Annotated in this window: 60 protein-coding genes and 5 tRNA genes (2 of these 65 running past the window's edge); 35 read left to right on the top strand and 30 right to left on the bottom strand. The window is 51.6% G+C overall.

Annotated elements, in window-relative coordinates; translation table 11 throughout:
- The 7 genes from LA337_14265 to ldtA form a co-directional block, all read left to right on the top strand.
- Window positions 1–89, top strand: the 3' end of a protein-coding gene (locus LA337_14265; GenBank protein UBI18475.1) for an energy-coupling factor ABC transporter transmembrane protein. The gene continues 589 nt to the left of window position 1, outside the view; the window shows 89 of its 678 coding nt (coding positions 590–678); the start codon falls outside the window, past its left edge; it ends in the stop codon at window positions 87–89.
- Between the two features lie 8 nt (window positions 90–97).
- On the top strand, window positions 98–913 hold the full coding sequence (locus tag LA337_14260) for an energy-coupling factor ABC transporter ATP-binding protein (GenBank protein UBI14350.1): 816 nt from the start codon (window positions 98–100) through the stop codon (window positions 911–913).
- Window positions 910–2,430, top strand: a complete 1,521-nt coding sequence (locus LA337_14255; protein ID UBI14349.1) for a cobyric acid synthase — start codon at window positions 910–912, stop codon at window positions 2,428–2,430. Before LA337_14260 ends, LA337_14255 begins: the two co-directional genes overlap by 4 nt.
- On the top strand, window positions 2,427–2,972 hold the full coding sequence (gene cobU, locus LA337_14250; GenBank protein ID UBI14348.1) for a bifunctional adenosylcobinamide kinase/adenosylcobinamide-phosphate guanylyltransferase: 546 nt from the start codon (window positions 2,427–2,429) through the stop codon (window positions 2,970–2,972). Before LA337_14255 ends, cobU begins: the two co-directional genes overlap by 4 nt.
- Window positions 2,969–3,712, top strand: a complete 744-nt coding sequence (cobS, locus tag LA337_14245; protein UBI14347.1) for an adenosylcobinamide-GDP ribazoletransferase — start codon at window positions 2,969–2,971, stop codon at window positions 3,710–3,712. The genes cobU and cobS overlap by 4 nt, the downstream gene beginning before the upstream one ends.
- A gap of 24 nt (window positions 3,713–3,736) precedes the next feature.
- A complete protein-coding gene (cobT, locus tag LA337_14240; protein ID UBI14346.1) occupies window positions 3,737–4,801 on the top strand; it encodes a nicotinate-nucleotide--dimethylbenzimidazole phosphoribosyltransferase in 1,065 nt (354 codons plus the stop codon).
- 125 nt (window positions 4,802–4,926) lie between these two features.
- Window positions 4,927–5,856, top strand: coding sequence for a L,D-transpeptidase (gene ldtA / locus LA337_14235; GenBank protein UBI14345.1), 930 nt, complete (start codon window positions 4,927–4,929; stop codon window positions 5,854–5,856).
- 22 nt (window positions 5,857–5,878) lie between these two features.
- On the opposite strand, the gene LA337_14230 is transcribed toward ldtA, so the two are convergent.
- The 5 genes from LA337_14230 to mtfA form a co-directional block, all read right to left on the bottom strand.
- Entirely contained in the window at window positions 5,879–6,562 is a 684-nt protein-coding gene (locus LA337_14230) for an ABC transporter ATP-binding protein (GenBank protein ID UBI14344.1), read from the bottom strand.
- A gap of 10 nt (window positions 6,563–6,572) precedes the next feature.
- A complete protein-coding gene (locus LA337_14225) occupies window positions 6,573–8,261 on the bottom strand; it encodes an iron ABC transporter permease (protein UBI14343.1) in 1,689 nt (562 codons plus the stop codon).
- On the bottom strand, window positions 8,245–9,282 hold the full coding sequence (locus tag LA337_14220; protein UBI14342.1) for an extracellular solute-binding protein: 1,038 nt from the start codon (window positions 9,280–9,282) through the stop codon (window positions 8,245–8,247). Before LA337_14220 ends, LA337_14225 begins: the two co-directional genes overlap by 17 nt.
- 261 nt (window positions 9,283–9,543) lie before the next feature.
- Window positions 9,544–9,619: transfer RNA gene (locus tag LA337_14215), tRNA-Asn, on the bottom strand.
- Between the two features lie 99 nt (window positions 9,620–9,718).
- Window positions 9,719–10,516, bottom strand: a complete 798-nt coding sequence (gene mtfA, locus LA337_14210) for a DgsA anti-repressor MtfA (protein UBI14341.1) — start codon at window positions 10,514–10,516, stop codon at window positions 9,719–9,721.
- A gap of 93 nt (window positions 10,517–10,609) precedes the next feature.
- Between mtfA and LA337_14205 the strand changes: the two genes are divergently transcribed.
- Window positions 10,610–10,699, top strand: a tRNA-Ser gene (locus tag LA337_14205).
- 169 nt (window positions 10,700–10,868) lie between these two features.
- Here LA337_14205 and ompC read toward each other — a convergent pair.
- Window positions 10,869–12,071 (bottom strand): porin OmpC, encoded by a 1,203-nt coding sequence (gene ompC, locus LA337_14200; GenBank protein UBI14340.1) that lies wholly within the window; start codon window positions 12,069–12,071, stop codon window positions 10,869–10,871.
- Between the two features lie 441 nt (window positions 12,072–12,512).
- On the opposite strand from ompC, the gene LA337_14195 reads away from it, so the two are divergent.
- From LA337_14195 to LA337_14185, 3 genes are all read left to right on the top strand, one after another.
- The gene (locus LA337_14195; protein UBI14339.1) at window positions 12,513–13,205 is read left to right on the top strand and encodes a phosphohydrolase; all 693 of its coding nucleotides are present in this window, start codon (window positions 12,513–12,515) and stop codon (window positions 13,203–13,205) included.
- 76 nt (window positions 13,206–13,281) lie between these two features.
- Window positions 13,282–14,712, top strand: a complete 1,431-nt coding sequence (locus LA337_14190) for a DNA cytosine methyltransferase (GenBank protein ID UBI14338.1) — start codon at window positions 13,282–13,284, stop codon at window positions 14,710–14,712.
- On the top strand, window positions 14,693–15,160 hold the full coding sequence (locus LA337_14185) for a very short patch repair endonuclease (protein UBI14337.1): 468 nt from the start codon (window positions 14,693–14,695) through the stop codon (window positions 15,158–15,160). The genes LA337_14190 and LA337_14185 overlap by 20 nt, the downstream gene beginning before the upstream one ends.
- Here LA337_14185 and yedA read toward each other — a convergent pair.
- Window positions 15,152–16,072 (bottom strand): drug/metabolite exporter YedA, encoded by a 921-nt coding sequence (gene yedA / locus LA337_14180; protein UBI14336.1) that lies wholly within the window; start codon window positions 16,070–16,072, stop codon window positions 15,152–15,154. The two genes, LA337_14185 and yedA, sit on opposite strands and share 9 nt — an antisense overlap.
- 175 nt (window positions 16,073–16,247) lie before the next feature.
- Here yedA and LA337_14175 point away from each other — a divergent pair, with 175 nt between their 5' ends.
- On the top strand, window positions 16,248–17,162 hold the full coding sequence (locus LA337_14175; GenBank protein ID UBI18474.1) for a DUF808 domain-containing protein: 915 nt from the start codon (window positions 16,248–16,250) through the stop codon (window positions 17,160–17,162).
- Between the two features lie 77 nt (window positions 17,163–17,239).
- Complete coding sequence (locus LA337_14170; GenBank protein ID UBI14335.1) at window positions 17,240–17,422, top strand: DUF2158 domain-containing protein; 183 nt, start codon at window positions 17,240–17,242, stop codon at window positions 17,420–17,422.
- Window positions 17,423–17,628: 206 nt separating this feature from the next.
- Here LA337_14170 and yodD read toward each other — a convergent pair whose 3' ends face one another.
- Window positions 17,629–17,856, bottom strand: coding sequence for a YodD family peroxide/acid resistance protein (gene yodD / locus LA337_14165; GenBank protein UBI14334.1), 228 nt, complete (start codon window positions 17,854–17,856; stop codon window positions 17,629–17,631).
- A 163-nt stretch (window positions 17,857–18,019) separates the two neighbouring features.
- On the opposite strand from yodD, the gene dsrB reads away from it, so the two are divergent.
- Window positions 18,020–18,208 carry a protein DsrB gene (gene dsrB / locus LA337_14160; GenBank protein UBI14333.1) on the top strand — a complete coding sequence of 63 codons (189 nt, stop codon included), beginning with the start codon at window positions 18,020–18,022 and terminating at the stop codon, window positions 18,206–18,208.
- Window positions 18,209–18,259: 51 nt separating this feature from the next.
- On the opposite strand, the gene rcsA is transcribed toward dsrB, so the two are convergent.
- From rcsA to fliF, 14 genes are all read right to left on the bottom strand, one after another.
- A complete protein-coding gene (rcsA, locus tag LA337_14155) occupies window positions 18,260–18,883 on the bottom strand; it encodes a transcriptional regulator RcsA (GenBank protein ID UBI14332.1) in 624 nt (207 codons plus the stop codon).
- A 288-nt stretch (window positions 18,884–19,171) separates the two neighbouring features.
- Window positions 19,172–19,957, bottom strand: a complete 786-nt coding sequence (gene fliR, locus LA337_14150) for a flagellar type III secretion system protein FliR (GenBank protein UBI14331.1) — start codon at window positions 19,955–19,957, stop codon at window positions 19,172–19,174.
- Between the two features lie 8 nt (window positions 19,958–19,965).
- On the bottom strand, window positions 19,966–20,235 hold the full coding sequence (fliQ, locus tag LA337_14145; protein ID UBI14330.1) for a flagellar biosynthesis protein FliQ: 270 nt from the start codon (window positions 20,233–20,235) through the stop codon (window positions 19,966–19,968).
- A gap of 9 nt (window positions 20,236–20,244) precedes the next feature.
- Window positions 20,245–20,982 (bottom strand): flagellar type III secretion system pore protein FliP, encoded by a 738-nt coding sequence (gene fliP / locus LA337_14140; GenBank protein UBI14329.1) that lies wholly within the window; start codon window positions 20,980–20,982, stop codon window positions 20,245–20,247.
- Window positions 20,982–21,356 (bottom strand): flagellar type III secretion system protein FliO, encoded by a 375-nt coding sequence (gene fliO / locus LA337_14135; GenBank protein ID UBI14328.1) that lies wholly within the window; start codon window positions 21,354–21,356, stop codon window positions 20,982–20,984. Before fliO ends, fliP begins: the two co-directional genes overlap by 1 nt.
- Before the next feature lie 2 nt (window positions 21,357–21,358).
- Window positions 21,359–21,772 (bottom strand): flagellar motor switch protein FliN, encoded by a 414-nt coding sequence (gene fliN, locus LA337_14130; GenBank protein UBI14327.1) that lies wholly within the window; start codon window positions 21,770–21,772, stop codon window positions 21,359–21,361.
- Window positions 21,769–22,773: a flagellar motor switch protein FliM gene (gene fliM, locus LA337_14125; protein UBI14326.1), complete on the bottom strand. Its 1,005-nt coding sequence runs from the start codon at window positions 22,771–22,773 to the stop codon at window positions 21,769–21,771. The genes fliN and fliM overlap by 4 nt, the downstream gene beginning before the upstream one ends.
- A 4-nt stretch (window positions 22,774–22,777) precedes the next feature.
- Complete coding sequence (gene fliL, locus LA337_14120) at window positions 22,778–23,245, bottom strand: flagellar basal body-associated protein FliL (GenBank protein UBI14325.1); 468 nt, start codon at window positions 23,243–23,245, stop codon at window positions 22,778–22,780.
- A gap of 104 nt (window positions 23,246–23,349) precedes the next feature.
- Window positions 23,350–24,564 carry a flagellar hook length control protein FliK gene (gene fliK / locus LA337_14115; protein UBI14324.1) on the bottom strand — a complete coding sequence of 405 codons (1,215 nt, stop codon included), beginning with the start codon at window positions 24,562–24,564 and terminating at the stop codon, window positions 23,350–23,352.
- Complete coding sequence (fliJ, locus tag LA337_14110; GenBank protein UBI14323.1) at window positions 24,561–25,004, bottom strand: flagella biosynthesis chaperone FliJ; 444 nt, start codon at window positions 25,002–25,004, stop codon at window positions 24,561–24,563. The genes fliK and fliJ overlap by 4 nt, the downstream gene beginning before the upstream one ends.
- Before the next feature lie 21 nt (window positions 25,005–25,025).
- Complete coding sequence (gene fliI / locus LA337_14105) at window positions 25,026–26,396, bottom strand: flagellum-specific ATP synthase FliI (protein ID UBI14322.1); 1,371 nt, start codon at window positions 26,394–26,396, stop codon at window positions 25,026–25,028.
- Complete coding sequence (fliH, locus tag LA337_14100; GenBank protein UBI14321.1) at window positions 26,396–27,103, bottom strand: flagellar assembly protein FliH; 708 nt, start codon at window positions 27,101–27,103, stop codon at window positions 26,396–26,398. The genes fliI and fliH overlap by 1 nt, the downstream gene beginning before the upstream one ends.
- Complete coding sequence (fliG, locus tag LA337_14095) at window positions 27,096–28,094, bottom strand: flagellar motor switch protein FliG (GenBank protein ID UBI14320.1); 999 nt, start codon at window positions 28,092–28,094, stop codon at window positions 27,096–27,098. The genes fliH and fliG overlap by 8 nt, the downstream gene beginning before the upstream one ends.
- Window positions 28,087–29,769, bottom strand: a complete 1,683-nt coding sequence (gene fliF, locus LA337_14090; protein UBI14319.1) for a flagellar M-ring protein FliF — start codon at window positions 29,767–29,769, stop codon at window positions 28,087–28,089. Before fliF ends, fliG begins: the two co-directional genes overlap by 8 nt.
- A gap of 216 nt (window positions 29,770–29,985) precedes the next feature.
- Between fliF and fliE the strand changes: the two genes are divergently transcribed.
- Window positions 29,986–30,300 (top strand): flagellar hook-basal body complex protein FliE, encoded by a 315-nt coding sequence (gene fliE, locus LA337_14085; protein ID UBI14318.1) that lies wholly within the window; start codon window positions 29,986–29,988, stop codon window positions 30,298–30,300.
- Between the two features lie 54 nt (window positions 30,301–30,354).
- On the opposite strand, the gene yedF is transcribed toward fliE, so the two are convergent.
- Together yedF and yedE are read right to left on the bottom strand one after the other, a co-directional pair.
- Window positions 30,355–30,588, bottom strand: a complete 234-nt coding sequence (yedF, locus tag LA337_14080; protein UBI14317.1) for a sulfurtransferase-like selenium metabolism protein YedF — start codon at window positions 30,586–30,588, stop codon at window positions 30,355–30,357.
- Window positions 30,585–31,790, bottom strand: coding sequence for a selenium metabolism membrane protein YedE/FdhT (gene yedE, locus LA337_14075; GenBank protein UBI14316.1), 1,206 nt, complete (start codon window positions 31,788–31,790; stop codon window positions 30,585–30,587). The genes yedF and yedE overlap by 4 nt, the downstream gene beginning before the upstream one ends.
- Before the next feature lie 185 nt (window positions 31,791–31,975).
- On the opposite strand from yedE, the gene LA337_14070 reads away from it, so the two are divergent.
- Window positions 31,976–32,389 (top strand): lipoprotein, encoded by a 414-nt coding sequence (locus LA337_14070; GenBank protein ID UBI18473.1) that lies wholly within the window; start codon window positions 31,976–31,978, stop codon window positions 32,387–32,389.
- A 40-nt stretch (window positions 32,390–32,429) separates the two neighbouring features.
- Here LA337_14070 and amyA read toward each other — a convergent pair whose 3' ends face one another.
- The 4 genes from amyA to fliD form a co-directional block, all read right to left on the bottom strand.
- Complete coding sequence (gene amyA / locus LA337_14065) at window positions 32,430–33,917, bottom strand: alpha-amylase (protein ID UBI14315.1); 1,488 nt, start codon at window positions 33,915–33,917, stop codon at window positions 32,430–32,432.
- Between the two features lie 68 nt (window positions 33,918–33,985).
- Window positions 33,986–34,357 carry a flagella biosynthesis regulatory protein FliT gene (gene fliT, locus LA337_14060; protein UBI14314.1) on the bottom strand — a complete coding sequence of 124 codons (372 nt, stop codon included), beginning with the start codon at window positions 34,355–34,357 and terminating at the stop codon, window positions 33,986–33,988.
- Window positions 34,357–34,764 (bottom strand): flagellar export chaperone FliS, encoded by a 408-nt coding sequence (gene fliS, locus LA337_14055; protein ID UBI14313.1) that lies wholly within the window; start codon window positions 34,762–34,764, stop codon window positions 34,357–34,359. The genes fliT and fliS overlap by 1 nt, the downstream gene beginning before the upstream one ends.
- A 15-nt stretch (window positions 34,765–34,779) precedes the next feature.
- On the bottom strand, window positions 34,780–36,183 hold the full coding sequence (gene fliD / locus LA337_14050; protein UBI14312.1) for a flagellar filament capping protein FliD: 1,404 nt from the start codon (window positions 36,181–36,183) through the stop codon (window positions 34,780–34,782).
- A gap of 255 nt (window positions 36,184–36,438) precedes the next feature.
- Between fliD and LA337_14045 the strand changes: the two genes are divergently transcribed.
- The 8 genes from LA337_14045 (at window position 36,439) to sdiA (ending at window position 43,941) form a co-directional block, all read left to right on the top strand.
- The gene (locus LA337_14045; protein ID UBI14311.1) at window positions 36,439–37,938 is read left to right on the top strand and encodes a FliC/FljB family flagellin; all 1,500 of its coding nucleotides are present in this window, start codon (window positions 36,439–36,441) and stop codon (window positions 37,936–37,938) included.
- Window positions 37,939–38,100: 162 nt separating this feature from the next.
- Window positions 38,101–38,820 (top strand): RNA polymerase sigma factor FliA, encoded by a 720-nt coding sequence (gene fliA / locus LA337_14040; protein UBI14310.1) that lies wholly within the window; start codon window positions 38,101–38,103, stop codon window positions 38,818–38,820.
- A 57-nt stretch (window positions 38,821–38,877) separates the two neighbouring features.
- The gene (gene fliZ, locus LA337_14035; protein ID UBI14309.1) at window positions 38,878–39,429 is read left to right on the top strand and encodes a flagella biosynthesis regulatory protein FliZ; all 552 of its coding nucleotides are present in this window, start codon (window positions 38,878–38,880) and stop codon (window positions 39,427–39,429) included.
- A 225-nt stretch (window positions 39,430–39,654) separates the two neighbouring features.
- Window positions 39,655–40,455, top strand: coding sequence for a cystine ABC transporter substrate-binding protein (tcyJ, locus tag LA337_14030; protein UBI14308.1), 801 nt, complete (start codon window positions 39,655–39,657; stop codon window positions 40,453–40,455).
- Between the two features lie 107 nt (window positions 40,456–40,562).
- A complete protein-coding gene (gene dcyD / locus LA337_14025) occupies window positions 40,563–41,549 on the top strand; it encodes a D-cysteine desulfhydrase (protein ID UBI14307.1) in 987 nt (328 codons plus the stop codon).
- A 21-nt stretch (window positions 41,550–41,570) separates the two neighbouring features.
- Window positions 41,571–42,239, top strand: coding sequence for a cystine ABC transporter permease (gene tcyL / locus LA337_14020; protein ID UBI14306.1), 669 nt, complete (start codon window positions 41,571–41,573; stop codon window positions 42,237–42,239).
- On the top strand, window positions 42,236–42,988 hold the full coding sequence (gene yecC, locus LA337_14015; protein UBI14305.1) for an L-cystine ABC transporter ATP-binding protein YecC: 753 nt from the start codon (window positions 42,236–42,238) through the stop codon (window positions 42,986–42,988). The genes tcyL and yecC overlap by 4 nt, the downstream gene beginning before the upstream one ends.
- A gap of 230 nt (window positions 42,989–43,218) precedes the next feature.
- Window positions 43,219–43,941: a transcriptional regulator SdiA gene (sdiA, locus tag LA337_14010; protein UBI14304.1), complete on the top strand. Its 723-nt coding sequence runs from the start codon at window positions 43,219–43,221 to the stop codon at window positions 43,939–43,941.
- A gap of 66 nt (window positions 43,942–44,007) precedes the next feature.
- On the opposite strand, the gene LA337_14005 is transcribed toward sdiA, so the two are convergent.
- Together LA337_14005 and LA337_14000 are read right to left on the bottom strand one after the other, a co-directional pair.
- The gene (locus LA337_14005) at window positions 44,008–44,232 is read right to left on the bottom strand and encodes a DUF2594 family protein (GenBank protein UBI14303.1); all 225 of its coding nucleotides are present in this window, start codon (window positions 44,230–44,232) and stop codon (window positions 44,008–44,010) included.
- Entirely contained in the window at window positions 44,229–44,342 is a 114-nt protein-coding gene (locus LA337_14000) for a hypothetical protein (protein UBI14302.1), read from the bottom strand. The genes LA337_14005 and LA337_14000 overlap by 4 nt, the downstream gene beginning before the upstream one ends.
- Before the next feature lie 349 nt (window positions 44,343–44,691).
- On the opposite strand from LA337_14000, the gene uvrY reads away from it, so the two are divergent.
- The 11 genes from uvrY to LA337_13945 all read left to right on the top strand — a co-directional run.
- Window positions 44,692–45,348, top strand: coding sequence for a UvrY/SirA/GacA family response regulator transcription factor (gene uvrY / locus LA337_13995; GenBank protein ID UBI14301.1), 657 nt, complete (start codon window positions 44,692–44,694; stop codon window positions 45,346–45,348).
- On the top strand, window positions 45,345–47,177 hold the full coding sequence (uvrC, locus tag LA337_13990; protein ID UBI14300.1) for an excinuclease ABC subunit UvrC: 1,833 nt from the start codon (window positions 45,345–45,347) through the stop codon (window positions 47,175–47,177). Before uvrY ends, uvrC begins: the two co-directional genes overlap by 4 nt.
- Window positions 47,178–47,232: 55 nt before the next feature.
- Window positions 47,233–47,781, top strand: a complete 549-nt coding sequence (pgsA, locus tag LA337_13985; protein UBI14299.1) for a CDP-diacylglycerol--glycerol-3-phosphate 3-phosphatidyltransferase — start codon at window positions 47,233–47,235, stop codon at window positions 47,779–47,781.
- A 151-nt stretch (window positions 47,782–47,932) separates the two neighbouring features.
- Window positions 47,933–48,008 (top strand) — tRNA-Gly (locus LA337_13980).
- 51 nt (window positions 48,009–48,059) lie between these two features.
- Window positions 48,060–48,133: transfer RNA gene (locus LA337_13975), tRNA-Cys, on the top strand.
- A 12-nt stretch (window positions 48,134–48,145) separates the two neighbouring features.
- Window positions 48,146–48,232, top strand: a tRNA-Leu gene (locus LA337_13970).
- A 242-nt stretch (window positions 48,233–48,474) separates the two neighbouring features.
- Complete coding sequence (locus LA337_13965; protein ID UBI14298.1) at window positions 48,475–49,998, top strand: type I restriction-modification system subunit M; 1,524 nt, start codon at window positions 48,475–48,477, stop codon at window positions 49,996–49,998.
- Entirely contained in the window at window positions 49,988–51,235 is a 1,248-nt protein-coding gene (locus tag LA337_13960) for a restriction endonuclease subunit S (protein ID UBI14297.1), read from the top strand. Before LA337_13965 ends, LA337_13960 begins: the two co-directional genes overlap by 11 nt.
- A gap of 21 nt (window positions 51,236–51,256) precedes the next feature.
- On the top strand, window positions 51,257–54,541 hold the full coding sequence (locus LA337_13955) for a type I restriction endonuclease subunit R (GenBank protein ID UBI14296.1): 3,285 nt from the start codon (window positions 51,257–51,259) through the stop codon (window positions 54,539–54,541).
- The gene (locus LA337_13950) at window positions 54,538–55,293 is read left to right on the top strand and encodes a M48 family metallopeptidase (protein ID UBI14295.1); all 756 of its coding nucleotides are present in this window, start codon (window positions 54,538–54,540) and stop codon (window positions 55,291–55,293) included. The genes LA337_13955 and LA337_13950 overlap by 4 nt, the downstream gene beginning before the upstream one ends.
- Window positions 55,294–55,431: 138 nt before the next feature.
- Window positions 55,432–55,729 carry the beginning of a DUF262 domain-containing protein gene (locus LA337_13945; protein UBI14294.1) on the top strand. The gene runs 1,460 nt beyond the window's last position, so the window shows 298 of its 1,758 coding nt (coding positions 1–298); the start codon lies at window positions 55,432–55,434; its stop codon lies beyond the right edge, outside the window.

The raw sequence follows: 55,729 nt of genomic DNA, 5'->3' as shown, positions 1-55,729 counted from the left end.
GACTGCTGTTTACCCGCGTGTTGATCCGCTACCAGCAAATGACCACCACACTGGATATCAAACTGTATCAGGGTGATTTTCACCTGTAAGGATAAGTATGCTTGCCACCTCAGCGCTTTGGTTTCGCTATCAGGATGACCCCATCCTCAAAGGGCTAACGCTGGACTTTTCTACGCATGCCGTCACCGGGCTGGTCGGTGCCAATGGCTGCGGGAAATCTACGCTATTTATGAACCTGAGTGGCTTACTGCGCCCGCAGCAAGGCACAGTGATGTGGCAAGGCAAACCGCTGGATTACAGCAAACGCGGCTTGCTGGCGCTACGTCAGCAGGTGGCAACCGTCTTTCAGGACCCCGATCAGCAAATCTTTTATACCGATATCGACAGCGACATTGCCTTCAGCCTGCGCAACCTTGGCGTGGATGAGGCTGAAATCTCCCGTCGGGTGGACGATGCGCTCACGCTGGTCGACGCCCAGCATTTTCGCCATCAGCCTATTCAGTGTTTAAGCCACGGGCAAAAAAAACGTGTGGCGATTGCTGGGGCATTGGTGTTGCAGGCGCAGTATTTGCTATTGGATGAACCTACTGCAGGCCTTGACCCTTCAGGTCGCACGCAGATGATTGAGATAATCAAACGCATCGTAGCGCAAGGAAATCACGTGGTTATCTCCAGCCATGATATCGATCTTATCTATGAGGTCAGCGATGCAGTTTACGTTTTGCGCCGGGGCGAAGTGCTAACGCATGGCACGCCGGGTGACGTTTTCGCCCAGACGGAACTGATTGAACAAGCGGGACTAACTCAGCCCTGGCTGGTGAAGCTGCATACTGAGCTGGGCTTCCCGCTGTGTAAAACAGAGGCTGAATTTTTTAGTTGTATGCGAGAGAACGCACTGAAGGAGGCGTCATGACGCAGGCAATAATGTTGCAGGGAACGGCATCTGATGTGGGTAAAAGCGTGTTGGTCGCCGGGCTGTGTCGAATTTTTTATCAGGATGGGCTGCGTACCGCACCGTTCAAATCGCAGAATATGGCGCTGAACTCTGGTATTACGCCAGAGGGCAAAGAGATGGGCCGCGCGCAAATCTTTCAGGCTGAGGCTGCCGGCATTACGCCAGATGTGCGTATGAATCCGGTGCTGCTTAAGCCAACCAGCGATCGTAAAGCGCAGGTCGTGCTGATGGGCAAAGTGGCGACCGATATGGACGCGGTGAGTTACCACGAGTACAAACCGCGTCTGCGGGATCAAATCCTGTCAGTTTACAACAGCCTGGCGCAGGAATTCGATGTACTGGTGCTGGAAGGCGCGGGAAGTCCGGCTGAGATTAACCTGCGCGATCGCGATATCGTCAATATGGGCATGGCTGAAATGGCGCAATGTCCTGTCATTCTGGTGGCAGATATCGATCGCGGCGGGGTGTTTGCCTCCATTTATGGCACGCTGGCGCTGTTGCACGATCACGAACGCGCGCGGGTCAAAGGGGTGATCATCAATAAGTTTCGCGGTGATGTGACGCTGCTGCACTCCGGTATTGAGCAAATTGAAGCGCTGACCGACGTTCCGGTACTGGGCGTCATGCCCTGGCTGGATGTTGATCTGGAAGATGAAGATGGCGTTGCGCTGCAAAAGGGCAAATATTTGCGCACAGACAAACGCGACATCGACATCGCGGTGGTTCAAATACCGCACATTTCTAACTTTACGGATTTCAATGCGCTTGCCGCACAACCGGATGTGCGCGTGCGCTATGTTCGCCAGCCAGAAGAGCTGGCGGGGGCCGATCTGGTGATTCTGCCCGGCAGCAAAAATACGCTGGGCGATCTGGTGTGGCTGCGTGAAAGCGGCATGGCGCACGGCGTCGTGCAATTGCATCGTAATAACGTACCGGTGGTGGGGATTTGCGGCGGTTACCAAATGCTCGGCGATACCATCATTGATGACGTGGAGTCAGGACTCGGTACGCTGCCGGGGCTGGGCTTGCTCAATACCGTAACCCATTTTGCCCAGCATAAAACCACCACCCTGGTTGAAGGGCAAATGTCCTCCTCGCTGCCCGACTGGCTGGCAGGCACGGCGGGGTTATCCGTTCGCGGTTATGAAATCCACATGGGCGAAACGACGTTAACTGAAGAATGCCGGTCGGTGATGACGCTGCGAAAAGACGGCGGCAATGTGGCTGACGGCGCGGTCACTCCGGATGGTCTGGCGTTCGGCACCTACCTTCACGGTCTGTTCGACAGCGATGAATTTACCCGTGCGCTGGTGAATGGCCTGCGAGAGCGTAAAGGATTAGCCCCGCTGGATTCCACCTTCCATTACGCGCAATATAAATCGCAGCAGTTTGATCTGCTGGCGGATGCGATGCGGCAACACATCGATATTGAGAAAATTTATACCATCATGCAGCAACACCGGGAGCCAGTATGATTATTCTGGTTACGGGCGGCGCACGAAGCGGCAAGAGTCGGCATGCGGAGGCGCTGATCGCTGATTCTCCAAACGTTTTGTATATCGCAACTTCGCAGATTTTTGATGAGGAGATGGCTGCGCGAATTCAGCATCATCGCGATGGACGCCCTGCGCACTGGCGTACAGCCGAGCGCTGGCAACATCTGGATGAACTGATAACGGCAACGAACAATCCGCAAGAAGCCATTCTACTGGAGTGCATTACCACGATGGTGACTAATCTGCTGTTTGCGCTGGGCGGTGACAGTGACCCGGATAGCTGGGATTACGCGGCGATGGAGCAGTCCATCGACGACGAAATCCGTTCGCTGATTGCTGCCTGTCAGCGCTGCCCGGCAAAGGTGGTGCTGGTCACCAACGAAGTGGGAATGGGGATTGTTCCGGAAAACCGTCTGGCACGGCATTTTCGCGATATTGCAGGACGCGTGAACCAGCGACTGGCGGCGGCAGCTGATGAGGTCTGGCTGGTGGTATCAGGAATTGGAGTCAAAATTAAATGAGTAAGTTGTTCTGGGCAATGCTCTCTTTTATCAGTCGCTTGCCCGTTCCTGCACGCTGGTCGCAAGGACTGGATTTCGAGCACTATTCGCGCGGTATTGTGATGTTCCCCTTGATTGGCGTGGTGCTGGGAGGCCTGACGGGGCTGGTCTTTATGGCGCTACAGCCCTGGTGCGGAGTGCCATTGGCGGCTCTGTTTGCCGTCCTTACCCTGGCGTTATTGACCGGGGGATTTCATCTCGACGGGCTGGCGGATACCTGTGACGGCATTTTTTCTGCCCGTCGACGTGAGCGGATGCTGGAAATCATGCGTGACAGCCGCCTGGGAACCCACGGCGGACTGGCGTTAATTTTCGTGTTGCTGGCGAAAGTGCTGGTGGTGAGCGAACTGGCTTTGCGTGGCACACCGATGCTGGCGGCGCTTGCTGCAGCGTGTGTCGCCGGACGGGGTACCGCTGTTTTGCTGATGTATCGACATCGTTACGCCCGCGAAGAAGGGCTGGGTAATGTCTTTATTGGTAAAGTCACCGGGCGTCAAACCTGCGTCACGTTGGGATTCGCGGCGATCCTGGCTGCCGTGCTTCTTCCCGGCATGCGCGGCGTTGCAGCGCTGGTTGTTACGATAGTGGCGATTTTTATTCTTGGGCAGTTATTAAAACGCACGTTGGGTGGGCAGACCGGCGATACGCTGGGCGCAGCCATTGAACTTGGCGAGTTGATTTTCCTGCTGGCTCTGCTCTGAGTCAGCCAACATACTGGAACCCTTATGCAGACTTTAACCTCTTTACTCCGCGCAATCCCAACACCTGATAGTGCTGCGATGCGGCGTGCACAACAGCATATCGACGGCTTGCTTAAACCGCCGGGAAGCCTTGGGCGGCTCGAATCGCTCGCCGTACAACTGGCCGGTATGCCTGGCCTGAAAGGCACCCCGCATGTGAACGGCAAAGCGATGCTGGTGATGTGTGCCGATCACGGCGTGTGGGATGAAGGGGTTGCTGTTTCGCCTAAAATCGTCACGGCTATTCAGGCCGCGAATATGACGCGCGGGACAACCGGCGTTTGTGTGCTGGCCGCGCAGGCGGGGGCAAAGGTACATGTGATTGATGTCGGTATTGATGCCGAACCTATTCCTGGCGTGGTGAACATGCGCGTGGCGCGCGGCTGCGGCAATATTGCCCAAGGCCCGGCAATGAGCCGTTCGCAGGCCGAAGAACTGCTGCTGGAAGTTATTCGTTATACTCATGAGTTGGCCAAAGACGGTGTAACGCTGTTTGGCGTTGGTGAACTTGGTATGGCAAATACGACACCTGCAGCAGCAATCGTCAGCGTGCTGACCGGCAGCGATGCTGAGGATGTGGTAGGTATCGGCGCTAACCTGCCGCTTTCCCGGGTAGGCAATAAAGTTGAGGTTGTGCGGCGAGCTATTGCCGTCAACCAACCGGATCGTAATGACGGTATCGATGTGCTGGCTAAGGTTGGCGGGTTTGATCTTGTCGGTATGGCGGGGGTGATGCTGGGGGCGGCCTCCTGTGGCCTGCCTGTGGTGCTGGACGGTTTTCTCTCTTACTCTGCTGCGTTGGCGGCCAGCCAGATTGCGCCGCAGATTAAACCTTACCTGATCCCATCACACTTCTCCGCTGAGAAGGGCGCTCGCACTGCGCTGTCCCATCTTGAATTGGATCCGTACCTCAACATGGGGATGCGTTTGGGCGAAGGTAGCGGGGCCGCGCTGGCGATGCCGATTATTGAAGCGGCCTGTGCAATGTACTCCAACATGGGGCAGCTCGCCGCCAGTAACATTGTGCTTCCGGATGGTAAGGAAGCGTAGTTACGTGAGCCCTGAACCCCGCGGGATGGCGGGGTTTTTTATGCACATTTTAGACGTAACCCACTAAAACAGATAATAAAAGCTATAATTAACGGATGTCTGCTGCGACGAAGGAAAGGAAAAAGATGCGTCGTGTGAAACTGCTTTGTTCACTCATTATGCTGCTCGCATGTCAGGGCGCGCAGGCGGTGAGCTATCCGCTGCCGCCAGAAGGAAGTCGCCTGGTGGGAAGCCCTTTGACTATTACGGTCCCTTCAGGAAACACTCAGCCGTTGGAAGCCTTTGCCGCGCAGTACGGGCAGGGGTTGAGCAACATGCTTGAAGCCAATCCCGGCGTAGATGTTTTTCTGCCTCAGTCTGGCTCAACGCTGGTTGTGCCTCAGCAACTGATTTTACCGGATACCGTGCGCGAGGGGATCGTCATTAACGTCGCAGAAATGCGCCTTTACTATTATCCCGCTGGCAGTAATACGGTTGAAGTTTTACCCATTGGCATTGGTCAGGCGGGAAGAGAAACGCCGCGTAACTGGGTGACGGCGGTCGAGCGTAAGCAGGAAGCGCCGAGCTGGACGCCGACGCCGAATACCCGCCGTGAATACGCCGCACGCGGGGAATCCTTGCCTGCGTTTGTGCCCGCTGGACCAGATAACCCGATGGGGCTGTATGCGATTTATATCGGCAGGCTTTATGCCATACATGGCACAAATGCGAATTTTGGCATTGGTCTGCGGGTCAGCCAGGGTTGCATCCGTTTGCGAAATGATGACATTAAATATCTGTTTGATACCGTCCCGGTTGGGACGCGTGTGCAACTGATAGACCGACCGGTGAAATACAGCGTAGAGCCCGACGGCAGTCGTTGGGTGGAAGTGCATGAACCCCTGTCACGAAACCGTTCGGAATATGAGTCTGACAGACAGGTTCCCTTGCCAGTCACTCCCGCGTTGCGCACTTTCATCAGCGGGAATGACGTGGATGTGAGTCGCGGAAATCAGGCGCTGGAAAGACGCTCCGGCATGCCGGTGAACATCAGTCTGGTTCAGACGCACTATTAATTATCACGGCGACCCGGTACCTTTAGCCAGGGTGGGTCGCTGTTTTAATTTGATACTGCCCTATTTTTACCACGCCAATATGGTCAGCCATCAGCTGCGCTTCGTGTTCGCTGTGGGTAACCAGCAGTGCCGTTTGCCCGGCGGCGCGTAAAATATCCCGTACCTCGTTGCCAAGACGCTCACGCGTACGCTTATCCAGGCTGGAGAAAGGCTCATCGAGCAGCAGGATTTCCGGATGCGGGGCCAACGCGCGCGCAAGCGCGATACGCTGCTGCTGCCCGCCGGAAAGTTCATGCGGATAACGGCTGGCATGGCTGTGCAACTCCACCATTTTTAACAGCTCCGCCACCCGAACCAGCTGCTCCTCGCGTGGCATACGTCGTAATCCAAAGGCCACGTTTTGCTGCGCGGTCAGGTGGGGGAACAGCGCATATTCCTGAAAGACCATGCCGACATGACGTTTCTCCGGCGGCAGATGAACCCCGGGACCGGCAACGCGGCGCTGTGACACATAGATCTCTCCGCTTCGCAGCCGTTCAAATCCGGCAACTGCGCGTAGCACCGTAGTTTTTCCACAGCCTGAAGCGCCCAGCAGACAGGCGATTTCTCCTTTACGTACCGACATTGAAAATCCGCTCAGTACCGATTGCTGGCTGTTACCGTAGGCAACGTGCACATCCTGGAGTCGTAATGCATTTTCTGACATTGTTGCTCTCTTAACCACGGCGAGTCATCTGATGACGCACCAACAAAATAACCGGTAGCGTGCCAGCTAAAACAATCATTAGCGCGGCGATAGCGCCTTCTTCATAGGTTCCACGGGCGGCTTCCGCATACAGCAACGTTGCCAGCGTTTCGAAGTTTACCGGGCGCAAAAGCAACGTGGTTGGCAGTTCTTTCATGGCATCGGCAAAAACCAGCAGGGCGCTACTCACTAACGCCGGGCGCAGCAATGGGAAATGAACCCGTGCAAATGTGCCCGCACCATTCTCACCCAGCAGACGTGAAGCCTGTTCCAGCGACGGCGGGATGCGCCCCAGGCCGGAGTCCAGCGCGCCGATAGCAATTGCCTGGAAACGCATGGCACAACAAATTACCAGCAGGATCCCTGCAGACATCAGCGGCAGGCCGCGAACATCAAGTAAATCAGCCAGCCAGCGGTCGACAGCCATGGCGGGGGTTAAAAAACCAATCGCCAGAATGGTGCCGGGAACCGCATAGCCTAAAGACGCCAGACGCATTACACCGCGACGAAATCCCGGCATCGCGTTATCTGCGGCGCTGTGGCGCGCGCTCCAGGCAACCAGCATACTGACACACACCACCACCAGCGTGGTTCCCGCCGCCAGTGATAGCGTATTTTGTAATGCTGACAGTAACGAGGAGGATATTGGGTTCTCATCGCCTATGCGTTTGGCGCTTTCCCAAATTAAAAACAGGACCGGGGCCAGAAAACCCAGCACAACCGGCAGTGAAATAACGCCACCGAGCAGCCAGCCACGCCAGCCCTGCACGCGCGTGGGTTGAATTTCCCGCAGACTGCGGCTGCTGAAACCCTGTTTTCTGCGGCCATAAAATTCCAGCGTCAGAATAAAAAATATAAACATCAGCATCATGCAGGCGATTTGCGCCGCGGCAGATAAATCAGAACGCGAGATCCACGTGGTGTACACGGTAACCGTTAAGGTCTGTACCCCGAGGAATTCTGACGCGCCAATATCGTTGAGCGTTTCCAGCAGTGCCAGACTGATCCCAACGGCCAGTGCCGGGCGAGCCATGGGGAGAGCGACGCGAAAAAAGGTTCCGGTCGCGCTGCATCCCAGCGTACGCGCAGCTTCCAGTAAATGGGCCGGCTGGCTGATAAACATAGCGCGGGTTGTCAGGTAGACGTAAGGATAAAGCACTAATCCGAGCAGAATTATTGCGCCGGAAAGAGAACGTAAATCTGGCAGGCGGAATTGTCGCGGGCTGTCAAATCCCAGTAAGAAACGGATAAAGGTTTGCAGGGGACCTATCGGATGCAACAGATCGAGCCACGCAAAGGCGACGATGTAGGTCGGCATCGCCAGCGGCAACAGCAGCGCCCAACTGAGAATTTTTCGCCCAGGGAAATCCCATGCCGTCACCGCCCATGCGCTGCCTACGCCAATGACACCGACCATTACAGCGACACCTGCGAGCAACAGCACGGTGTTTTTTAGCGCAGATGGCAGTACATATGTCATGAGATTATCCCAGTGGGATAAATCGGCCTGGGTGGCCTGCCAGATCAGCGCAACGACAGGGGTCAGGACGCCAAGTGCGACGCACAGCGCGCCAAGATGCAACGGCGTTAATAATGACTGCGGCCCGGAAACCAGGCCGCGTAACGTCGGAAACTGCAGAGGTTTATTGATCGAATCCAACTTTATCTACCAGCAGGCTAGCTTGTTTACGATACTTCACGATTTCGGTTAGCGGCGTTTTATCGACATCGATTTCACCGATTGTGGCGCTGATAACCGGGTCAAGCGTTACGCCTTTCAGTACCGGATATTCGAAGTTCGCTTTCGCGTACTGCTGCTGGGCAGGCGCCGAAACCAGATATTCCATCAGCTTAACGGCATCGGCTTTATTCGGCGCATAGCGGGCAACGGCTGCACCGCTGATGTTGACGTGCGTACCGCCATTTTCAAAGGTGGGTTTAACGACTTTTATGGCATCGCCCCACTGACGCGCATCGCTGCCTTCTTTGGCGTTCTTCATATGACCGACGTAATAGGAGTTAGCCAGACCAATATCACAAATTCCGCCGAGGATATCGCGGGCAACATCGCGGTCGCCGCCGGTGGCTTTACGTGCCAGGTTAGCCTTCACGCCGCGCAGCCATTCTTCGGTTTTGGCTTCGCCATGATGGGCAATCATCGCGGCGATCAGCGCCGTGTTGTACGGGTGCTGGCCGGAGCGAATACAGACTTTTCCTTTGTATTCAGGGCTGGCGAGCTGTTCGTAATGCCAGTTATCGATTGGCAGCGACTTCTCGGCATACAGCACGCGAGCGCGCATAGAAAGCGCAAACCACTGATTATCCGCACCGCGCAGATTCGCAGGAATGGCGGCTTTCAGTACTTCTGACTCTACCGGCTGGGTTACACCGGCTTCAACTAAATCGATGAGATTACCGGCATCGACGGTCATCAGCAGGTCGGCAGGCGAGTTTTTGCCTTCAGCCTTAACACGCTCAAGCATACCGTCTTTGATATAGACCGTACTCACTTTGATGCCGCTGGTTTTAGTCCAGCTGTCAAGTAAAGGCTGGATCAGACCCGGTTCGCGGGTGGTATAAAGCGTTAACGTTTCCTGAGCGAAAGCAGGCAGGCTGACAGAGAAGACGAGGGCAGAGGCAAGCGTGATACGGCGCAATCCGGTGCGAGGCAGAGCATTCATCGTTTTTATCCCAGAGTAATTGGAACATACAGTGAACCGAGCAAGGCTCGTTCTTTTGGCTCGCGTACAATAAATGATAATCACTAGCACTTACAATAAGTGCAAAGTTTAAACGATTTACATTTACACAACTTTAATCAACGATGTGATGCAACGGCGGATGGGGCGTTATGGCAGGCTGGGCGCTCTCTTACAGGCATTTTTTTAACAGACATAAAAAGCAAAAAGCCTGCTTAGTTTCCTAAGCAGGCTTCTTAAATTTGGCTCCTCTGACTGGACTCGAACCAGTGACATACGGATTAACAGTCCGCCGTTCTACCGACTGAACTACAGAGGAATCGTGTGAACGAGGCGCATATTACTGACCTCGCCATGAGGTGTCAACAGTAAAATTAGCGCGTCATTTCAATTGGTTAATTAATCTTCAAATTCAGTGTTAATGCGCATTTGGTGAGCGATAATCGTCGTCTCCCCGGGTATCGCGTAACCGTTCCATGGGGTTCTGGCGATAAAACTGGATGAAACGCTGCCATAAGGCAGGAAAACGCGGAGCAAATAATTCAGGCGCGCTGAAAAAATACTCGGATAACACGGCAAAGCATTCTGCAGGATCGGTCGCTGCGTAGGCATCTATACTGCAGGCCGTTTCTCCAACCAGATCGATCTCATCCTGAATATTGTTCATTGCGGCATGCAGGTCATGTTCCCAACCGGCGATGTCGCGCAGGGGGATTGCCGGAACACCGCTGGCACGATCGCCATTACGCATATCAAGCTTGTGTGCCACTTCATGGATGATCAGATTAAAGCCGGAGGCGTCAAAGGAATCTTGAATATCAAGCCAGTTGAGGATTATTGGGCCTTGTTGCCAGCTCTGTCCGGACTGTACAACGCGTTGGTTATGCACCAGCCCAATATCGTCTTCCCATTCATCGTCTACGACAAACGGGGCAGGGTAGATGAGAACTTCATGAAACCCGTCGAGCCACTCAATCCCCAGTTCCAGAACAGGTAAGCAAAACAGCAGAGCAATGCGCGCACTTTTTAGCGGGTCCAGCTCAAATCCCTGAAGAGCGACCATTCTTTTTTGCTGTAAAAAGCGTTCTGCCAGGGCGACAAGTCTGGCTTGTTCTTGCTCGGTGAGATTAACCAAAAGGGGAATAGCCAGGGCGTCGTCCCACGGCCAGTCGTCACTCCGGGTTGTTTCTTGTTCTTTCCAGGGCCACTTAATCATCGTTTTGCTCGCAAACTCGTCACTTGAACGAAATTGACGGAACTGGGTCTGTTAAAATGCCAAATTACCTGGCATCATGGCAACCGCCAAAACGGAGAGATGCCAGAGCGGCTGAATGGACCGGTCTCGAAAACCGGAGTAGGGGTAACTCTACCGGGGGTTCAAATCCCCCTCTCTCCGCCACTATTCAAGCACTTGCACGCCTTGCTTTCAACGACAGTTCTCACGGATGTTTTTTTCTTTGAGTATCCTCACAAGTTTATCGTTGTCATGCCCGTGCGGTAAAAAAATACGTTTCATATAAATAAAAAGCCCGCTTCATATGAAGCGGGCTTGCGCGTATGTGCATCAATTAGAACTGATAGACTAAACCAACGGCAACGATGTCGTCTGTCGCGATACCGTTATCAGAGTAGAAGCTGTCGTCTTCATCCAGCAGGTTGATTTTATAATCAACATAGGTGGACATGTTTTTGTTGAAGTAGTAAGTCATACCCACATCAACATATTTGACCAGATCTTTGTCGGTGTAGCGGTAATTGCCATTGCTGTCGCGATCCCAGCCGCCTAAATCAACACCTTTAGACATCAGGAAAGAAACCGCAGGACGCAGGCCAAAGTCAAACTGGTATTGAGCAGTGACTTCAAAGTTTTGCGTTTTGTTGGCGATACCGCCTTTCGCAACATCTTCCCCTGCAGCATTCTTATAAGAGCCGCTGCCGTATGCTGTCATGTTACGGGTTTCTGCGTACATAGCAGCCAGATACACGTTGTTAGCGTCATATTTCGCGCCAATAGTCCAGGCATCCGCTGTTTCGCCACCAGCATATTTATCGGTATAGCTACGATCGCCGCGGCCAGCTGCAACTTGCTCGTTAGTACGATCGGAACTGGAGTACGCCGCACCCAGGCTTAAACCGAAGTCGAAGTCATAGGAGGTAGACATACCGAAGCCGTCGCCGTTTTCTTTCGCCAGTTTACGGTTAGTGCTGTTACCGGAACCTTCCTGACCTAAGCTGCTACCTTCGTTATTACCCTGATACTGCAGGGCGAAGTTCAGACCATCAACCTGACCAAAGAAGCCTTTATTGCGATAGGTGGCAACGCCGTTAGCACGACCGGTCATGTACACGTCGGTCTGGGTGTAAGTATCGCCACCAAATTCTGGCAGCATGTCGGTCCAGGCTTCTACGTCATAGACGACGCCATAGTTACGACCGTAATCGAAGGTGCCGTTCTCACCAAATCCTAAGCCAGCGAAAGCCAGACGAGTCCAGGAATCGCCTTTGTCACCTTCGGTGCCGTTGGCCTGAATGTTATATTCCCACTGACCATAACCAGTCAGCATATCATTGATCTGCGTTTCGCCTTTGAAACCCAGACGTGCATAGGACATGTCGCCATCGCTGCCTGCATCGTCAGAGAAATAACGCAGACCATCGACTTTACCGTACAGATCCAGTTTATTGCCGTTCTTATTATAAATTTCAGCCGCATTAGCTGCGCCTGCAGCTAATAAAGCAGGGAGAAGCAGTGCCAGTACTTTTCTTTTCATTATGTATTTCCTTTATATAATAATTAAAATGAATATGTAACACTATTTGAAAGACTACATTTGGATACTATCTATGAAGTTCATTTAATTTAAAATATAACATGTAACAAATGTATTTAAGATATTTCAAAACATGTCACCAGCGCATTATCATCATTAATATTGTATGTTTATCATGATTTTATTTTTATGATAAATGCTTTGCTATCATTGAGTTATGTTTTATGTTTATTTTTATTGTTAAATATATATTATTGATATTTGTTATTTATTTTTCTGTCATATTTATAATTTATCTGCTCGTCAAGACTAATGGTGATTATACATTTGTAGAAAGTATGACTATCATAAAATAATATATGGTGGTGATATGCAGGGTTGGCGGTAGTCTGATATGAGAATTGTTGCTAAGGTGGTTTTCTTTTTGCGAAGAGTGAGAGTATGGAGCGACATGACTGGCAGTCGAAATTTGAAGCCTGGTTGCGTGAAAATCATTCAGGGCACGACGCTGCTCACGACATCTTTCATTTTCGGCGTGTGTGGAAGACGGCTCAAAAGCTGAGCACGGATGCGACCGTAGACTGGCTGGTGGTGCTGACGGCATGCTACTTCCATGATCTCGTCAGTTTGCCGAAGAATCATCCCGATCGTCATCGTTCATCGGTAATGGCAGCCCAGGAAACACGTCGCGTTTTGATGCACGATTTCCCTGACTTTCCACACCAACGATTACCTGCCGTGTGCCATGCCATTGAGGCGCACAGTTTCAGCGCCAAAATTGTACCAGAAACCCTTGAGGCCAAAATTGTGCAGGATGCTGACCGGCTTGAGGCGCTGGGGGCGATTGGTTTAGCGCGTGTATTTGCCGTGTCCGGGGCGTTAGGCGTGGCGCTGTTTGATGCGGAAGATCCGTTTGCCAGGCAGCGTAATCTTGATGATAAACAGTACGCGCTCGATCACTTCCAGACCAAACTGTTGACGCTGCCGCTAACGATGCAAACCGCGCAAGGCCGGCATTTGGCGCAACATAATGCTGACTTCTTATTGACGTACATGGCGAAACTGAGTGCGGAGTTAAAAGGAGAATATGAAATGCTGGATCTTGACGCGATTCAACCCCTTATAGCGCGTTAGTTGCCAGTACAGCCGCAACGTCAACCGCGCTATTTTATGTTAATCTGTCGGTTATCCATTTCGGCCGGTTAAATGTATGCAGGATAATTTTTCAGTAGCAGGCTCCATGAACCCGATGACAGATGATAACGACGCCGCCGCACAGGTGATTTTGGCGAAGTTGCTTGAAATTTATGACGTGAAAACGCTGGTTGCTCATCTGAATGGTGTTGGCGAGAACCGCTGGAGTCCGGCCATCTTTAAGCGAGTTGTCGCCAATGAGACATGGCATCGTCTCAGCGATGGCGAGCTGGCTCATCTGAAAGCCTTGCTGCCGACGCCGCCTGCGCATCATCCACATTATGCTTTTCGCTTTATCGATCTTTTTGCCGGTATTGGCGGCATTCGTCGCGGCTTTGAGGCGATTGGCGGGCAGTGTGTGTTCACCAGTGAGTGGAACAAGCATGCGGTGCGTACCTACAAAGCGAATCACTACTGCGATCCTCACCAGCACCATTTTAATGAAGATATTCGCGATATCACCCTCAGTCATCATGATGGGGTGAGCGACCAGCAGGCGGCAGAACATATTCGCCAGCATGTTCCTCAGCATGATGTGCTGTTGGCGGGGTTTCCTTGTCAGCCATTCTCACTGGCCGGCGTATCAAAGAAAAACGCGTTAGGTCGTGCTCATGGCTTCGCCTGCGACACGCAGGGCACACTTTTTTTTGACGTGGTGCGCATCATCAATGCGCGTCGGCCAGCAATATTTGTGCTCGAAAACGTCAAAAACCTGAAGAGCCACGATCAGGGAAAAACTTTCCGCATCATTATGCAAACGCTGGACGAGCTGGGTTATGACGTGGCGGATGCAGACGATAACGGACCGGACGATCCGAAAATTATCGACGGGCAACATTTCTTGCCTCAGCATCGCGAACGTATTGTGCTCGTCGGCTTTCGCCGCGATCTAAATCTGAAATCAGACTTCACGCTGCGCGATATTATCTCCCGCTATCCTCAGCGGCGCACTACGCTGGCGGAGCTGCTTGAGCCGACCGTTGATGCAAAATATGTGTTGACGCCGGTGCTGTGGAAATATCTGTATCGCTATGCGAAAAAGCATCAGGCGCGGGGGAATGGGTTTGGCTATGGCATGGTGTATCCCGGCAATCCCGATTGCGTAACGCGTACATTATCGGCGCGTTACTATAAAGATGGGGCGGAGATCTTGATCGACCGCGGCTGGGATCTGGCGCTGGGTGAAAAGGATTTTGATGATCCGCACAATCAGCGACACCGTCCTCGCAGGTTGACGCCCAGAGAGTGCGCGCGTCTGATGGGGTTCGAATCACCTCAGGGTTATCAGTTCAGGATCCCGGTGTCGGACACGCAGGCATATCGTCAGTTTGGTAACTCGGTGGTCGTCCCGGCGTTTGCGGCGGTCGCCAGGCTGCTGGAGCCAAAGATCAAACAGGCGGTTGCTATTCGTGAGAAAGAGAACCTGCATGGCAGACGTTCACGATAAGGCAACGCGCAGTAAAAATATGCGGGCGATAGCCACCCGCGATACTGCCATTGAAAAACGCCTTGCCAGCTTGCTGACAGAGCAGGGGGTAACGTTTCGCGTGCAGGATGCGACGTTACCCGGTCGCCCCGATTTCGTGGTCGATGATTATCGTTGTGTGATCTTTACCCACGGTTGTTTCTGGCATCATCACCACTGCTATCTATTTAAAGTCCCCGCAACACGAACGGAATTCTGGCTGGAAAAAATTGGCAAAAATGTCCAGCGTGACGCGCGGGACGGTGAAATGTTGCAGGCGCTGGGCTGGCGTGTACTGATTGTCTGGGAGTGCGCCCTGCGTGGGCGCGAAAAACTGGGGGATGACGCGTTATCCGAACGTGTTATCGAGTGGATCTGCGGTGGTGGCGCCAGCGCGCAGATCGACACTCTCGGTATTCATTTACTGTAACGTCTTTTCCGACGGGGTCACAACGGCGTCCGCTTTAGCGGGAAATAAGTATTTACCGAGCGTGACCAGTACTACCGCAAATACAATCACGCCAAGCGCCAGCCATTCGATGGGCGCCAGGCTTTCTCCTCCCAGACCGGTACCTAACAATACGGCGACAACCGGGTTCACGTAGGCATAGCTGGTGGCTAATGCCGGACTGACGTTGCGGATCAGGTACATATACGCGTTAATGGCAATAATAGAACCAAACAGGGCCAGATAGGCGACCGCCATAAAGCCTGAAAATGTTGGCATAGTGGTCAACTTTTCCCCGGAAAGCAACGAGGCGCACATCAGCACAATACCGGCGGCTAACATTTCAATGGCCCCGGCCATCATGCCAACGGGTAGCGTTATGCGTGAACCGTACACCGATCCAAATGCCCAACTCATTGAACCTATGAGGATTAAAACAGCGCCCCACGGATTACCACTCAAATTACCTCCGCTGTTCAGCATGATGATCCCAGCGAGTCCAATTGCGATCCCCATCCACTCCAGCTTGCGCGTTTTAATGCCAAAAAAGTGGCTAAAGCACAGCGTAAACAGCGGCACGGTGGCGACCACTACGGCGGCAATACCGGAAGGCACGTTTTGATGCTCAGCGACAGTCACCAGTCCGTTACCTACAGCCAGCAGCAGGATACCAATTAACGCGGCGTTCAAAAGCTGACGCAGAGGCGGCAGCTTATGTCCGCGAATAAGTAAGAATGCGGTTAACAAAATTCCCGCAGAGAGAAAACGAACGCCAGCCATCATCAACGGCGGCCAGCTTTCAACGCCAATGCGAATAACGAAGTACGTGGAACCCCAAATGATGTACAGCGCGAAAAGCGCACTGAAAAGCGGTAGCAATTGCCTGAAACGCATAATCCCTCACGGTGGAAATAAAAAGGTGCAACATAGTAAACGTTAAAACTATCTTGCTGGCGAGATTTATAATTACCTGCCGATGTTAAAAATTTGTTGACCAGAAAGGTCAGTTTCAGCATTGCGTGTTTTACTTCATACTTATGACTGCAAAAAAATAATATTGAGGGTAGAAATTTTGGCAGGAAGTAGCTTATTGACCTTACTCGATGATATCGCCACGCTGCTGGATGATATCTCCGTCATGGGAAAACTGGCCGCGAAAAAAACCGCGGGCGTACTGGGAGATGACCTGTCGCTTAACGCGCAGCAGGTGTCGGGCGTGCGGGCGAATCGCGAACTCCCGGTGGTCTGGAGCGTGGCGAAGGGATCGTTTGTTAACAAAGTTATCCTTGTGCCGTTGGCGCTATTGATAAGCGCCTTCATTCCCTGGGCGATTACCCCCTTATTAATGGTAGGCGGGGCGTTTCTCTGTTTTGAAGGTGTGGAAAAAGTTCTCCATACCCTGGAAGCGCGTAAACACAAAGAAACTCCGGAAGAACGTCAGCAGCGTCTGACATCTTTGGCGGCGCAGGATCCGCTCACCTTTGAGAAGGATAAAATCAAAGGGGCGATACGTACCGACTTTATTTTATCTGCTGAGATTGTCGCGATTACGTTGGGGATCGTAGCGGATGCGCCATTGTTGAATCAGGTATTGGTGTTATCGGGCATCGCGTTAGTGGTGACCGTGGGGGTCTATGGTCTGGTCGGGATTATCGTTAAGCTCGATGATATTGGGTACTGGCTGGCAGAAAAACGTAGCGCGTTTGCCCAGTCGCTGGGTAAAGGATTGCTGATCGTTGCTCCCTGGTTGATGAAAACACTTTCTGTGGTCGGCACGCTGGCGATGTTTTTGGTCGGCGGCGGAATTGTGGTGCATGGAATATCACCATTGCATCATGCGATTGAACATTTTTCCCAACAGCAAAGTGCATTGATTGCGCTGATGCTTCCAACCCTGCTGAATCTGGTGCTTGGTTTTATCATTGGCGGGATAGTCGTGCTGCTGGTTAAAGCTGTTGCCAGACTGCGCGGAGTTTCGCACTAAATGTCGCAGGGTTGATTACGCAAAACGCCTCTTTGTCGTCTAAGGTGTAAAGGTTTCTCTTGATACAGGAGGCAGGTATGGTCTTTTCTGTCAGTGAGGAAGTCACCTCAAAAGAGGGTGGCCCACGCATGATCGTTACCGGATATGCCAGCGGAATGTTGGAGTGTCGCTGGTACGACGGCTTTGGCGTAAAACGGGAAGCATTCCGTGAAGATGAACTGGTGCCGGGCGAGCGCAGATCGCTGTGCCAGGATCCCTGAACATCTGGCTTGCGCGTAACCGGGCGATCTCTCAACCATTAGTTATATTTATCATTTTAGTGAGAATTATTTACTTGTCAGGCAAAAAAATTGCAGATAAGGTTTGTTTCACATCAGATTTCCTGGTGTAACGAATTTTCAAGTGCTTCTTGCATAAGCAAGTTTGATCCCGACCCGATAAGGGCCGGGATTTTTTTCGCCCTCAGTCAGCGATTGATTTCCGACACGCTAAAATCATGGATATCAAGCTCGAATGCGTCGGCCAGTTCATGCCATGTATGGTAATCACGCCCGTCGACGCTGACGCGTTCCGGGTCATCCTGGCTGCGATGAATTTCACTCTCGCAGATTTCGTTGATTGCCTTCAGCAGCGCGTCCACATCGACGCTGACTTCACGCTTGGCCGTATCGCTGTACTCTTTCGCGGTTTTCATCCTCATACCTCTCAACCGTTAAGGATACCGGGGGAGCGCATCCGGACATCAGATACGCACAACTTAAGTATAGACCGTCGATAAAACCCGCAATCGCACGAGCCAGGCGCTGCCAGAAAAAGGAAATTGTTCTACACTGGCACAAAGCCACAGGAGGAAAACTATGAAGGTGAATGATCGGGTCACAGTCAAAACGGACGGCGGTCCTCGTCGACCGGGCGTGGTACTGGCTATTGAAGAGTTTAGTGAAGGCACTATGTACCTGGTTTCGCTGGAAGACTACCCGCTCGGTATCTGGTTCTTTAATGAGTCAGGTCATCAGGATGGTATCTTCGTGGAAAAAGTGGAGTAAACCCGTTCTGCAGTGATTCTGACTGGTGGATCCGCCACCAGTCAGAACGTCTTAGCGCATATTCACAAAGATACCATTGGTGACATTATCCGTGAGTCGAACAACGTGATAGATAACTTGCTTATTATGCGTCTTTATCTTTCGTTTTATATTCCCCTTATGGGATGACACGGTCTTGGCCTTGATATTCATTTGGTCGGATATCTGTATTGTTCCCTGACCCTCCATCCACATGCGCAGCATGCTGGACTCGGTACGGCTTAATGACAGTGTCGGCAGATTAACATCAATGACAATATCCACTTCCTTTTTCAGAATATCGCCAAGAAGTGTATCCAATGAATCTGGTTTAATCGACTTAGAACTAATCAATAAATTTTTTCTTACTAATAGATATTCATCAAAATGTACGTTGGCAATTGCCATAAACACAATAAATAATGTACCGGGATGTTGATTAATGATTTGCTTTATTTGCTGGCTATTAGCAGGATCGTGGATAAAGCAGTCCTCATTAATAAACACCACAGCGGGCTGTTGAGAGACACAGGCGAGACTGAGTTCATCAACGTTGGAAATGTTGTTGATTTCCCTTTTTTTCACCCCCCGACTTACCAGATATCCGGTCAACCCTAGCCGGGTGTAACTGCATAAATCCATAATAATCGTTGACATGGCATACCCTCACTCAATGCGTAACGATAATTCCCCTTACCTGATTATTTCATCACAACTAAACGGAATAATAACGACCCAAGATGACGCTTTCGCTGTTTTTCAGGCGAAATTACTATCCCGTAAAGTTGCGTATAATTTGCCAGGAAACATCTTAAAGTAAAGTAAATGTTGCGTTATGTGAGTGAGGCAAAAACAAATAAACCGCGACAGAGATATCCTGGTGGATGTTGTCACTTTTTAAATTTAGGACAATCCTTAGTAAAACAGGATAAAAAATAAGGGTTATTATTTTCCGGGCATTTCGCTGACAATATCAGCCAATAAATTAAAAATTTCGCTGAATAATCGTTCGCAGAATGGCGCAATTAATGGCATCAGCGCCGCCATTAATGAAATACCCACGGTGAGGGTGAGTGGAAAGCCGATGACGAAAATCGACAACTGGGGGGCCATACGATTTAACAAACCGAGTGCGAGGTTCAGTGTGAGTAGCAGCGTCATTATCGGCAGGGCCAGCATTAGACCGTTGAGGAAAATCAGGCTACCCGCCCGCGCCAGCGCGAGAAACGCATTGCTGTTCACCGGATTACCGCCGATTGGCAAGGTATGAAAGGTATCCACCAGCAGTGAAATAAGCCATAAATGACCGTTAAACGTCAGGAACAACAGCATGGCGAGCATGTCGATCAGGCGTGCCAGCACCGGCATGTTCAGACGGCTGCCGGGGTCGAAGAAGGTTGCGAAGGAGAGACCCATTTGGAGGCCGATCAATTCCCCGGCGGTTCGTACTGCCGCAAATGCAAACTGCATGGTGAAGCCTATGGCGATGCCGATCAGGATTTGTTGCATTGCCTGCCATAGCGCGCCAACAGAAAAGATGGGGACGTCTACGGGGGGAATCGATGGGGCGATAACGACGGTTATCATTAATCCAAGCCCCAGTTTTACCCGTTTGGGGATGGTGCGCTCGCTGAGAATAGGGGCCGTTGAGATGAGCGCCAGTATGCGCAGCAAAGGCCAGAAGTAAAGGTTTAGCCAGTGGAGCCATTCAACGCTGGTCACCTGCAGCATAATGTCATCTACCCGATGATATAGGGGATATTGCTGAACAGCGTACGTACGTAGTCGAGCAGCAGGTTAAGCATCCACGGTCCGGCAACAATGATGGCAATAAACACCGCGACAATTTTGGGAATGAAGGACAGCGTCATTTCATTAATCTGGGTCGCCGCCTGCAAAATACTGATGATAAGACCTGTGACGAGGGCGACCAACAGCAACGGCGCGGCAAGGGCCAGGGCGACCTTCATCGCCTCTGTGCCCATCATCATGACCGATTCAGGAGTCATTTCGCGCCTCTAACTGTAAAAGCTTTGTGCCAGCGAGCCGACAAGCAGCTGCCAACCATCTACCAACACAAACAGCATCAGCTTGAACGGCAGCGCGATCGTGGCCGGGGGGACCATCATCATCCCGAGCGCCATCAGCACGCTGGCGATGACCAGGTCGATAATCAGAAACGGAATAAAAATAGTAAAACCTATCTGAAATGCCGTTTTCAGCTCGCTGGTGACATAGGCCGGAAGCAAAATTCGCATCGGTACGGCTTCTGGTCCTTGCAGTGGGCCGCTGTTTGCCAGACGAGCGAACAGCGCCAGATCCGCTTCACGGGTTTGGCGTAGCATAAACTCACGCAGCGGCTGTGCGCCTTTCTCCATGGCTTCCTGCATGGAGATCTTCTCTTCACTGAACGGTTGATACGCGTCGACGTAAATTTTGTCGATTACTGGCGACATGATGAAAAAGGTCAAAAATAGCGCCAGCCCCAGTAGCACCTGGTTCGGCGGTGCAGAAGGTGTTCCCAGCGCATTTCGTAACAGGCCGAAAACGATGATGATGCGGGTGAAGCTGGTCATCATCAATAAAATGGCGGGCAGGAACGTCAGCGAGGTGATAAACACCAGCGTTTGCACTGGCAAAGACCAGCTTTGTCCGCCGCCTGGCAACGGCTGGCTTACCAGTCCCGGAAGCTGAGCGAGGGCTACAGGGCTGAAAAGCCATAAGCCTGCCAGCGTGATGGATAACAAACGGCGCATCAGGATCTCCCAGGACGCTTGAGCAAACTCTTCATCATGGCCTGGAAATCCGCGGGGGAGGCCGGTTTTTCTTCTGCCTCGGCAGGCGCCGCGGGCAGGGTGTGCAATACGTTAATTTGCGAGGCCGTGACGCCCAGCACCAGGCGCGCATCTTCAACCTCAACAATCACCACGCGCTCACGTGGACCCAGTGAGGTGCTCGCAGTAACTTTCAGTTCGCGCGTACCAGCGCTTTTGGGGGCAAACCCCAGACGCTTAATGACCCAGGCCGCAGCCAGGATCAATACGATGATCCCAAACAGCGCGCCGCTTACCTGTACCAGCGGTGAGCCGGGTACGGCGGCTGGCTGAGAAACTGTCGCCTGGGTATTCATGCTTAACGGCTCAGACGGCGCATGCGTTCTGATGGGGTAATAATGTCGGTGATACGAACGCCGTATTTATCTGCGACCACCACCACTTCACCCTGGGCAATCAGGTAACCGTTGATCAGGATATCCAGCGGCTCGCCAGCCAGACCATCCAATGCGACGACCGAACCCTGCGTCAGACGCAGCAGTTCTTTGATGGTCATGCGGGTACGGCCCAATTCGACGGTCAGTTTGACCGGAATGTCCATGATCAGATCGATGTCCTGCAAAGCACCGCTGACGTCGCCGCCACCTAACTGCTGGAATACCGCATCGGCCGCACTTTTGGTGGGCGTGGTTTTTTGCTCGTTTAACGCGTCAGCCCACAGATCGTCCAATGCGCCAGTGTTCTCATCGGACGGATTATTCATATCACTCATTTGGGCTGTTCCTCATTCAGCGAATTCAAAATCGGGTTTATCAGATGTTCTACGCGTAACGCATACTGACCGTTTACGGTGCCATACTGGCTGGTCAGTACAGGCACGCCGTCCACATGAGCAATAATGCGGTCGGGTTTTTCAATCGGCAGTACATCGCCGGGTTTCAGTTTTAAAATCTGGGATAGCCGCAGCGGAATGTCGGCAAAGTTTGCCACCAGCTCCAGTTCAGAATGCTGAACCTGACGCACCAGATTATTGCGCCAGTTCTGATCTTCATTACGCGAGTTTTCCAGCGGCGGGTTCACCAGCAGCTCACGCAACGGTTCAATCATGCTGAATGGCAGACAGATGTTAAATTCACCGGTCAGGTTGCCAATTTCAACGTGGAACGGAGTATTCACCACGATGTCGTTAGGAGAGGTGGTGATATTGGTAAATTTCACCTGCATCTCGGAACGAACGTATTCCACTTCCAGCGGATTGATGGCCTTCCACGCGTCGCTGTAGCTTTCCAGCGCCAGCTTCAGCATGCGGTTGATAACGCGCTGTTCGGTATGGGTAAATTCCCGACCTTCAACTTTCGTCGGGAAGCGTCCATCACCGCCGAACAGGTTATCAACGGCGATAAATACCAGACTCGGTGAGAACACCACCAGACCCGTACCGCGCAGCGGCTTCAGGTGGATTAAGTTCAGGTTGGTCGGAACCGGTAAGTTACGCGCAAACTCGTGGTATGGCTGGATACGGATCGCACCCACGGTAATATCCGGGCTACGGCGCAACAGGTTAAATAATCCCATACGGAACTGGCGCGCGAAGCGTTCGTTAATAATCTCCAGCGCCTGTAAACGCTCACGTACTACGCGGCGCTGGGTGTTGGGATCGTAAGGACGAATATCGCTTTCTTTTGCGATACCGGAAATGGGTTCGTCTTTAGTTTCGCTATCGCCGTTAAGCAATGCGTCGATTTCAGCCTGAGAAAGAATACTGTCGCCCATGTCTTTACCGCAGAATAAAAGCTGTATAAAGAACGTCGGTGACAACCTGTTTGGGTTGACCAACAACGAGCGGAGTCGCGAGCGTCTCTTTGATGGCGGTAATCAACTGTTGCTTACCTTCTTCGGTGGCGAGCGTAGCCGCGTTCTGGCGGGAAAACAGCAGCAGCAAACGGCTGCGTACTTCCGGCAGATATTCGTTAAGACGTGAACGCGTCGCCTCGTCTTTCATACGCAGTGTGATACCGATATACAGTACACGGTCCGCATCACCCAGATTGACGGTAAAGGTATCCAGCGCGAAGAATACCGGGGCTGGCGGTGGAGCCGGTTCCGCTTTGACGCTGGCGGACGGCTGCTGCTGCATGCGCCAGTAGCTATACCCCGCAGTTGCGCAGGCGGCGAGGGTAATTAATACCAGCAGAGGGATCCAAATAGCGCGTTTACTTTTTTTGTTAATCGCGGAGTCAGTCATCAGATACGGGCTTCCTGTTTCGGTACAGCTTATGGGCTGATTATCCCGTGTCCTGTCCACGACAAAGCGTGGAAAAGACGCGGATAATCATGCTACCTCTGGCGTTAGGCGAAGATGTCTACTGCTCCATCACCGCGAGCTGCGGCTTGCAGTGAGGCTGGCGTAGCCAGTACGGCGTCATCCTCAGCGGCAAAAATGTCTTGTCCCTGAGCGCGACCCGTCTGCTGTTGCTGCCCGGAAGACTGCTGATTGCCGGCAAAGCTTTCACTACTGATACTGCTTTGCCCAAGCTGGATCCCGCTTTCAGCCAACTGCGTACGCAGCATCGGTAACGCGGCTTCCAGCGCAGCACGTACGTGACTGTGTGGCGATACCATTTGCAGCTGCGCGAGGTTGTCATCCAGCTTGAGGGAAATATGCACCTGGCCGAGATCCTGTGGATGCAGGCGCAGTTCTGCGCTTTGCTGACCCTGACGCGTAAACAGCGTGACGTGCTGGCTCAGAGATTGCTGCCATTCGTGGCTACCCAATGGGGCGCTGAGCACGGGGGCGGCGGTCGGTAACGGCTGAGCATGGGGTTGCGGGCTACTTAACGGAGCCGCCGTAACGCCAACGCTGGTTGGCGAAGGGGAACTGTCAATTTCCGCTTTGGTCGTCGCTGCTGCCGTCAACGGGGTTAGCGTCGGATTGTTTGTCTGATCCAGGCTGCTGCCAGGATTGGCAATATCCGCTTTGCCTTTTTTGGCATCACCGGGCAGCAATTCGCCCGCGTTATCGGCGATAGCGCCGTGTACCGTGCCGCGTGACAACGCCGAAAGTGCGGCATCAACTGGGACTGGCGCGCTGTCGATGGCAGGCGTAGCCAGTGGTTGTCCTGGCAGCATGGCGAACAACGCGCTCAGGCTGGCGAGATCGTCATCGCTGAGCGTGGTGGTTTTTTCATCCTGCTGAGCGACTTTGCCCAGTGTTGTCAGGGCATTAGCTTTCAAGGAGGGCGTGAGGGCTGACAACAGTTGCTGAGCGTCTGTCATGTCAGCAAGAGACGCATCGGTTTGCATCTCTTTTTGCGCCAGCAGCTCGGATAACTTGAGCGACGGGGTTGGATCGCCATTTTTTTGCAGCAACCCTTTTTGCAGTTTGCTACCGGCCGCCTGTAAGTCGGCAAGCGACAGCGGGGCGTCTTTACCCTGTGCGTCGCCCGCACCTAATGCGCCAGCCAGCAGCGCTAAAAAATCCTCGGCTGAATCTACCGCTTTGCCAGACTGAAGACCTGCGGCTACGTCGGTGTCGGTGGTAATCAGTTGGGGTAAAGTAATCATTCGGGTTTCCTCATAGCTGCGCGCTGAGCAAATTCATCCATTTTTTTCTGATCCAGGCGGTTTTCAGCCAGCAATGCCGCCGAGGTTTGTCTGTCCTGCAGAGTCTGCCATGCCTGTAAACGTTGTTTTTTATCACGCCAACTGTTCAAAGCCTGGTCCACTTTCTGCGTCCATTGATTGAGCTGTTGGCGATGTTGCTCAATGGCTTTTTCCAGCGTCTGAATAAATTGCTGGTAATTGATCCAGCGATTGCTGGTAATACCCTGACCCATGTCAGTGTTAAGATTGTTGCGATACTCATGCTGATAATCGATCAGCATCTTCAACTGCTCTTCCGCCTGCTGACAGCCACGACGCATCTCTCCCAATAAGACAGCGGCGTCATCTACCTCTTTTTCAGCCAGGTCTTTCAATGTTGCTAATGCACCATGTTGTGCCATGACCTATGCTCTCCTGCTTAATCACACACCAGGGAAAATCAGTTCTAAAGCTTGCAGAGAATCTTCCCAGTCAGCCCGTTCAAAGATGCCTTGCTGTAAGAACGCTTCCAGTTGCGGCCATAAGGCGATGGCTTTATCCAGCATGGGATCGCTGCCTTTGGCATACGCCCCCACGCTAACCAGATCGCGGTTGCGCTGGAAGCTGGATAGCAACTGTTTAAAGTTACGCACCCGCGCATAGTGTTGTTCACTAATGAGCGCGGTCATAGCGCGGCTGATCGAGGCTTCAATATCGATGGCCGGATAGTGACCCGCCTCAGCCAGATGACGTGACAGCACAATGTGGCCGTCCAGAATCGCGCGCGCGGAATCCGCAATGGGGTCCTGCTGGTCGTCACCCTCGGTCAGTACCGTATAAAACGCGGTAACTGAACCGCCGCCGTGAATACCGTTCCCGGCACGTTCAACCAGCGCCGGTAATTTGGCGAATACTGAAGGGGGATAACCTTTGGTTGCCGGCGGCTCGCCGATCGCCAGGGCTATCTCACGTTGCGCCATCGCGTAGCGGGTGAGGGAGTCCATAATCAGCAATACGTGCTGTCCACGATCGCGGAAATCTTCAGCAATACGCGTAGCATAGGCCGCGCCTTGCATACGTAATAGCGGCGAGACATCTGCCGGAGCGGCAATCACCACCGAGCGTGCGCGACCGTCGGCTCCGAGGATATTTTCAATGAAATCTTTAACTTCACGGCCACGTTCGCCAATCAGGCCCACGACGATAACATCGGCCTGGGTATAGCGCGCCATCATGCCGAGCAGAACGCTTTTACCAACGCCGGAGCCTGCGAAAAGTCCCATACGCTGGCCGCGACCAACGGTTAACAACGCGTTGATGGGACGTACGCCGGTATCCAGTACGTGTTCAATCGCGGTACGTTGGAGCGGGTTAAACGGCGGAGTAATCAACGCCCCGGTTTCGGTGGTATCCGGGGCGGGCAGTCCGTCGAGCGGTTTGCCGCTACCGTCTAGCACCCGCCCGAGCAGTGCAGGGCCAAGCGGTAATTGCTTGCCGCTTTGCAGACCTTCGCCAGCAATGTTCTTTGCGTACACGCGCGCGCCAGGCAAAACGCCTTCGACCTCTTCGAGCGGCATCAGAAACAGACGCTGACCGTTAAAGCCCACAACTTCACTTTCGACTTCCTGGGTTTCGTTGCCGTCCTGACGCTCAATAACGCAGGTGGCGCCGAGCGGCAATTGTAATCCCGTGGCCTCCAGCACCAGCCCGGTGGCACGGGTCAGTCGACCGTAACGGCGCACCGCAGGCAGTAGCGACATTTTCTCTTCGAAGTTGTCCAGTGTATTGAGCCAGCGAGTCAGGCGAGTGGTCATTACACGACTCCCGGCGCTGCCAGACGGCAGAGTTCTTGCCAACGCGTGGCGACGCTGGCATCCAGATCGCCTTCGTCGGCTGAGACTTTACAACCGCCGTGATGCAGCGTCGGATCGCCGCGCAACCGCCAGCCGTGCAGGCTGAGGGTCGCACCGAGCATCTCCTCCACACGCTGGAGATCGTCCGGATGCACACGCAATTGCGGTTTACCGCTAAACAACGGCTCCTGCTGCAACAGCTGTTGGATTTGCTTAATCAACGCCGCGTTATCCACGATTGGCGTCTGACCAATCACCTGACGCGCGGCTTCCAGCGCCATTTGCATCAGGCGTGAGGCGATAACGCTGTCCAGTGCGTCCAGCGTATTCTGAAATTCGCTCACCAACTGCTGCATGCGGGCATGAATCGGCGCATGCTGAGCGCGCGCCTGGCTCTGACCTTGCTCCAGCCCCTGGTTCAGACCTTCCTGATAACCTTGTTCGTGGCCCTTTTGTCGACCTTCCGCCAGGCCCGCGTTATAGCCTTGCTCATGGGCTTGCATTTGCAACTGTGCAAGCTGCTGCTCAAGCTGTTGCTCTGCAGAGAGTTCCGGCTCGTCGGACTCTTCTGACAGCGGCGTTTCGCTGTGGTCGGCCAGTATGAACTCCGCCATTGGTGGGGCGAGATCGTCCGGGGTCCAGACTTTCCATGGCAGTTCGTTAGACATAGGTATCCTCGCCGCTGCCTATCACCATCTCGCCGGTTTCCGCCAGACGACGCACAATAAGCAGAATGGCCTTCTGTTCGTTTTCCACTTGCGACAAACGCACCGGACCGCGGTTGGCGAGGTCGTCGCGCAGAATATCGGCAGCACGTTGCGACATGTTGCGCAGGAACTTCTCGCGCAGCGGCTGTTCGGCACCTTTCAGGGCAATCAGCAGCGATTCGGAATCCACTTCCTGCAGCAGGCGCTGGATGCTGCGATCGTCGACGTCCACCAGGTTTTCGAACAGGAACATCTCGTCGATAATTTTCTGTGCCAGTTCGCCGTCGAATTCGCGTACGGCGGTAATAACGGCTTCTTCCTGCTGGGTTTTCATCAGGTTGATAATTTCTGCCGCCGTTCTCACGCCGCCCATTTTGCTGCGCTTGAGGTTCTGGCCATCGAGCAGACCGTTAAGTACCTCGGTCAGTTCTGCCAGCGCGGCAGGCTGTACGCCACCGAATGTGGCGATACGCAGCATGACGTCATGACGTAAACGTTCGTCAAACAGCGCCAGAATATCGGCAGCCTGACCTCGTTTGAGGTGCACCAGAATGGTGGCGATAATCTGCGGATGCTCGTCGCGGATAAGGTCGGCGGCGCTTTGCGGCTCCATAAAGTTGAGCGTTTCAATGCCGCTGGTGGTATCGCGGGTTTCCAGAATATCTTCCAGCAGGCTGGAGGCACGTTCCTCGCCAAGCGCTTTCACCAGCACGGAGCGTAGATATTCGTTGGCGTTGATATTCAGTGCGGCAAACTGTTCTGCTTCTTGCTCAAACTCGGCCAGCACTTCCGTCAACTGTTTGTTGGAGATCTGGCGTACGTTCGCCATCGCTGTACTGAGCGCCTGAACTTCGCGCGTGGAAAGGTGCTTAAACACCTCCGCCGCGCGATCTTCGCCAATGGTCATCAGCAGGATGACGCTTTTATCGGTACCGGTAAGGGCATTACTCATGATCGTTACTCATCCACTGGCGAATGACCAGCGCCACGACGCGCGGATCGTTATCTGACATTTCACGAATACGCTGACTCATGACTTCTGCACCCAGACGCTGATTAGTTCGACGCTGCTGGGTTTGTTCGTCTTTGCTGAGGCGAACTTCAACCGCTTCTTCGGTTTCCTGACGGATACGCGTTTTCTCTTGAACGGCTTTTGCTTCTTCGCTGCGACGAACCAACTGCGGGCGAACAGCTTTTCGCCACAGGATCCAGGCGACTAACAGAACCAGTAACCAACGACCTGCGGACATTAACTGATCAATAAAGGACTGCTGTTTCCAGAACGGTAGCTCGCCAATGGAATCGTCGGTCGCCGTGAAGGGAGAGTTCACCACGTTCAGGGTATCGCCACGCTTGTCTGAGAAGCCCATCGCTTCGCGGGTCAGATCCTCAATCTGTTTCATCTGCTCGGCGGTTAACGGCAACGGTTTGCCGTCTGGCAAGGTTTTATAGTTGACGACTACTGCCACCGAGAGACGCTGTACATCGCCAACGTTCATTTTGGTGTGGCGAATGGTACGGTCGACTTCATAGTTGCTGGTTTCATTGCGCTGCGTACTGCGCGGGCCGGCATTATTGCTGTTATTCGCCGTTTGCGGGTTTTGCGTATTTTGCGCGTTTTGCTGATTAGCCGGTGGGGTGGCGATTGGCGCGGTATTTGCCGGAGCAGGCTGATTAGACAATGCGCCCGGGACGCCGCCTGGCGCTCCGCTACCAACCTGTTCGCTGACGTTCAACTGACGTGAACGCAGCACGGCCTGGGACTCATCACCGTTTGGACGATACTGCTCTTCGGTTTGCTCTTTGTTGGCAAAATCCAGCTGTGCGGTGACCTGAGCGTGTACATTACCGTTGCCGACAATCGGCGACAGGATCGATTCGATACGACGCTGAACGCGGCCCTCAACATCGCTGGCGTATTTCAGTTGCGCATCGTTAAGATCGCGGCTGCTGGTGTTCGACTGAGTTAACAGGTGACCCGCCTGGTCGACCAGCGTAACGTTGCCCGGAGGTAAGCCTGCAACAGCGCTGGAGACCAAATGCGTGACCGCACTGATCTGACCTTCATCGAGGGCGCGGCCCGGCTCGAGATTGACGGTGACGGAGGCTGAAGGCGCTTTTTGTTCACGCACAAACAGCGACGGTTTCGGCATTGCCAGATGCACGCGGGCGCGTTTTACCGGTCCCAGCGTTTCAATGGTACGGGCTAATTCACCTTCCAGCGCACGCTGGTAGTTGACCTGCTCGCTAAACTGGCTGATACCAAACTTTTCCTGATCCAGCAGTTCAAAGCCCACCGCACCGCCTTTCGGCAGGCCTTGTTGCGCCAGACGTAAGCGCAGTTCGTGGACTTTATCGGCAGGAACTTCAATGGCGCCGCTTCCCTCAGTAAAACGGTAGGGAACGTTCATCTGCGTCAGTTGGGTGACAATCGCGCCACCATCCTGATCGGAAAGATTGCTGAACAGCGTGCGGTAGTCAGGCGCTTTGGCCCACAGGACCATCGCCACGATGATAGCGACGGCAGCGGCTCCCGCCACAATCAGAGGAATTCTGGGATTCGCGCGCAGGCGGTTTAACCACTCGAGAGGTTTAAGCTGGGTTGCAGTCGATGCTGTCGCACTCATCTCGCACCTCGTGGCTTATCGTGGACGGCGTTTTTTGCAAAGTGGAACAAGACTCACTCCCGGGTCAGCAAACTCGAAAAATTGACGGTCTCATTATTTGCGGTTTCGAATTTTTCTATGCGTTAAAAACCGTGGTTTTTTATCGTTATTTAACGCCTTTATCTTATTGACTAACTGGTAATCTCAACTACGTAAAAAATCATCCAGGGGATCAGAATGTCGGCAATACAGGGGATTGAAGGGGTCATCAGCCAGCTACAGACCACGGCGATGTCAGCAAAAATGCAGGATTTGCAGCCACAACCGACCGTGAGTTTTGCCGGTCAACTGCATGCAGCGTTAGACAGGATCAGCGATGTGCAAACCGCATCCCGTGTGCAGGCTGAGAAATTTACCCTCGGTGAACCGGGTATTGCGCTGAATGATGTGATGACCGATATGCAAAAAGCGTCGGTATCGATGCAGATGGGTATTCAGGTGCGTAATAAACTGGTGTCGGCGTATCAGGAAGTGATGTCGATGCAGGTGTAGAGACTGCGTGCAGAGAATGTTTGCCGGATAAGCGCAGCGCCATCCGGCAACGAGTTATTTCTGAATCAAATAGCGGATCGTTGGGCCATCCTGCTGAATATCCAGCACCGTATAACCGTGATTACGCGCATCCAGTGGAATATTGTTGATTGACTGCGGGCAATCGCTCACCACTTCCAGAATTTCACCTTTCTTCAATTGCGGCATCGCTTCCAGCGTGGCTACAGCCGGGTACGGGCACGGTTCGCCGACCATATCGAGGCGATAATCAGGCACGATATTTTTCATACAGACTCCTTGGCAGGCGTCAGCCCTGCGCGACGGAAGAAACGTTTTTCCCAGCCGATAATCAGCATCAGCGCGGCAAATAACAGCAGATAGGTCACCAGCAGACCACCGAGCGGGCCGAAGGTGTTAAGCAGATTCACTTTGTCCCAGTTGGTGGCAAGCGCGGGAGCAAAATCATCCCAGTAGTAGGCCAGAATGGTCGAGCCAATTACGTTGCCCAGACCAACCCACCAGTAATGTACCTGACCTTCAACGGCGCGGTACATCCAGCCGGTTTCACACCCGCCCGCTAAAACAATACCGAAGCCGAAAAGCAAGCCGCCGATCACCGCATTTGGACCCGCCCACATGATTTTAGGCTCAACGCCAAGTTGCACGTAGCTAAAGATACCGATGGCGCTGACCGCCATCCCGAAGATGATCGCTTTTGCCATATGGGTGCGACCGGAAATCCACAGGTCGCGGAAGGCGGAGGTGAAGCAGATCTGCGCCCGTTCAATCAGCAGACCAAACCCGACGCCAAACAGCATCGCCAGACCGAGCTTGGGTTTATCCATTGCGGTGAGTAGCGCCCAGCCGATCATGGCGATAAACACCAGCATGCCGAGGCGAAAACGGCGACGGGCCTGGTCCGGTTTTTGCGTCAACGGTGAAGCGGCGGAGACTTTCTGCATTTTGACCGGAATACGGAACATCGGCAGCAGGGTAAAGCGTGCGCCAAACCACGAGCCAATAGCCGTTGCCAGTGCGAAAAACCAGGCGTGTAGCGAGAACTGCGGAATGCCGGTGAAGAATGCGGCCAGGTTACAGCCCATTGCCAGTCGGGCACCGAAACCGGCGATCATCCCGCCGACTATCGCCTGCATAATGCGCACCCGACTGCGCGGCATGCGTAATTTGACGTTGTTTGCCCACAGCGCGGCAGCAAAACAGCCACCAAACATGCCGAGGATCATCATCCCGTCAATGCGGGTCAGGGGCGAGCCTTCGAGATGGATCAATTTGTAGTATCCCCACTCTTCGGCATGCACGCCAAAAAGTTGCAGGATTTGACCACCCCAGCGAGTGAATTCTCCGGTCACGGCCCAGAAGGTTCCCGTAATGCCGAAATAATAAGTAGAGAGAATACCCGCTGCGATGACCGCAGGGGCGGGGGCCCAAAATTTAATTAACCAGGCCTGTTTGAAGTGTTGCCATGACATGCGTTTTGCCTCTGAACTCAGAAGGTATGTAACAAGAAGTGTGGATACTACACCGATCAGAATTTTTGACTATGAGTAATAAGAGGTAATACCGTCTGGATCAATCTTTCTCAACGCAGCCGAAAGGCTGGCGGCATCAGGCCTTTAATGCCACAATCCCATTTTCTTCGCATGCAGGATGAATGATGAAAAAATTAGCAATCGTTGGTGTATTTCTGGCGCTTACCGGATGCGCCGAAGTAGAAAATTATAACGACGTGGTGAAAACGCCAGCGCCAGCCGGTCTGGAAGGATACTGGCAGTCAAAAGGTCCGCAACGCAGCCTGGTCAGCCCGGAAGCGATTGCCAGCCTGGTGGTAACAAAAGAGGGCGATACGCTGGATTGTCGCCAGTGGCAGCGGGTCATTGCCCTGCCGGGGAAACTGACGATGATTTCAGGCGATCTCACCAACGTGACGGTGAAACGCGAGCTGTATGAGATTGAGCGGGAAGGCAATACGCTGGAATATGACGGTATGACGCTGCAGCGGGTCGATCGCCCGACGCAGGAATGTGCTGACGCGTTAAAGAAAACGCCGCTGGCCACGCCACTGCCATAAGTTATACGCCCCGGTAGCCAACGGCCACCGGGGTTAAGTTTTACAACACGTCCTCAATTACCCACACGCTGACGCTACCGCCGTTACAGAAAAACGTTGCTTCACCGTTTTCATCGGTGACCACGCTTTCTTCGCGATTTCCCAGATAGTCACGCCAGGTTTTATTGCCATAATTCGCGCCGAGATTAATTGTCTTCTCCCCATCATCGCCGTTAGACAGGACCACCACACAGCCGGGATCTTCATCCGTTCCGCTGCGGCTAAAAGCAATACAGTTAGGATGATCGAAAAAGAGCGTCTGTACCCCGTGCGCGAAGCGTTGGCGCGCGAGGATCAGTTCATCAAGCTGCTCGATGATCGGCATGTCGATAGGATAGGTTTCGCCATCTCCGCCAGTGTCTTCGTAATGCGCTCCGTAGAGGTCAGGATAAAACACCGACGGCACGCCGTTTTCTCGTAACAGGATCAACGCATAGGCCAGCGGCTTAAACCACGGCTCGACAGGGGCTTCGAGCGCCTGTAAGGGCTGAGTGTCGTGGTTGGCTACCAGCGTTACGGCATGAAATGGATCGGCCTCCACTAACGTGTCGGTGAAAATCTGGCTCATGTCGTAATCACGACCCTGACGGGAGGCTTCGTGGAATTTCATCTGCAAAGGGGCATCGAACAACATGGTTTTCCCCTCCACCTGATTAATGTAGGTTTGTAGCTTATCGACCTCGTGGGACCAGTATTCCGCGACGATAAACAGTGGCCTGGGAGCGACTTCCTGTACGTGCTCGATCCACTCTTTATAAAACCATGCCGGAATATGTTTCACGGCATCTAAGCGAAAACCGTCGCACTGGGTTTGCTCCATCACCCAGCGAGCCCAGTATTTGATCTCCTCGGTGACCGCGTGATTACGGAAATCGATGTTTTCGCCCATCAGATAATCAAAATTACCCAACTCATCATCAACCTGATCGTTCCAGCCTTCACCGGTGTAGTCGTTAACGATTTTAAAAATGCCGTCTTCGGTTGGATTTTCGATATGGTCAATGCCGCTGAAACATTTAAAGTCCCAAATGAATTGCGAGTACTGGCCTGCGCGGGCAGGGAAGGTGTAACGCGTCCAGCCTTCACATTCGACTATCTCATCATCTATTTGCGTGCGATCGTCGGCGTTAACCCGCTGAACGCGGATATTCTCTTTCTCATCCGCGCCCATTTTGTGGTTGACCACCACGTCGAGCAGGACGGCAATATCATTGTGTTTTAGCGCGTCTATCGCCGCCAGCAGCTGGTTTTTATCGCCGTATTTGGTGGCGACGGTTCCCTTTTGGTCGAATTCGCCCAGATCAAACAGATCGTAGGAGTCGTAGCCAACGGAGTAGCCGCCGGATGCGCCTTTATAGGCGGGAGGTAACCACACCATATTGATGCCGATGTCATTGAGTCCGCCTGCGCGTTCGGCAAGTTCGGGCCAGAGTTGACCGCCCTCAGGGTAATACCAGTGAAAATACTGCAATAACGTGGGATTTTTCATCTTCCGTGCTCCAGAAGTCGTTTGGCCGACCTCTGGAGTATGGAAGATAATTCAGACGAGACGGGAAATTATTGTGGGGCAGTGGGGGCGTCGGGGACTAACAGCATGCCGGAAAGACGACCATAGGCGTTATTCAGCGTCTTTTGGCGCGTCGACTGACCGATGAGATTGCTGAGTTCATCCAGGCGCTGCTGCAACAATGTTTTGAGCAGTTGTTCGTTATCCAGCGTCTGTTTAATGTACCCGGCCACTAAGTCCTGAATACTTCGCGTAATGCCTGGTGGAGTTTGCTCTTCCATGACCACTTCAATACTTTGCAGATAGGTAACTTCCTGTTCCAGTAAAAGGTCCCATTCACCACGCTGCGCCAGTTCCAGCAGCGAGTGACTGAGTAGCGCGATGCGCTGCCAACGGTTGATAAACTCCACGGCTGAGGTCATTAACGAGACTCCTGGGACGACGCGTTCGGTGAGATCTGTTTCCAGGCATCCGCAATGTTGCCGAGTAACCCTTCGACTTCTTCAATGGCTTGACAATCATTATTCAGATTAGCGTGCAGTAAGCGGCGAACCATATAGTCATACAATGAAGAGAGATGGGTGGCGAGTTCTCCCCCTTTTTCGTGGTCCAGGCCGGCTTTCAGGCCATTATCAATAATATTGATGGCTTTACTTAACGCTTCACCTTTGGCGACGATATCACCCTGCTGCATAAACAGGCGAGCGCGCACCAGGGCGCTGTTCGCACCATCAAACAACATTTCAATCAGCTGATGTGGATTGGCGCTCATTACGGCGCTTTCCACGCTGACCTGTGCATAGGCTTTGGTACCGCTCGCGGTATACATGCTTACCTCGTGTTATCAGGAATTATTCATCGCTGAAAATTGTTGGCCCAGATAGGTACTGGTGCTGTTCAGCTTACTCATCATGGAATCCAGTTGGGTAAACTGGGCTTTATAACGAGCAACGACTTCATCAATACTGTTGCTGACGGTCAGATACTGTTTAGTCAGCAGCTTCAGGTTGGCGTTAATATTGTCTTGCGCATTATCGATAATGCCGTCATCGGCCAGATAGCTTTTTACTTCGGTGGCAATCTTAGTGGTAATACCGGTCTCTTTGCCGTCACCCACCAACAGTTCACGGGTCGCTGCCGTGTTATCTTTCAGTGCCTTAGCCAGTTTTTCTTCATCAATTTTTAACTTGCCAGTGCCGCCATCCTGCGTAATACCAATCTCAGACATGGTTTTAAACGGGGACTCGCTGCCGCTGTTAGCAAATGGCGCACGAATGCCGTTTTGAATTGTACGGAGAACACTGTCGCCCAGTAACGCGCCGTTATCGGCGCTGGCCGCTTCACCCGGTTCAACTTCTTTATATTTCGTCAGCGTGCCAAAGGTATCCACCAGTGAGTTATAGGCTTCTACCCAGGCCTTGATCGCCGTGGTGGCTTTTTCATCACTTTTTGTTACCGTGATAGACGCATCTTTTACTTCTTTGGTCAGCTGGAGCGTGATGCCCTGCGGAGCGTCAGTTACAGTATTGCTTTGACGTTCAATATCAATGCCGTTGACCGTCAATTGCGCATTTTGCGCCCCGACCAGCTGTTTCATTTTCCCGCTGCCGGCTTTGCTGTCATAGGACAGTAAATCGCTCAGTTTTGCGTCGTTGGACACCGAGATGGTCATTTCACTTTCAGTGCCGCTTTCTGCGGTTAACACCAACTGGTAGTCGTCTTCTTTAACCTTCACCAGACTTGCGGAAATACCGCTGTCGGCATCATTTATGGCATCGCGAATATCTTCCAGTGAGGTTTCGCCTTTGCCTAATTTGATTTCCAGTGGCTCTTTACGGCCCGGTTGGGAAATCGTAATCGTACGTTCATCGACGCTGGTATCGCCCAACTGTTCTTTAGTCGAGGTAATTTTCGCCGTAGTCGATAATGACTGTGCCTGCGCCAGTTGAGTGACGCTGACGGTGTATTTCCCTGGAGCAGCGCCCGCGGTGGTGCTGACTTTTAAATCTTCTGTGCTGCTGGTAGCAGTGGTGCTTTTAAACAGATCGGCATTGTTCAGTGCGGTATTCGCAGTCTGAAATTTTTCTAATGCACTTTTTAGCGTGCCATACGCGGTCAGACGCGAGGTGTTAGCGCTCTGCTGCTGAGTAATCGGCGTTAAACGCTTTTTCTCAGCAGTGGTTAAGTTTGTCAGCAATGTATCCAGCGGTAAGTTCGAACCAACGCCCAGTGATGTAAATGAAGGCATGCCTAATTCCTTGTGATTGCAAACAGTAGTTAACCGCTTTATCGGCAATCTGCGCGCAAAGTTTAATAATAGTTTTGCAAAAATAATGCGCGGAATAGTGGTGCATATAGAGGGTATTTCAGCGGCTAAGAAAAAAAACGACGGAAAGTAAAAATTTTCTAAAGTTCGAAATTAAGGTGCCGATACAAGGGTTACGGTGAGAAACCGTGGGCAACAGCCCAATAACATCAAGTTGTAATTGATAAGGAAAAGATCATGGCACAAGTCATCAATACAAACAGCCTGTCGCTGTTGACCCAGAATAACCTGAACAAATCTCAGTCTTCCCTGAGCTCCGCTATCGAGCGTCTGTCCTCTGGTCTGCGTATCAACAGCGCGAAAGATGATGCTGCTGGTCAGGCGATTGCTAACCGCTTCACCTCTAACATCAAAGGTCTGACTCAGGCGTCCCGTAACGCCAACGATGGTATCTCCATCGCGCAGACCACTGAAGGTTCTCTGTCTGAAATCAACAACAACCTGCAGCGTGTTCGTGAGCTGGCGGTTCAGTCTTCTACTGGTACCAACTCCCAGTCTGACCTCGACTCTATCCAGGCTGAAATCACTCAGCGTCTGAACGAAATCGACCGCGTATCTGGTCAGACCCAGTTCAACGGCGTGAAAGTGCTGGCGAAAGACAACACCCTGACCATCCAGGTCGGTGCCAACGATGGCGAAACCATCGATATCAACCTGAAAGAAATTAACTCCAAAACTCTGGGTCTGGATAGCCTGAGCGTGCAGGACGGTTATAAGACTAGCGCTACAGTTGTAGGTGCAGCAACCTATAAAGACGGTGTCGCTCTTACCGGACCTGCTCAAGGGTTAATTGATACTGCAGTTGGGGGCACTGCTGGTAAAGGTAAGGCGACGATTGAGTTTAAAGATGGTCAGCATTATATAAGCGTCACTGGTTCGGATGAAACGGATCCAACCAAAGGTGACGGCATGTACAAGGCGACAATCGATGGGACTACTGGTGCCGTAACCTTTGGTGCTAAAGATGCAACAGGCATTACCAAAGCAGAAACTACAACCGTTACCAAAAATCAGGTTGTAGATACTCCTGCAGCTAAACCAGTTACAACAGATGCAGCAACAGCGTTGGCTGATGCAGGTGTTACCGGTGCAACTGCTGCCAACACCACCTTGGTGAAAATGTCTTTTGAAGACAAAAACGGTAAAGTGATTGATGGCGGCTATGCTCTGGAAAACGGTGGCAAATACTACGCTGCTGATTACAAAGACGGCAAAATCACTGCTAAAACTGTTGCATACACCGACGATAAAGGTGTTAGCAAAGAAGCCGCTGTTCAGTTTGGTGGTGTGAACGGTAAAACTGAAATCGCTACCGTAGGTGGAAAACAGTACCTGGCATCCAGCGTAAAAGATCACAACTTCAAATCTGGTGCAGCGCTGAACGAAGTCGCTGCCGTGAAAACTGAAGGCCCACTGGCTAAAATCGACGCAGCGCTGGCTCAGGTTGCTGACCTGCGTTCCGACCTGGGTGCGGTACAGAACCGTTTCAACTCTACCATCACCAACCTGGGTAACACCGTAAACAACCTGTCTGAAGCACGTAGCCGTATCGAAGATGCTGACTACGCGACCGAAGTGTCCAACATGTCTCGTGCAAACATTCTGCAACAGGCAGGTACTTCTGTACTGGCACAGGCTAACCAGACCACGCAGAACGTTCTGTCTCTGCTGCGTTAATTTACGCTTACTGCGCAAACCCCGCTCCGGCGGGGTTTTTTATAATTAGCTTTACCCGTAACCCCTAAATAACCCCCCATTTCACCCACTATTCACCCGATTAAAACCCCTGCAGAAACGGATAATCATGCCGATAACTCATTTAACGCAGGGCTGTTTATCGTGAATTCACTGTATACCGCTGAAGGTGTAATGGATAAACACTCGCTGTGGCAGCGTTATGTACCGTTGGTGCGTCACGAAGCATTGCGCCTTCAGGTGCGTTTGCCGGCGAGCGTAGAACTGGATGACCTGCTACAAGCGGGCGGCATCGGGTTATTGAATGCAGTTGACCGATATGACGCTTTGCAAGGAACGGCATTTACCACTTACGCAGTGCAGCGTATTCGTGGAGCGATGCTGGACGAACTACGTAGCCGGGACTGGGTGCCGCGTAGCGTTCGGCGCAATGCTCGCGAAGTGGCACAGGCGATGGGACAACTGGAGCAGGAATTAGGGCGTAACGCGACTGAAACCGAAGTGGCGGAGCGTCTGGCTATTCCTGTGCAAGAGTATCGTCAGATGTTGCTTGATACCAATAACAGCCAGCTCTTCTCTTATGACGAGTGGCGGGAAGAGCATGGCGATAGTATTGAGCTGGTGACGGAAGAACATCAGCAGGAAAACCCGTTACAACAGCTACTTGAGGGTAACCTCCGCCAGCGCGTGATGGACGCGATCGAGGCGTTGCCGGAGCGCGAAAAGCTGGTGTTAACGCTGTACTACCAGGAAGAGCTGAATCTGAAAGAGATTGGCGCGGTACTGGAAGTCGGGGAATCACGGGTCAGCCAGTTGCACAGTCAGGCCATCAAACGTCTACGCACCAAGCTGGGTAAGCTATAGGGGTACATTATTACCCCTGAACAATGCCGCATTACGAATTGACTACCAGGAGTTCTCATGACGGTGCAGCAATCAAAAAGACGGCCTCTAAGCCGCTACCTCAAAGATTTCAAACACAGCCAGACGCATTGCGCCCATTGCTTTAAGCTGCTCGACCGGATCACGTTGGTTCGCCGCGGGCAAATTGTGAATAAAATCGCCATCGCCCGACTGGACACTTTGCTCAATGAAGCTGAGTGGGAACAGGAAAAAAAAGAGTGGGTGGCACTGTGTCGTTTTTGCGGTGATTTGCACTGCAAAGAGCAGAGCGACTTTTTTGACATTATCGGTTTTAAACAATTTTTATTCGAGCAGACCGAAATGAGCCACGGCACGGTACGTGAATACGTTGTCCGCCTGCGCCGCCTCGGAAATCATCTGACCGAACAAAATATCTCTCACGACCTGCTGCAGGAAGGGTTCCTCGACGAAAACCTTGCCCCGTGGCTGCCGGAAACCAGCACCAACAATTACCGCATCGCCTTGCGTAAGTATGAGCAGTTCAAAGCCCATACCCATATGGGACATATGCAGAAATCCTCCTGGACAGCCAGTTCTGATATATATTAAAAACGAATAAGGTGTAACAGAGTGATGTTTGTGGATCACGACAAGCGCTCTACACTACGCTCATAAACATGTCATCCTTCAAGTTGCCTCTGTGTTGGCTGCGCTCATTCACCCCAGTCACTTACTTTAGTAAGCTCCTGGGGACTTACTCGCTTGCCGCCTTGATGCAACTAGAATGATTTTGTGTATAAATAGCAGTCACTAATGACAATATTCGGGGTAACTATGAAATTAGCACTTCTGGGACGTCAGGCTCTGATGGGTGTAATGGCTGTTGCACTTGTCGCCGGAATGAGCGTAAAGACTTATGCGGATGAAGGTCTGTTAAATAAAGTTAAAGAGCGCGGCACGCTGCTGGTGGGCCTGGAAGGGACCTATCCCCCGTTTAGTTTTCAGGGCGATGACGGCAAGCTGACCGGTTTTGAAGTGGAATTTGCCGAGGAGCTGGCTAAACATCTGGGTGTGAAAGCCTCGCTCAAACCGACCAAATGGGACGGTATGCTGGCCTCTCTTGATTCCAAACGCATTGACGTGGTCATCAACCAGGTGACCATCTCTGACGAACGGAAGAAAAAATACGATTTCTCTACCCCGTATACTGTGTCTGGTATTCAGGCGCTGGTGAAGAAAGGCAATGAAGGCGTTATTAAGACTGCTGCCGATCTGAAAGGTAAAAAAGTCGGCGTTGGTCTGGGTACCAACTATGAAGAGTGGCTGCGTCAGAACGTGCAGGGCGTGGATATTCGTACCTATGATGATGATCCGACCAAATACCAGGATCTGCGCGTAGGCCGTATCGATGCCATTCTGGTTGACCGCCTGGCCGCACTGGACCTGGTGAAAAAAACCAAGGATACGCTGGCCGTTACCGGTGAAGCATTCTCCCGCCAGGAGTCCGGCGTGGCGCTGCGCAAAGGCAATGAAGATCTGCTGAAAGCGGTTGATGCTGCCATTGCCGAAATGCAAAAAGACGGTACGCTGAAAGCGCTGTCTGAAAAATGGTTTGGAGCGGATGTGACGAAATAATCGTCATCCGATGAAAAAAGGCGCCTTTAACAGCGCCTTTTTTTATTTCATTGCGCCTGAACGTGCATAATAAAAAGAACATCACAACAACGAATACCGGAGGCTGTATGCCGCTGCATAACTTAACGCGCTTTCCACGTCTGGAATTTATTGGCGCGCCAACACCGCTCGAATATCTTCCACGCTTTTCCGACTACCTCGGGCGCGATATTTTCATCAAACGCGATGACGTCACGCCGATGGCCATGGGCGGCAATAAGCTGCGTAAGCTGGAATTTCTCGCCGCAGACGCGCTGCGTGAAGGCGCTGATACGCTGATAACCGCCGGTGCGATTCAGTCTAACCACGTTCGCCAGACGGCGGCGGTAGCGGCTAAGCTCGGTCTGCACTGTGTGGCGCTGCTGGAAAATCCGATTGGCACCACTGCGGAAAACTATCTCACCAATGGCAACCGTCTGCTGCTGGACCTGTTTAATACGCAAATTGAAATGTGCGATGCGCTGACCGATCCGAATGCACAACTGCAGGAGTTGGCGACGCGTATTGAAGCGCAAGGGTTCCGCCCGTATGTGATCCCGGTTGGAGGCTCTAATGCGCTGGGCGCACTGGGTTATGTGGAAAGTGCGCTGGAAATAGCCCAACAGTGTGAAGGCGCTGTTGCGCTCTCTTCCGTAGTGGTTGCCTCGGGCAGTGCGGGAACGCATGCCGGACTTGCCGTCGGTCTGGAACAATTGATGCCAGACGTCGAACTTATCGGCGTGACTGTCTCGCGCAGCGTGGCGGATCAAAAACCCAAAGTTGTTACGCTACAGCAGGATATTGCCCGAGAACTGGAACTGACGGCCTCCGCGGATATCCTGCTATGGGACGATTATTTTGCGCCGGGCTACGGTACGCCAAACGAAGAGGGCATGGAGGCGGTAAAACTGCTGGCACGGCTGGAAGGTATCTTGTTGGATCCGGTGTATACCGGCAAGGCGATGGCAGGTCTGATTGACGGCATCAGCCAGAAACGCTTCAAAGATGAAGGGCCAATTCTCTTTATTCATACTGGTGGGGCGCCTGCGCTGTTTGCCTACCATCCTCACGTGTAACGACCAGGTAGAAAAACGCTAATGCATGAAAGTATCCAACTGGTGATTGATTCTCTGCCGTACCTGCTCAAAGGTGCGGTTTTTACGCTGCAACTGAGCATCGGCGGGATGTTCTTTGGCCTCGTGCTGGGGTTTATCCTGGCGCTGATGCGTCTGTCGCCGCTGTTGCCTGTGCGCTGGCTGGCGCGCTTTTATATCTCAATTTTTCGCGGAACGCCGTTGATTGCCCAACTGTTCATGATCTATTACGGTCTGCCGCAGTTTGGTATTGAGCTGGATCCCATCCCGGCGGCGATGATTGGCTTGTCGCTTAATACGGCAGCCTATGCTGCGGAAACCCTGCGTGCGGCAATCTCTTCCATCGACAAAGGGCAGTGGGAGGCGGGCGCCAGTATTGGCATGACGAGATGGCAAACCATGCGCCGGGCGATCCTGCCGCAGGCCGCGCGGGTTGCGCTCCCGCCGCTGAGCAACAGCTTTATTAGCCTGGTGAAGGACACCTCTCTGGCTGCCACTATTCAGGTACCGGAACTGTTCCGCCAGGCGCAGCTGATTACCTCGCGTACTCTGGAAGTGTTCACAATGTATCTGGCGGCCTCGTTGATTTACTGGGTGATGGCGACGGTGCTTTCCGCACTGCAAAACTATTTTGAAGAACAACTGAACCGCCAGGAGAGAGAGCCGAAATGAGTGCTATCGAAGTCAGAAACCTGGTCAAAAAATTCCATGGGCAAACGGTGTTACATGGGATCGATCTCGACGTTAAACCCGGTGAGGTCGTGGCGATTATCGGGCCGAGCGGTTCCGGCAAAACCACGCTGTTGCGTAGCATTAATTTGCTGGAGCAACCGGAGGCGGGCACCATTAAAGTGGGTGAGATTACCATTGATACCGCACGTTCGTTAACTCAGCAAAAAGGCCTGATTCGTCAGTTGCGCCAGCACGTGGGGTTTGTGTTTCAGAACTTTAATTTGTTCCCACATCGTACGGTGCTGGAAAACATTATTGAAGGCCCGGTGATTGTTAAAGGCGAGCCGAAAGCCGAAGCGACAGCACGTGCGCGCGAACTGCTGGCGAAGGTTGGCCTGGCAGGTAAAGAAACCAGCTATCCGCGGCGTTTGTCCGGTGGGCAGCAGCAGCGCGTGGCTATTGCCCGGGCGCTGGCGATGCGACCAGAGGTTATTCTTTTTGATGAGCCGACCTCTGCGCTCGATCCTGAACTGGTTGGCGAGGTACTTAATACCATCCGTCAACTGGCGCAGGAAAAACGCACCATGGTGATTGTGACGCATGAAATGAGCTTTGCCCGCGATGTGGCCGACAGGGCGATATTTATGGATCAAGGCAGGATCGTGGAGCAGGGCCCCGCTAAATCCCTGTTCACGCATCCGCAACAGCCACGAACCCGTCAGTTTCTTGAAAAGTTTCTGATGCAATAAATTGTGCATACAGTACTCACCGATAATGTTTTGGGTGAGTACTGCTCGCATAACTATTTATAAATATTGCTTTATTATCAACCCCCGATTCTGTTACTTCCTCTCGCCGTTGAGTAACGCTCAAGTAATTGTTCCTTTGTCCGATAATTTGCATATATAAAATACATTTATGTGTTAGCTTGTTTCATATGTTTGGATGATTATCAATCTCAGGGGCAATACCACTTAGTATGCAGGATCATGATTTCTTCACCTGGCGACGGAGCATGCTGTTACGCTTTCAGGAAATGGCGACGGCAGAGGATGTCTATAATGAATTACAGCAACAGACGCAGCACTTAGAGTTCGATTTTTACGCGCTATGTGTTCGTCATCCCGTACCTTTTACCCGGCCCAAAACATCACTTCACACGACGTATCCCAAAGCCTGGGTGGCGCATTATCAGTCCGAGAATTATTTCGCGATTGATCCGGTGCTGAAGCCTGAAAACTTCAGTCAGGGGCATTTACCCTGGAACGACACCTTATTTCGCGATGCGCAGCCCCTGTGGGATGCCGCGCGCAATCATGGTTTACGTAAAGGGATGACGCAATGCTTAATGTTACCTAATCGAGCGTTGGGATTTTTATCGGTGTCACGTGCAAGTATCCGCAATAGTCGCTTTGCGAATGATGAAGTGGAGCTCAGGATGCAGCTCTTGGTGCGGGAAAGTTTATCCGTTCTGACGCGACTGGAAGATGACATGGTCATGGCGCCAGAGATGCGCTTTAGCAAGCGGGAAAAAGAAATATTGAAATGGACCGCTGAGGGCAAAACATCTTCAGAAATAGCAATAATTCTCTCGATTTCTGAAAATACCGTTAACTTTCACCAGAAGAATATGCAAAAGAAATTCAATGCGCCAAACAAAACGCAGATTGCCTGTTACGCCGCTGCGACCGGGCTTATCTGAATAAATTATCGTTCTGAGTGTCAGACGCAGAACCGGCTGATAGCGATGCTTTCAGCCGGTTTCTTATTACTGGCGGTAGGCCTGTTTAATTTGCTTAACAGTGCTGGAAAATACCGCAGCCTGTGATTGATCTTCAATCTGTGCGATCTGTTTTTCCATTTTAAGAATCACGCGTCCTGCATCAGCTTGACCCATTGCCTGCAGCATCAGCGTTAACATGGCTTTCAGGCAGGTGACTTCATTGGCCAGTTCCTGGTTATTCTCAGCAGTGGAAAAGTCAGGCGTACTCATTTATTTTCCTCGTTATGTTTCAATGAAAAAGTGCGATGTGAAATCTTAAGGCGGCGGAGTATACCATAAGTGAGGCTAAAAATATCAGCGGTTGTTTTTTGCGCAAACAAAAGTGGGTGACATTAAAATAAACAACATGTTGCACTGCATATATTTTCTCCACTTGATGTTTATTTCGAGTATTTTCTTCGTTAATTATTGTTACAACTTTAACTGCCTGGTTCGCATTCAGCGAAGGAATATGATTTTTTTGTCACTATTATGAAACAGCTATGCAGATATAACCGTGGCCGAAGGTTGCCAGTACTGAATGTTTCCACCCGTCGTACAATCTAATTTCCAAAAACGAGAGCAAAATCGAAAGTCGGGCGTTTTTTACATTTCAAAGTTGAGATAAAACCCGTTAACATAGGACCGATTAACTATCGGTAGCGTTATCCCTATTCTGGAGATATTCCTTTGATCAACGTTTTTCTTGTTGATGACCACGAACTGGTGCGCGCAGGGATACGACGCATTCTTGAAGATATAAAAGGCATTAAAGTTGTCGGTGAGGCGTGCTGCGGTGAAGATGCGGTAAAATGGTGTCGCTCAAATTCCGTTGACGTCGTGCTGATGGACATGAATATGCCCGGTATTGGTGGCCTTGAGGCAACGCGTAAAATTGCGCGTTCAACGGCTGACATTAAAGTGATCATGCTGACGGTCCATACCGAAAACCCGTTGCCTGCTAAAGTCATGCAGGCAGGAGCTGCGGGCTATCTCAGCAAGGGAGCCGCCCCCCAGGAAGTTGTGAGTGCGATTCGTTCGGTTTTTTCCGGCCAACGTTATATTGCCTCCGATATCGCTCAGCAAATGGCGCTCAGCCAGATTGAGCCTGAGAAAACGGAAACCCCGTTTGCCAGTTTGTCTGAACGTGAGTTGCAGATTATGCTGATGATCACCAAAGGTCAGAAGGTCAATGAGATCTCAGAACAGCTGAATCTTAGTCCTAAAACGGTGAACAGCTATCGCTATCGAATGTTCAGTAAATTAAACATTCACGGCGATGTTGAGCTGACTCATCTGGCAATTCGCCATGGCCTGTGTAATGCGGAGACATTAACAAGCCAGTGACCGATCAGTTTGATGCCAAAGCGTTCCTGAAAACCGTGACCAGTCAGCCCGGCGTGTATCGTATGTATGATATCGCCGGGACGGTCATCTACGTCGGGAAAGCGAAAGACCTGAAAAAAAGGCTTTCCAGCTACTTCCGTAGCAACCTCGCGTCGCGTAAGACCGAAGCGCTGGTCGCGCAAATACAGCAGATTGATGTCACGGTAACGCACACCGAAACCGAAGCGTTACTGCTTGAGCACAACTACATCAAGCTGTATCAGCCGCGCTACAACGTTTTGCTGCGCGACGATAAATCCTATCCTTTTATTTTCCTCAGCGGCGATACCCATCCTCGCCTGGCGATGCATCGTGGGGCTAAGCATGCCAAAGGCGAGTACTTTGGACCGTTCCCTAACGGTTATGCTGTACGTGAGACGCTGGCGCTGCTGCAGAAAATCTTCCCTATTCGTCAGTGCGAGAACAGTGTTTATCGCAATCGCTCGCGTCCTTGTCTGCAATATCAGATTGGTCGCTGCCTCGGTCCGTGTGTCGCGGGTCTGGTGAGTGAAGAAGAGTATGCGCAGCAGGTTGATTACGTTCGTCTGTTCCTGTCCGGGAAAGACGATCAGGTATTAACGCAACTGATCGCCCGGATGGAAAAGGCCAGCCAAAATCTCGAATTTGAAGAGGCTGCCCGCATTCGTGATCAAATTCAGGCCGTACGCCGCGTGACTGAAAAACAGTTTGTCTCAAATACCGGAGACGATCTGGACGTCATCGGCGTGGCGTTTGACGCTGGCATGGCCTGTGTGCACGTTCTGTTCATTCGCCAGGGGAAAGTGTTAGGCAGTCGCAGCTATTTCCCGAAAGTACCGAGTGGAACAGAACTCGGCGAGGTCGTCGAAACCTTTGTCGGACAGTTCTATTTGCAGGGAAGCCAGATGCGCACCTTCCCCGGTGAGATCCTGCTCGATTTTAATCTTAGCGATAAAACCCTGCTGGCGGATTCTTTGTCTGAGCTGGCCGGGCGGAAGGTTAACGTTCAGACGAAACCGCGAGGCGATCGCGCTCGTTATCTGAAGCTGGCGAGAACCAACGCGGCGGTGGCGTTAACCACGAAGCTTTCCCAGCAGTCGACCATTACCCAACGTCTGACGGCGCTGGCATCGGTACTTAAGCTACCGGCAGTAAAACGCATGGAATGTTTTGATATCAGCCACACGATGGGCGAGCAGACGGTAGCCTCCTGCGTGGTATTCGATGCCAATGGTCCGCTGCGTGCAGAATATCGCCGCTATAACATCACTGGCATTACGCCGGGTGACGATTATGCGGCCATGAATCAGGTTCTGCGTCGGCGTTACGGTAAGGCGATTGAAGACAGTAAGATTCCGGACGTCATATTGATCGACGGCGGTAAAGGTCAGTTAGGGCAGGCGAAAGCCGTTTTTGCGGAGCTGGATGTTCCCTGGGACAAACAGCACCCACTCTTGTTGGGGGTGGCAAAAGGGGCCGATCGTAAAGCCGGCCTGGAAACGCTGTTCTTTGAGCCGGAAGGTGAGGGCTTTAGCCTGCCGCCTGATTCGCCTGCATTGCACGTTATCCAGCATATCCGCGATGAATCTCACGATCATGCGATTAGCGGGCACCGTAAAAAACGGGCGAAGGTGAAAAGTACCAGTACGCTTGAGACCATTGAAGGCGTTGGTCCAAAGCGTCGGCAGATGTTGTTGAAATATATGGGCGGTTTGCAAGGTCTTCGTAACGCGAGTATCGAAGAAATTGCAAAAGTGCCGGGTATTTCGCAAGCTCTGGCAGAAAAGATCTTCTACTCGTTGAAACATTAGGCCCTCTGTAGCAACATAGGGGTAATTTCACTGACAACAGATAGTTATCCGTCATATGCAATTTAATATCCCTACGTTGCTCACGCTGTTTCGCGTCATCCTGATCCCATTCTTTGTATTGGCTTTTTATCTGCCATTTACCTGGGCTCCCTTCGTTTGTGCGCTGATCTTCTGTATTGCGGCGGTCACCGACTGGTTTGACGGTTTTCTGGCACGTCGCTGGAACCAAAGCACCCGTTTTGGTGCCTTCCTCGATCCGGTTGCTGATAAAGTGCTGGTGGCTATCGCGATGGTGTTGGTGACCGAACACTATCACAGCTGGTGGGTGACGCTGCCTGCCGCCACGATGATCGCGCGTGAAATAATTATCTCTGCGCTGCGTGAATGGATGGCCGAGCTGGGTAAACGCAGCAGTGTGGCAGTGTCCTGGATCGGTAAAGTGAAAACTACTTCGCAAATGGCCGCGCTCGCATGGTTGCTGTGGCGTCCAAATATCTGGGTAGAGTACGCCGGGATCGCACTTTTCTTCGTCGCCGCGATACTGACTTTGTGGTCAATGTTCCAGTATTTGAGCGCTGCATGGGGAGATTTGCTTGAACAGTGATCGTTTCGGCGCAAATTTCAGCAAACGATCGTCAGTGGTGAAAAATATCGTTGACTCATTGCGTCAGGTAAGTAGAATGCAACGCATCGAACGGCAGCACTGATTGCCAGACGATAACAAAATCAAGTGATTAACAAACTTACTTGGTGATGCGGGAATAGCTCAGTTGGTAGAGCACGACCTTGCCAAGGTCGGGGTCGCGAGTTCGAGTCTCGTTTCCCGCTCCAAATTAAAGACATCGGCAATAGCGGATGTCGGCTGTAAAGCCAGAAGATTTCGGCGCGTTAGCAAAGCGGTTATGTAGCGGATTGCAAATCCGTCTAGTCCGGTTCGACTCCGGAACGCGCCTCCAATTTCTTCCCGAGCCCGGATGGTGGAATCGGTAGACACAAGGGATTTAAAATCCCTCGGCGTTCGCGCTGTGTGGGTTCAAGTCCCACTCCGGGTACCATGGGAAAGAACAGAATAATCAAAGCAATAAGCAGTGTCGTGAAACCACCTACGGGTGGTTTTTTTGTTTTTGTCTATTACGTTCATCATCCTGCCCCATTGCTTTTTTTCCTCTTTATTTTCTTATTTCATTTTGATTTCGGTCAGAGTATGACATGCCCCACAATATGTTTTCCGGTATTATTAGTCCATTAATTGCCAATGCTGCATGCTGGTGCAATCACTCTCGTAATTGGATGATTCATGAATAATAAAATCAGTCAGGATACTATCAACAAAGCCCTGTGGGCCGCGTGTGACACTTTCCGTGGCACCATCAGTGCTGACACCTATAAAGACTTTATCCTTACCATGCTGTTCCTCAAGTACATTTCGGATGTCTGGCAGGATCACTATGATGAATATAAAGAACAGTATGGCGATGCGCCGGAGCTGATTGAAGCGATGATGGCGAATGAACGCTTCGTGTTGCCGAAAAGCGCCAGTTTCTATGCACTGTATGAACGCCGTCATGAGCCAGGCAATGGCGAGCGTATCGACCAAGCCCTACATGCCATTGAAGAAGCCAACGGCACTAAGCTGAAAGATGCCGGGAAAAGCGTGTTCCAGGATATTTCGTTTAACACCGACCGTCTGGGTGAAGAAAAACAGAAGAACACCATCCTGCGACAGCTGCTGGAAGACTTTGCCGGTGAAGATCTTAACCTGAAGCCAAGCCGTGTAGGTACGCTGGACGTCATCGGTAATGCCTATGAATATCTAATCAAAAACTTCGCTGCCAGCGGTGGGCAGAAAGCCGGGGAGTTCTATACCCCACCAGAAGTTTCGGATCTGATTGCTGAACTGCTCGACCCACAACCCGGTGATACCATCTGCGACCCGGCCTGTGGTTCCGGTTCGTTGTTAATGAAGTGCGGGCGTAAAATCGTCTCCGGACATGACAGCCGTAACTATGCGTTGTTTGGTCAGGAAGCGATTGGTTCTACATGGTCGCTGGCGAAAATGAACATGTTCCTGCACGGCGAAGACAACCACAAAATAGAGTGGGGTGATACCATTCGTAACCCGAAGCTGCTCGATAAAAATGGCGATCTGATGCTGTTTGATATCGTGACCGCAAACCCACCGTTCAGCCTGGATAAGTGGGGGCATGACGAGGCCGAGAATGATAAGTTTGGTCGTTTCCGTCGCGGTGTACCGCCGAAGACTAAAGGCGATTACGCCTTTATCTCGCATATGATCGAAACCCTGAAACCAGGAACGGGGCGTATGGGCGTAGTTGTGCCACACGGTGTGCTGTTCCGTGGCTCCAGCGAAGGTAAAATTCGCCAGAAACTGATTGATGAAAATCTGCTGGATGCGGTAATTGGACTGCCGGAAAAACTGTTCTATGGTACGGGGATTCCGGCTGCGATTCTGATTTTCAAAAAGCAGAAAGTGGATGACAAGGTGCTGTTTATCGATGCCAGCCGTGAATTCAAGGCAGGTAAAAACCAGAACCAGCTCAGCGCAGAAAATATCCAGAAGATCGTTAAAACCTATCGAGAAGGCGATAACGTCGAGAAATATGCGTATCTTGCCAGCCTGAAAGAGATACAGGCCAACGATTACAACCTCAATATTCCGCGCTATGTAGACACCTTCGAGGAAGAAGACGAGATCGATTTGCTTGCCGTACGCGCCGAACGTGAGCAATTGAAAGCGGAACTGGCGAAGCTGGAAACGGAGATCGCAGGGTATTTAAAGGAGTTGGGTTATGGTTGTTAAACCTTCGTCACTAGGAGCTATTCCGGCTGAATGGCAATCAGTAAAATTTGGGTCAGTTACTAAAGTACGGCAAGGTCTTCAAATTGCTATATCTGACAGGCTGAAAAAACCAACACTTAATTCTCAAGAATATATAACTATACAGTCAATAAATCGAAAAAATCAAGATAGAGAGTACGTTGATTCGCCTCCAAATAGAGTGATTTGTAAAGCCGATGATGTTCTTATGACAAGAACAGGAAATACTGGAATTGTCGTAACTGGTGTCACTGGTGCGTTCCACAATAACTTTTTTCTAATCGATTTTGATCGAAATAAAATAGACAGTACATTTTTAGTAAATTACTTGCGTTCAGAAAGAGTACAGCACATTATTTTGATGAAGGCAGGAGCAAGTACAATACCCGATCTAAATCATAATGATTTCTATGCAATCGATTTCGCATTGCCTCCATTGTCAGAACAAAAGAAAATCGCTCAAATCCTGTCAACCTGGGATAAGGCGATTTCGGTGACGGAAAAGCTTCTCACCAACAGCCAACAGCAGAAAAAAGCCCTGATGCAGCAATTGCTTACCGGGAAGAAACGGTTGCTGGATGAGAATGGGGTGAGGTTTAGCACGGAGTGGGAGTTTAAAAAAATAAGTGAAGTAGCAACGCGAGTTCAACGTAAAAATGATGCTGCCGAACATCCTATTTTAACAATATCATCTTTATCCGGATTTGTCCGGCAGGATGAGCGTTATAGCCGTTATATGGCGGGAGAAAGTGTGAAAAATTATATCCTGCTTAAAAAAGGTGAGTTTGCATATAACAAAGGAAACTCAAAAACATACGAGTTCGGATGTGTTTTTGACCTCGAAGCATATGAAGCAGGACTGGTACCCCATGTCTATGTTTGCTTTAGATTAAAAAATGGGCTCAGTCACCGTTATTTTAAATATTTATTTGAGGCTGATTATCTCAAGCCACAGTTAGGGGCGCTAGTTAATACTGGGGTCCGAAATAATGGTTTATTAAATATCAAACCGACAGAGTTTATGCAAACAAAAGTCCCTGTTCCATGTTTTGAAGAGCAGGAAAGCATCGCTGATATGTTATATAACTCCAGCAGGACGATACGTGTTCTTCAGGATAAACTCGCCTGCTTGAAAGATGAGAAAAAAGCTCTAATGCAGCAGTTACTGACCGGCAAACGTCGTGTCAAAGTAGACGCTGAAGAAGCCGTTAGCGCTTAAAGCGAAGAACAAGGAACGCTCATGAACCAGACGTACACGCCAAAATTCCAGGAAGAATACAGTGCCAAAATTCCGGCATTGACGTTACTGACCAGCCTCGGCTGGTCGTTTTTATCTCCGAAACAGATTATGGATTATCGGGGCTATAAACATGATGAGGTGGTGCTGCGTCCGGTTCTGCGTGAGGCGTTGTCGAAGCGTTCCTTTATGGCGAGCGGTAAAACTTGCCAGTTATCGGAAAAAGCACTGGATAACCTGATATCTCAGGTCTGCTCCCCGGCACTGAATGAAGGGCTGCTGAAAGCCAATGAGCGGATGTACAACCATCTGCTTTACGGAATCGCCGTTACGGAGTTTGTCGATGGCAAGAAGGTCAGTCCCACCATTGCGCTGATTGACTGGGAACATACGGAAAATAACCAGTTCCACTTTACTGAAGAATTTACGGTATTGCGGTCAGGCGGTGTTGAAACCCGCAGACCGGATATTGTCTGTTTTGTTAATGGTATTCCGCTGGCTGTCATTGAAGCGAAAAGCCCGGCAGGTCACGGTAAGAAAGGGCCAACCATTGACGAGGGGATATCACAGAGCATCCGCAATCAGTTCAACGACGAAATCCCGCTGTTGTTTGCCTACAGCCAGTTATTACTGTCGATTAACGGGCATGACGGGCGCTACGGTACCTGCCATACGCCAATGAAATTCTGGGCAGCATGGCGTGAAGAAGATATTACGGATGCGCAGATGTATGCGTTGCGCAACCATCCGTTATCGACTGAACAAATTGATGCGTTGTTTGATCATCGTCCTTCAGCCGATCTCGACTGGTACCAACAGTTAATAGCCGCTGGTGAACTGGCTGTCAGTGGACAGGATAAGCTGCTTATCAGCCTGCTTTCGCCGGAACGTCTACTGGAGATGACCCGCTTCTTCACCCTGTTTGATAAAAAGACAGGGAAGATAGTCGCTCGCTATCAGCAGGTGTTCGGCATAAAAAGACTGCTGGAACGCATCAGTACTCTCAGACCGGATGGTGGCAGGGAAGGTGGGGTGATCTGGCATACCACGGGGTCAGGTAAATCGTACACCATGGTTTTCCTCAGCAAGGCGCTGATCCTTCATGACAGCCTGAAGCAGTGTCGCATTGTGGTGGTGACGGATCGTGTCGATCTTGAAGGGCAGCTCAGCGGTACTTTCGCTTCTGGTGGAGAACTGGCCGGGAAGGATGATAAGGCCAAAGCGATGGCGACCTCAGGTCAGAAGCTGGCACAGCAGATTGGCTCTGGTAAAGAACGTATAATCTTTACCCTTATCCAGAAATTTAACTCAGCGACAAAACTTCCTGAATGCGTCAATAACAGCCCCGATATTATTGTACTGATTGATGAAGGGCACCGTAGCCAGGGTGGTGAGAACCATGTGCGAATGAAACTGGCCCTGCCGAATGCCGCCTTTGTGGCATTTACCGGTACGCCGTTGCTGAAAGAAGATAAGACTACCAATAAATTCGGCCCGATTGTCCACGCCTACACTATGCAGAGGGCTGTCGAAGATAAAGCCGTTACGCCTCTGCTGTATGAAGAACGTATTCCGGATCTGGAAGTGAATGATCGGGCGATTGATGCCTGGTTTGACCGCATTACTGATGGGTTGAGCGAGGCGCAAAGAGCCGACCTTAAGCGTAAATACGCCCGTAAGGGCGAGGTCTATAGCGCAGATGACCGCATCCGACTGATTGCACTCGATATCGCCACGCACTTCTCGAAAAATATTAATGACGGGCTGAAGGGGCAACTTGCCTGCGACAGCAAAATCTCCGCCATCAAATATAAAAAGTATATTGATGAAGCCGGGTTGTTTGAATCAGCGGTGGTGATCAGCCCTCCGGATACCCGGGAAGGGAATACCGAGGTGGATGAAAGCAAACTGCCAGAAGTGACGAAATGGTGGAAGGATAACGTCGGCACGCAGGATGAGTCCGCGTATACCCGCAATATCATCAGTCGTTTCGATACCGATGAAAAGCTCAAATTACTGATCGTCGTCGATAAACTGCTCACCGGGTTTGATGAACCGAAAAATACCGTACTGTATATCGACAAGCCGCTTAAGTCCCACAACCTAATCCAGGCGATTGCCCGGGTGAACCGACTGCATCCACTGAAAAAGTTTGGCCTGCTGATTGATTATCGCGGCATTCTGGCTGAACTGGACACCACTATCGGTAAATATCAGGATCTCGCCTCCCGAACGCAGGGAGGATACGACATCAAGGATATTGACGGGCTGTACAGCGCTATGAGTTCTGAATACAAGCGGCTGCCGCATCTGTATAACCAGCTGTGGGCCATATTTGCCGGTGTCAAAAACAAGAATGATACTGAACAGTTACGCGCGGTTCTGGTGCCAAAAATGGAAGAACGTGACGGAGAGATGGTCGATATCCATCAGAAAATCCGTGATGATTTCTTCGAGTCGTTAACGGCTTTTGCCGGATGCCTGAAAGTGGCACTGCAGTCCGCTACCTTCTTCACCGACAAGAGCTTTACGGAACAAGACCGAAATCTCTATAAAGAAACCGTAAAACAGATGTCCAGCCTGCGCCAGTGGGCAATGCAGGTCAGCGGCGAGCAGGTCAATTATGACGACTACGCGGAGCAGGTGAAAAAATTGCTGGATAAGCATGTCACCGGCGTTGAGGTTCGTGAACCGGATGGCGTGTATGAAGTCGGTAAAATGGGCAAGAGCGAAAAGCCCGAAGAGTGGGACAACAATAAAACCCGCAATGAAACCGACATCATTAAAACCCGTGTGACGAAGATGATTGAGCAGGACCTACGTGATGACCCGTACGCTCAGGAGGCTTTTTCAAAACTCCTGCGTATGGCTATTGAAGAAGCAGAAAAACTGTTCGACCATCCCCTAAAACAGTATCTCCTATTCCGTGAGTTTGAAGAAAAAGTTGAAGCCCGTAAGCTCAGCGATATCCCGGATGCCCTGGCGGTAAACAAGCATGCTCAGGCGTATTACGGTGTATTTAAAAAAGAGCTACCGGAGGTTTTTGCGGTAAACGATGTTCAGGTGCAGGAGAAGTGGACTAAGCTAGCCTTTGAGGTGGACAGCATTATCGTCAAAGCAGTGGCAGAAAATTCCCTCAACCCTCAGGACATTGAGAAGGCCGTTAAGACAAGTCTGTTACCACTGCTGTTTACGGCCTGCCGGGATATTGGTGCCGGAATGATTCAGGTAAACCGCATTGTGGAAACCATCATCCAGATCCTGCGCGTTGGTTTGATGAAATCATGAGTGAAAAAGAATCGCCAGCAATGAAAGCGTTACGCATTGTTTATGGTGATGAAGTCATCGTCGTACAGTGTGTTCCGCGTCAGGTCGTAAAGGGCAGGGTGCTCATCAAGGTGCATCCTGACTGTCGGGTTGTGGCCTCTATCCCGCCAGAAACACCGGAGCACGAGGTGCTGTCTGCGCTGAAAAAACGAGGGCGCTGGATATACCAGCAACTGCGTGATTTCAGGGAGCAACAGACACACATTGTCCCGCGTCGGTATGTCAGCGGAGAGAGCCATTACTATCTTGGTAAGCAGTATCAGTTGAAAGTAACAGAAGACGCTACTATTCCGCAACGAGTGAAAATGTTGCGTGGGCGTCTGGAAGTGACTGTCAGACACAAATCGGCAGAAAAGGTTAAAGCGTTGTTGGCCGAATGGTATCGGGAACGCGCCAGAGATGTCATTCAGCGCAGGCTTGATTTATTGATACCGCAGACCCTTTGGATTAGTGAGCGTCCGCCGATACGTCTGCGGGCGATGCAAACGCAATGGGGTAACTGTTCAGCAAAAGGCTGTTTGACCCTGAATCCATGGCTGGTTAAGGCATCCTCAGAATGCATCGATTATGTCTTGTTGCATGAGTTATGCCATGTGGCTGAGCACAACCACAGCGAGGAGTTTTACCGTCTGATGGGGCAGGTTATGCCGGGCTGGGAAAAGGTCAAGAAACGACTGGATGGGATGGCGGGGATGTTGTTGGCAGATATGTAGTTTCTAACTTATTCCAATGGGCTCATTTGTCTAGGGGAGTCAGGAACGAGTTAATTAGATTTTCCAAGTTCAAGCCTAAAATACAAAATTGATAGCATCAAATCCTTCGATAGTGACAACACGGGAAGTTGAACAACGATGAATACAACTCATTCAACAGAAAAGCTTTATCTTAGAAATATCTATGAACTTTTGGGAGAAAATTTTTACATACCTGCTTATCAGCGGGGATATCGCTGGGGGGCGATCCAAGTAAAAGAACTACTGGATGATATCTGGGAGTTCAGTCAACCGCATGGCGGTAATGATTCTTCATTTTACTGTCTACAGCCTGTTGTTGTGGTTCGAGGGGAAGATTGTTGGCAGGTCGTGGATGGGCAGCAAAGGCTAACCACGTTACGTCTTATCCTGCACTTTTTGGAGCAAGAGCACCTGA

Source organism: Citrobacter europaeus, assembly GCA_020099315.1.
GTDB classification, from domain to species: Bacteria; Pseudomonadota; Gammaproteobacteria; order Enterobacterales; family Enterobacteriaceae; genus Citrobacter; species Citrobacter europaeus.
Note: the sequence above shows the minus strand (reverse complement) of the source record. Positions and strands in the feature narration are given on the sequence as shown.

What these genes read in the sequence shown, in the direction of transcription:
- LA337_13955 (UBI14296.1), top strand. Translation starts at nt 51,257, where the DNA reads ATGAACCAGACGTACACGCCAAAATTCCAGGAAGAATACAGTGCCAAA.
- fliM (UBI14326.1), bottom strand. Translation starts at nt 22,773, where the DNA reads ATGGGCGACAGTATTCTTTCTCAGGCTGAAATCGACGCATTGCTTAAC.
- LA337_14195 (UBI14339.1), top strand. Translation starts at nt 12,513, where the DNA reads ATGGAGCGACATGACTGGCAGTCGAAATTTGAAGCCTGGTTGCGTGAA.
- fliR (UBI14331.1), bottom strand. Translation starts at nt 19,957, where the DNA reads ATGCTGCAGGTGACCAGCGTTGAATGGCTCCACTGGCTAAACCTTTAC.
- cobT (UBI14346.1), top strand. Translation starts at nt 3,737, where the DNA reads ATGCAGACTTTAACCTCTTTACTCCGCGCAATCCCAACACCTGATAGT.
- fliF (UBI14319.1), bottom strand. Translation starts at nt 29,769, where the DNA reads ATGAGTGCGACAGCATCGACTGCAACCCAGCTTAAACCTCTCGAGTGG.
- dsrB (UBI14333.1), top strand. Translation starts at nt 18,020, where the DNA reads ATGAAGGTGAATGATCGGGTCACAGTCAAAACGGACGGCGGTCCTCGT.
- LA337_14220 (UBI14342.1), bottom strand. Translation starts at nt 9,282, where the DNA reads ATGAATGCTCTGCCTCGCACCGGATTGCGCCGTATCACGCTTGCCTCT.
- fliL (UBI14325.1), bottom strand. Translation starts at nt 23,245, where the DNA reads ATGACTGACTCCGCGATTAACAAAAAAAGTAAACGCGCTATTTGGATC.
- tcyL (UBI14306.1), top strand. Translation starts at nt 41,571, where the DNA reads ATGCATGAAAGTATCCAACTGGTGATTGATTCTCTGCCGTACCTGCTC.
- LA337_14260 (UBI14350.1), top strand. Translation starts at nt 98, where the DNA reads ATGCTTGCCACCTCAGCGCTTTGGTTTCGCTATCAGGATGACCCCATC.
- LA337_13960 (UBI14297.1), top strand. Translation starts at nt 49,988, where the DNA reads ATGGTTGTTAAACCTTCGTCACTAGGAGCTATTCCGGCTGAATGGCAA.
- yedF (UBI14317.1), bottom strand. Translation starts at nt 30,588, where the DNA reads ATGAAAAATATCGTGCCTGATTATCGCCTCGATATGGTCGGCGAACCG.
- pgsA (UBI14299.1), top strand. Translation starts at nt 47,233, where the DNA reads ATGCAATTTAATATCCCTACGTTGCTCACGCTGTTTCGCGTCATCCTG.
- yedE (UBI14316.1), bottom strand. Translation starts at nt 31,790, where the DNA reads ATGTCATGGCAACACTTCAAACAGGCCTGGTTAATTAAATTTTGGGCC.
- fliQ (UBI14330.1), bottom strand. Translation starts at nt 20,235, where the DNA reads ATGACTCCTGAATCGGTCATGATGATGGGCACAGAGGCGATGAAGGTC.
- rcsA (UBI14332.1), bottom strand. Translation starts at nt 18,883, where the DNA reads ATGTCAACGATTATTATGGATTTATGCAGTTACACCCGGCTAGGGTTG.
- LA337_14255 (UBI14349.1), top strand. Translation starts at nt 910, where the DNA reads ATGACGCAGGCAATAATGTTGCAGGGAACGGCATCTGATGTGGGTAAA.
- tcyJ (UBI14308.1), top strand. Translation starts at nt 39,655, where the DNA reads ATGAAATTAGCACTTCTGGGACGTCAGGCTCTGATGGGTGTAATGGCT.
- fliD (UBI14312.1), bottom strand. Translation starts at nt 36,183, where the DNA reads ATGCCTTCATTTACATCACTGGGCGTTGGTTCGAACTTACCGCTGGAT.
- LA337_14230 (UBI14344.1), bottom strand. Translation starts at nt 6,562, where the DNA reads ATGTCAGAAAATGCATTACGACTCCAGGATGTGCACGTTGCCTACGGT.
- LA337_14190 (UBI14338.1), top strand. Translation starts at nt 13,282, where the DNA reads ATGCAGGATAATTTTTCAGTAGCAGGCTCCATGAACCCGATGACAGAT.
- mtfA (UBI14341.1), bottom strand. Translation starts at nt 10,516, where the DNA reads ATGATTAAGTGGCCCTGGAAAGAACAAGAAACAACCCGGAGTGACGAC.
- LA337_14170 (UBI14335.1), top strand. Translation starts at nt 17,240, where the DNA reads ATGGTCTTTTCTGTCAGTGAGGAAGTCACCTCAAAAGAGGGTGGCCCA.
- fliE (UBI14318.1), top strand. Translation starts at nt 29,986, where the DNA reads ATGTCGGCAATACAGGGGATTGAAGGGGTCATCAGCCAGCTACAGACC.
- cobS (UBI14347.1), top strand. Translation starts at nt 2,969, where the DNA reads ATGAGTAAGTTGTTCTGGGCAATGCTCTCTTTTATCAGTCGCTTGCCC.
- LA337_13950 (UBI14295.1), top strand. Translation starts at nt 54,538, where the DNA reads ATGAGTGAAAAAGAATCGCCAGCAATGAAAGCGTTACGCATTGTTTAT.
- fliS (UBI14313.1), bottom strand. Translation starts at nt 34,764, where the DNA reads ATGTATACCGCGAGCGGTACCAAAGCCTATGCACAGGTCAGCGTGGAA.
- yodD (UBI14334.1), bottom strand. Translation starts at nt 17,856, where the DNA reads ATGAAAACCGCGAAAGAGTACAGCGATACGGCCAAGCGTGAAGTCAGC.
- yedA (UBI14336.1), bottom strand. Translation starts at nt 16,072, where the DNA reads ATGCGTTTCAGGCAATTGCTACCGCTTTTCAGTGCGCTTTTCGCGCTG.
- yecC (UBI14305.1), top strand. Translation starts at nt 42,236, where the DNA reads ATGAGTGCTATCGAAGTCAGAAACCTGGTCAAAAAATTCCATGGGCAA.
- LA337_14185 (UBI14337.1), top strand. Translation starts at nt 14,693, where the DNA reads ATGGCAGACGTTCACGATAAGGCAACGCGCAGTAAAAATATGCGGGCG.
- sdiA (UBI14304.1), top strand. Translation starts at nt 43,219, where the DNA reads ATGCAGGATCATGATTTCTTCACCTGGCGACGGAGCATGCTGTTACGC.
- LA337_14045 (UBI14311.1), top strand. Translation starts at nt 36,439, where the DNA reads ATGGCACAAGTCATCAATACAAACAGCCTGTCGCTGTTGACCCAGAAT.
- fliN (UBI14327.1), bottom strand. Translation starts at nt 21,772, where the DNA reads ATGAGTGATATGAATAATCCGTCCGATGAGAACACTGGCGCATTGGAC.
- fliO (UBI14328.1), bottom strand. Translation starts at nt 21,356, where the DNA reads ATGAATACCCAGGCGACAGTTTCTCAGCCAGCCGCCGTACCCGGCTCA.
- fliJ (UBI14323.1), bottom strand. Translation starts at nt 25,004, where the DNA reads ATGGCACAACATGGTGCATTAGCAACATTGAAAGACCTGGCTGAAAAA.
- dcyD (UBI14307.1), top strand. Translation starts at nt 40,563, where the DNA reads ATGCCGCTGCATAACTTAACGCGCTTTCCACGTCTGGAATTTATTGGC.
- fliK (UBI14324.1), bottom strand. Translation starts at nt 24,564, where the DNA reads ATGATTACTTTACCCCAACTGATTACCACCGACACCGACGTAGCCGCA.
- fliZ (UBI14309.1), top strand. Translation starts at nt 38,878, where the DNA reads ATGACGGTGCAGCAATCAAAAAGACGGCCTCTAAGCCGCTACCTCAAA.
- LA337_14005 (UBI14303.1), bottom strand. Translation starts at nt 44,232, where the DNA reads ATGAGTACGCCTGACTTTTCCACTGCTGAGAATAACCAGGAACTGGCC.
- LA337_14070 (UBI18473.1), top strand. Translation starts at nt 31,976, where the DNA reads ATGAAAAAATTAGCAATCGTTGGTGTATTTCTGGCGCTTACCGGATGC.
- fliI (UBI14322.1), bottom strand. Translation starts at nt 26,396, where the DNA reads ATGACCACTCGCCTGACTCGCTGGCTCAATACACTGGACAACTTCGAA.
- fliH (UBI14321.1), bottom strand. Translation starts at nt 27,103, where the DNA reads ATGTCTAACGAACTGCCATGGAAAGTCTGGACCCCGGACGATCTCGCC.
- fliP (UBI14329.1), bottom strand. Translation starts at nt 20,982, where the DNA reads ATGCGCCGTTTGTTATCCATCACGCTGGCAGGCTTATGGCTTTTCAGC.
- fliG (UBI14320.1), bottom strand. Translation starts at nt 28,094, where the DNA reads ATGAGTAATGCCCTTACCGGTACCGATAAAAGCGTCATCCTGCTGATG.
- cobU (UBI14348.1), top strand. Translation starts at nt 2,427, where the DNA reads ATGATTATTCTGGTTACGGGCGGCGCACGAAGCGGCAAGAGTCGGCAT.
- ldtA (UBI14345.1), top strand. Translation starts at nt 4,927, where the DNA reads ATGCGTCGTGTGAAACTGCTTTGTTCACTCATTATGCTGCTCGCATGT.
- LA337_13965 (UBI14298.1), top strand. Translation starts at nt 48,475, where the DNA reads ATGAATAATAAAATCAGTCAGGATACTATCAACAAAGCCCTGTGGGCC.
- ompC (UBI14340.1), bottom strand. Translation starts at nt 12,071, where the DNA reads ATGAAAAGAAAAGTACTGGCACTGCTTCTCCCTGCTTTATTAGCTGCA.
- fliT (UBI14314.1), bottom strand. Translation starts at nt 34,357, where the DNA reads ATGACCTCAGCCGTGGAGTTTATCAACCGTTGGCAGCGCATCGCGCTA.
- amyA (UBI14315.1), bottom strand. Translation starts at nt 33,917, where the DNA reads ATGAAAAATCCCACGTTATTGCAGTATTTTCACTGGTATTACCCTGAG.